Source organism: Pseudoalteromonas sp. MMG005, from assembly GCF_018101015.1.
GTDB lineage: Bacteria > Pseudomonadota > Gammaproteobacteria > Enterobacterales > Alteromonadaceae > Pseudoalteromonas > Pseudoalteromonas aurantia.
The window spans coordinates 1-41114 of record NZ_JAGJEK010000038.1 but is presented as its reverse complement, the minus strand read 5'-3'; the positions used below and the strand labels follow the sequence as shown (position 1 = coordinate 41114).

26 protein-coding genes and 3 pseudogenes are annotated in these 41114 nt (G+C 38.2%); 8 read left to right on the top strand and 21 right to left on the bottom strand.

Features of this window, described 5'->3' with window-relative positions; genetic code table 11:
• The 8 genes and pseudogenes from J8M01_RS23020 to J8M01_RS22985 form a co-directional block, all read right to left on the bottom strand.
• Nucleotides 1-396 (bottom strand): annotated as a pseudogene (locus J8M01_RS23020) (transposase); the annotation flags it as partial.
• Between the two features lie 142 nt (nucleotides 397-538).
• Nucleotides 539-622: pseudogene (locus tag J8M01_RS23015) on the bottom strand (Mobile element protein); the annotation flags it as partial.
• Nucleotides 623-1106: 484 nt separating this feature from the next.
• Nucleotides 1107-2852, bottom strand: coding sequence for a hypothetical protein (locus J8M01_RS23010; protein WP_211059487.1), 1746 nt, complete (start codon nucleotides 2850-2852; stop codon nucleotides 1107-1109).
• A complete protein-coding gene (locus J8M01_RS23005) occupies nucleotides 2845-3921 on the bottom strand; it encodes a hypothetical protein (protein WP_211059486.1) in 1077 nt (358 codons plus the stop codon). The genes J8M01_RS23010 and J8M01_RS23005 overlap by 8 nt, the downstream gene beginning before the upstream one ends.
• A gap of 144 nt (nucleotides 3922-4065) precedes the next feature.
• Entirely contained in the window at nucleotides 4066-5172 is a 1107-nt protein-coding gene (locus J8M01_RS23000; RefSeq protein WP_211059485.1) for a PIN domain-containing protein, read from the bottom strand.
• A gap of 147 nt (nucleotides 5173-5319) precedes the next feature.
• Nucleotides 5320-5592: a hypothetical protein gene (locus tag J8M01_RS22995; protein WP_211059484.1), complete on the bottom strand. Its 273-nt coding sequence runs from the start codon at nucleotides 5590-5592 to the stop codon at nucleotides 5320-5322.
• Between the two features lie 445 nt (nucleotides 5593-6037).
• Nucleotides 6038-7996 (bottom strand): M6 family metalloprotease domain-containing protein, encoded by a 1959-nt coding sequence (locus J8M01_RS22990; protein ID WP_211059483.1) that lies wholly within the window; start codon nucleotides 7994-7996, stop codon nucleotides 6038-6040.
• Nucleotides 7997-8080: 84 nt separating this feature from the next.
• On the bottom strand, nucleotides 8081-8296 hold the full coding sequence (locus J8M01_RS22985) for a hypothetical protein (protein ID WP_211059482.1): 216 nt from the start codon (nucleotides 8294-8296) through the stop codon (nucleotides 8081-8083).
• A gap of 527 nt (nucleotides 8297-8823) precedes the next feature.
• On the opposite strand from J8M01_RS22985, the gene J8M01_RS22980 reads away from it, so the two are divergent.
• Nucleotides 8824-10383: a basic secretory protein-like protein gene (locus tag J8M01_RS22980; protein WP_247671250.1), complete on the top strand. Its 1560-nt coding sequence runs from the start codon at nucleotides 8824-8826 to the stop codon at nucleotides 10381-10383.
• 145 nt (nucleotides 10384-10528) lie between these two features.
• Here J8M01_RS22980 and J8M01_RS22975 read toward each other — a convergent pair whose 3' ends face one another.
• Nucleotides 10529-12691, bottom strand: coding sequence for a winged helix-turn-helix domain-containing protein (locus J8M01_RS22975; protein WP_211059481.1), 2163 nt, complete (start codon nucleotides 12689-12691; stop codon nucleotides 10529-10531).
• A 500-nt stretch (nucleotides 12692-13191) separates the two neighbouring features.
• On the opposite strand from J8M01_RS22975, the gene J8M01_RS22970 reads away from it, so the two are divergent.
• Nucleotides 13192-14547, top strand: a complete 1356-nt coding sequence (locus J8M01_RS22970) for a hypothetical protein (RefSeq protein ID WP_211059480.1) — start codon at nucleotides 13192-13194, stop codon at nucleotides 14545-14547.
• A 482-nt stretch (nucleotides 14548-15029) separates the two neighbouring features.
• On the opposite strand, the gene J8M01_RS22965 is transcribed toward J8M01_RS22970, so the two are convergent.
• From J8M01_RS22965 to J8M01_RS22950, 4 genes are all read right to left on the bottom strand, one after another.
• On the bottom strand, nucleotides 15030-19043 hold the full coding sequence (locus J8M01_RS22965; RefSeq protein WP_211059479.1) for a hypothetical protein: 4014 nt from the start codon (nucleotides 19041-19043) through the stop codon (nucleotides 15030-15032).
• A gap of 246 nt (nucleotides 19044-19289) precedes the next feature.
• Nucleotides 19290-20174, bottom strand: a complete 885-nt coding sequence (locus tag J8M01_RS22960) for a hypothetical protein (protein ID WP_211059478.1) — start codon at nucleotides 20172-20174, stop codon at nucleotides 19290-19292.
• Nucleotides 20171-20860 (bottom strand): hypothetical protein, encoded by a 690-nt coding sequence (locus J8M01_RS22955; RefSeq protein ID WP_247671249.1) that lies wholly within the window; start codon nucleotides 20858-20860, stop codon nucleotides 20171-20173. The genes J8M01_RS22960 and J8M01_RS22955 overlap by 4 nt, the downstream gene beginning before the upstream one ends.
• Nucleotides 20861-21145: 285 nt before the next feature.
• Nucleotides 21146-21574 carry an organic hydroperoxide resistance protein gene (locus tag J8M01_RS22950; RefSeq protein WP_210998039.1) on the bottom strand — a complete coding sequence of 143 codons (429 nt, stop codon included), beginning with the start codon at nucleotides 21572-21574 and terminating at the stop codon, nucleotides 21146-21148.
• 130 nt (nucleotides 21575-21704) lie between these two features.
• Here J8M01_RS22950 and J8M01_RS22945 point away from each other — a divergent pair, with 130 nt between their 5' ends.
• Nucleotides 21705-22136: a MarR family transcriptional regulator gene (locus J8M01_RS22945; RefSeq protein ID WP_210998040.1), complete on the top strand. Its 432-nt coding sequence runs from the start codon at nucleotides 21705-21707 to the stop codon at nucleotides 22134-22136.
• A 191-nt stretch (nucleotides 22137-22327) separates the two neighbouring features.
• On the opposite strand, the gene J8M01_RS22940 is transcribed toward J8M01_RS22945, so the two are convergent.
• The gene (locus J8M01_RS22940) at nucleotides 22328-22726 is read right to left on the bottom strand and encodes a hypothetical protein (RefSeq protein ID WP_211059477.1); all 399 of its coding nucleotides are present in this window, start codon (nucleotides 22724-22726) and stop codon (nucleotides 22328-22330) included.
• Nucleotides 22727-22902: 176 nt separating this feature from the next.
• Complete coding sequence (locus tag J8M01_RS22935) at nucleotides 22903-23892, bottom strand: hypothetical protein (RefSeq protein ID WP_211059476.1); 990 nt, start codon at nucleotides 23890-23892, stop codon at nucleotides 22903-22905.
• A gap of 328 nt (nucleotides 23893-24220) precedes the next feature.
• Here J8M01_RS22935 and J8M01_RS22930 point away from each other — a divergent pair, with 328 nt between their 5' ends.
• Nucleotides 24221-25834 (top strand): ABC-F family ATPase, encoded by a 1614-nt coding sequence (locus J8M01_RS22930; protein ID WP_211059475.1) that lies wholly within the window; start codon nucleotides 24221-24223, stop codon nucleotides 25832-25834.
• Nucleotides 25835-25963: 129 nt separating this feature from the next.
• Here the strand turns inward: J8M01_RS22930 and J8M01_RS22925 are convergent, their stop codons facing one another.
• The 3 genes from J8M01_RS22925 to J8M01_RS22915 all read right to left on the bottom strand — a co-directional run bounded on the left by J8M01_RS22925 (nucleotide 25964) and on the right by J8M01_RS22915 (nucleotide 31169).
• A complete protein-coding gene (locus J8M01_RS22925) occupies nucleotides 25964-26842 on the bottom strand; it encodes an ABC transporter six-transmembrane domain-containing protein (RefSeq protein WP_211059474.1) in 879 nt (292 codons plus the stop codon).
• Nucleotides 26843-26922: 80 nt separating this feature from the next.
• Complete coding sequence (locus J8M01_RS22920) at nucleotides 26923-30048, bottom strand: efflux RND transporter permease subunit (protein WP_211059473.1); 3126 nt, start codon at nucleotides 30046-30048, stop codon at nucleotides 26923-26925.
• The gene (locus J8M01_RS22915; RefSeq protein ID WP_211059472.1) at nucleotides 30045-31169 is read right to left on the bottom strand and encodes an efflux RND transporter periplasmic adaptor subunit; all 1125 of its coding nucleotides are present in this window, start codon (nucleotides 31167-31169) and stop codon (nucleotides 30045-30047) included. Before J8M01_RS22915 ends, J8M01_RS22920 begins: the two co-directional genes overlap by 4 nt.
• Before the next feature lie 470 nt (nucleotides 31170-31639).
• Between J8M01_RS22915 and J8M01_RS22910 the strand changes: the two genes are divergently transcribed.
• The 3 genes from J8M01_RS22910 to J8M01_RS22900 are packed head-to-tail and all read left to right on the top strand — an operon-like array spanning nucleotide 31640 to nucleotide 34036.
• Complete coding sequence (locus tag J8M01_RS22910; RefSeq protein ID WP_211059471.1) at nucleotides 31640-32311, top strand: response regulator transcription factor; 672 nt, start codon at nucleotides 31640-31642, stop codon at nucleotides 32309-32311.
• Nucleotides 32311-33594 carry a HAMP domain-containing sensor histidine kinase gene (locus J8M01_RS22905; RefSeq protein WP_211059470.1) on the top strand — a complete coding sequence of 428 codons (1284 nt, stop codon included), beginning with the start codon at nucleotides 32311-32313 and terminating at the stop codon, nucleotides 33592-33594. The genes J8M01_RS22910 and J8M01_RS22905 overlap by 1 nt, the downstream gene beginning before the upstream one ends.
• A gap of 37 nt (nucleotides 33595-33631) precedes the next feature.
• Nucleotides 33632-34036, top strand: a complete 405-nt coding sequence (locus tag J8M01_RS22900; protein WP_211059469.1) for a DUF1801 domain-containing protein — start codon at nucleotides 33632-33634, stop codon at nucleotides 34034-34036.
• 41 nt (nucleotides 34037-34077) lie between these two features.
• On the opposite strand, the gene J8M01_RS22895 is transcribed toward J8M01_RS22900, so the two are convergent.
• Nucleotides 34078-35607 (bottom strand): DUF3369 domain-containing protein, encoded by a 1530-nt coding sequence (locus tag J8M01_RS22895; RefSeq protein ID WP_211059468.1) that lies wholly within the window; start codon nucleotides 35605-35607, stop codon nucleotides 34078-34080.
• 12 nt (nucleotides 35608-35619) lie between these two features.
• The gene (locus J8M01_RS22890; protein ID WP_211059467.1) at nucleotides 35620-37269 is read right to left on the bottom strand and encodes an ATP-binding protein; all 1650 of its coding nucleotides are present in this window, start codon (nucleotides 37267-37269) and stop codon (nucleotides 35620-35622) included.
• A 140-nt stretch (nucleotides 37270-37409) separates the two neighbouring features.
• Between J8M01_RS22890 and J8M01_RS22885 the strand changes: the two genes are divergently transcribed.
• Entirely contained in the window at nucleotides 37410-38285 is an 876-nt protein-coding gene (locus tag J8M01_RS22885) for a hypothetical protein (protein WP_211059466.1), read from the top strand.
• 320 nt (nucleotides 38286-38605) lie between these two features.
• Here the strand turns inward: J8M01_RS22885 and J8M01_RS22880 are convergent.
• Nucleotides 38606-41114 (bottom strand): annotated as a pseudogene (locus J8M01_RS22880) (hypothetical protein); the annotation flags it as partial.

The following is a 41114-nucleotide window of genomic DNA, read 5'->3' as shown; positions in this document are numbered from 1 at the left end:
GCGCTCTCTAAATAGTTCAGTGTCTTTATTTAAAAAGTATTGCTGCGCTGAGTCTAGCCGCTCGCCTTGAATGTACTTATGAGACAGTATGGTGCCTTTAAACAGCTTATGCCATCTGATGATAACCGCTTTATTACTCAGTCTTTTAGCTTTTATATCATCTACATAAAGTACAATGTGAGTATGGTTACTCATCACCGCATATGCACACACATCAATACAAAATACTTTAGCAAGTTCCAGCAGTTTGTCTTCTATCCACCATCTTCTGTGTTCATATGATTGCCCTGTTACCTTATCTTCACCACACAAATAAGCACGGCGAACACACCGTGAAATACAATGATAGTATTTGGTGTCGGTTAAACTCACTTGCCTTTTTCGTGCTGTAGCCATCGAGGAATTGCCTACCTTTCATACTAAATTTGAAAGATAGGCGATGAATGAAAAATCGTCAATTTTGGATGGGTGTCTTCTTAAATTTCTTTATGAATGAAAAATCGTCAATTTTGGATGGGTGTCTTCTTAAATTTCTTTGATACGCACGACGAACACACCGAGATATACAATGGTAATATTTAGTGTCAGTTAAACTCACTTGTCTTTTTCGTGCTGTCGCCATGAGGTAAAACGCCTATCTTTTAAGCTGAATCTAAAAGATAGGCAATGATTGAAAATCCATCAATTTTGAATGGGTGTCAGTTAAAATTCATAAGTGACATCTATTCAAAAGTTAATGCAGGTCATCGTATCACAATCGTTCTACGTTGGGTGTCTTTTAAAATGTTTCCTTAGCTGAGCCTTAAACTAACTGGACGAATGAGCCATCCCCTTGAGTAGCGCCAGATTAAGGTTAACCGATGAATGTCTAGTGGCCCTAAACAATAAGCCGTATCGACTGATTTAGGCTGCGATGTGATCGCAATAAGAGACCCTCAATATGTGTTTGCCGTAAACGATTTTAACGGCTCACCGACATAGCGAAGTTGAATAGATTTAAGAATTGCCGATACAAATTAGCTGCTTTAAAGCAGCTAAAAAGAATCGTTATGCTTACTTGACCCGAGAAGGTTCATATGTGTTAGCTTGCGTATTGGCACTAAATATCAGACAACTTCTAACAAGTTCATTGTATCGTGAATTAATACACTATCTATCAAAGCTGTATTGGATAAAAATGCCCTTTTTGATTTACTATCTCCAATGCATATTAATTTTGTGTCTTTAGGAAAAAATTGTTTTTTAATGGCTTCAACATTAAAAAGAGGGTTAGATGAAGTTTCATCTCCCTTGTATTCCGCGACAGAAAAAACAACTTGCCCACTGGATTTAGTTTCATGAGAAAGAAAGTTGAAAATATTACTTCTGCTCCCCGAATCAATATCTTCTTTAAAAACCGCATCAAGAAGAAATGGAAAGCTATGAATAGTAGAATTTTTCATGACCATTTCGTAGAACGAGAAGTTATAAGCCATTAACAACTGATGTAGCTCTACGCCTTGATACGGAAATGAATTTAAAGAATACAAAGCCTGATATTTGGTTTCTTTTGGTAACTTAACACCTAACGCTGAAACTTTACGTTTAAATATAGAAAGGAATTCTCTTTCCTTAATTTTTCTCAAGGAGTCAATATCAACACCTTTCCCAAGCTTTTCTATATCAATATTAATTTCGTTAATTCTTTTTTCACATGCAGCTTTTTTGATAGAAATGTTTTTTAACATTTGTAAGTTGGCATTATGATTCAGCCAATAATCAAATGTAATATTATCCGATTTTAAACGTCGTAAAACCCCATAATCCTTCTCTATTTTAATTCTTAAAGAAGTTATAAGTTTTTCAACCGAGTTCAACTTCGCAGCGTTGTTTTTAATGTGTTCTTTTACCCTGTCCTTTTCTTTTAAAGCATCGTTAATATCTTGGCTATAGCTATAAAACTCTTTCAAATCACCCGGTAGGTTTTGGTCACACGTGGGGCACTGATCAACTTTTGGCTTTTGATTTTTTATGTTGGTTATTATTTGAGATAATACCTTTTGCCTGCCTCTTAGCATACTTACTTTATTGCATAATTTCGTATGCTCTGCTTCTTTATTTGACAAGTCTTTGTTTAAACTTTGATAGCCTTCTAGGTAGTTTTCAGCCTCACCTCTAAATCGCTCATCAAGTAACTTTGATACTTTCAACTCTTCATTTTTAACTTCATAAGAATCAAGTTGCTTCAACTCAAAGCTTAATTCTTTTTGCTCTTTTTCAAGGTTATATTTATTGATTCTTTCGTGACCACTCTCAATACCACAATAGTAATCTAAATAATCAAATTTGAAATCCTTATAAAACCTATAATCTCCAATTGACTCACGTATATAAACCCACCCTACAGATTGAGATATATAATACGGCAATAGTGCTGCTTCTAACGGCGCACCAATTAACTCAGATTGCTTTTGTAGGACTAAATCAAATCCCATTAATTTTGATAGAAGCTCTTTATACCTACCGTACTCAAAAGAATTGTTACTATTAATACCATCAAATCTAATAGGAGGTTCACTTCCTTTTTGTAAAACTAACGTATCATCAGACCGTACAAATACCAGCTTACAAGTTTCCTCTGCTTTTTCTAGAACGCAATCAAGTCTAAAAAACACATCATCACTATTAATATCATTCAAATTATCTTTTGAGTCATTTATACCCATGGAATAAATAACTGATTGAATAAGTGTACTTTTCCCAGATGTATTTCGCCCGTGAACAATATTTACTGATTCACTAAATTCTGTATGAAAACCTTTCTCGCCATTGGGAGAATAAACCAGTAAACTTTTTAAAATTAATTTAGACATACATCCCTCTTGTCTCTACATATGCTGCAATTACAGCGAATGACACCATGTAGTTTTCTAATCTAGGTTGGAATTCTTCTTGATAACTGTGATATAAATCCACAATGCAATCAACTTCACTGATGTGCTTCTCATCAATATCTGTTCTAGTTTCAACAAACTTGTAAATCTTACGGTATTCAACTTGTTGAATATCCTTAAAATAATCAAAACAATTTTCAAGCAGTTCTTTTGCTCTTCGTCGTATTGGGAGTTTTAATTTTAATTGAGTTGAAATTTGTTCCGAATACTTTCTCCAAAAATCAAAAGACTTTTTACTTTCAATGAACATATTGAAAGTTTCATTTATCTTGTCTTTAGTTACTCTTTTGGTTAGGTCAGACAAAAGAACTTTATTGTCATCATTGTATGTTTGCTCTGCATCCTCTAATAATCGCATTAATGAAGAAATAACAGCCTCGTGGTCATTCACCTCCTGACCAAAGTGCTCCATGGATAAACCTTTTAGCTCTCTTTGCCAGCTTTGGTAACTTTGAGCAAAATCAATATAGTGAAAATGAACATTCTTTAGTTGAGTTCTTTCAAGTATTGACTGGCAAATTCTTGGTTCAATATTTTTCTTAATTTTGTCTGTTAAATCAGAGTATTTTTTGCGTCGATTTGAAACTTGAACTTTGATTTTATCTTGTTTGACACCGGTTTCTCTTTTACTTGTTAACAATACATTCCGATTAGTCAGAAAGTTTAGCGTATGCTGATAATCATTAGATTTGTCGTGAGGATCATTGATAAGCTCCTTACCAACCATTGTCATTTTTCCAATTATCTCGCAAAGATCATTATCTGTTTTCCAGTCATCTCTTGATTTTTTTGCTTGGTATGTATCAATTTTTTTTAAATGCCGATTTTCATCTAAAAATGCGAATAGAAAATCTTCATGGTGCTCTAAGCAAATAAAGTAATTCTCTATGTTTAATTCTTCATAGCCTTCAAATAATAGAAAAACAACACAGCAACGCTGAAATGAATAGCCAGAGCCACCTTCTACACCTGAATTACTACTTACCATAATGTACTTCCATGATTATTTTTTGATTCGTTATTTTTTCAATTTCAGTAAAGCAAGCTAAGCGGACTAAAATTGTTGGTTATAATGTGAAGCGGAGCGAAACCCAACCAACATTTTTAGTTCCGTTTAAGCGCCTTGCTAGCATTACCTGAACCAGATACTATCAATTTCCATTTGTTCTACACTTCCTGTTGTCAGGTTAAACACACCACTTCCAGTAAAATAGCTTCTCGGAAACCTGTAGACGTTTGTATTTTCATCATTAGTTTCCGCGTTCATAAATACCGCGTTTATACCTGCTTTATTAACAAAAAAATCGTCTGTGTTAAGCATAAACTCCAGTGTGCATCTCCTTAAGTTAAAAGAGTATTCAAATGCTATCTTGTTATCTTCTATTTTAAAACACCTAGAAATAGAGGGATCTTCCATACCTTCCCAAACCTCAAATCTGGCTGATTTCATGAGATCTAGGTACTCTACACTCCAATCTGATTCCAAGAAAATACTCTTAAGTTGATTGATAGTGTGATTATTCATATAACCAGTAGCAAAGTCCTCAAATTCATCTTCGATAACCTCACCAAACCTTTCTTCGAGCTCGGAACTATCTTCATGAATGAAGCCATGCAATTCTTCATTTATATTTTCTTTGATGAACGATTTTAGTGATGTATATATTTTGAATTTATTGTTCAAATTTAAGGATTTTAAATCACAAACGAGATCTTCATGGAGATCGAAGCCATTACCATTTTTAACAAAAAAATCAGAGGTGTTACTTGTAATAAATACTATATCTTCCGAGATTCTATTTTCCGATAGATAGTCAATTAATGAATGCCAGATAACTGCATCACGGTAGCCTTTTTCATTTTCTCTGAATGGTCTTTTTCCAAGAATTGCTTTTTTAACTAATTTTTCATTATCTACTTTGTTACATGATATGGTTTTCAAACTAGGGAAGTAACTATGGATTATTGTACTAAAATCGTATTCATTAGTTGGGAGTTGGTTCATATCGATTGTAAAGTGTGACTCAGTGAAACTACCTACTTTAGTCGATATACTTGCCAACTCTTTAGTAATCTTATCTAGTTCAACTCTATACTTATTTTCGGTTTCTTTTATTACTACATCTGATATGAGCAATTTACATTCAGTATTAGCCACATAATTCGATAGAAGCTGAAAGTACGCACTTCGTAACATCCAATTATTATAAAATATATTTGTATCTATAAAAATTTTCATTAAAACCTTTTGTAGCAACAACTGCATGACTAAAGAGAAAGCTAACGCTTGCCTAACCGGCGAAAAATAGCAGGCTAAACTGAGCGACGAAGGAGCGCTGCCTGCTGTTTTGCGTCTCTTCAGGTTTAGGCACTTGTTAGGTAAAAATTACATCCTAGTTGCCATTAAAACACCATACGCCCACACCCAATGTTGCTCAAAACCATGCCCATTATCATCTTCAATTCCTAACATTGCATTTATATGCCAAGTCAATTCTTTGAGTTTGAGCTTCAAATGGCCTGGGAATTCTTTGTCGTTCAAAATCCGACTTAACTCGGATTTGATTAACTCATGATAAACTTCTCCAGAGGTTTTATCTTCTTTCCACTTTGAAAGAGTCTCGTCAATACCTGCGAGTTTAGAACGCACTGATTGCATTGAATATTCCTTTTACCTAACAACGTTTTAGCATAAATACCGACAATCACTCTGCTCTCATTCCGTTCAGAGAAAACCAGAATCACAAGCCAATTAAATTAATATTAACAAATTACCATTATCTGCAACATATCACAATCACCTTCCCACACCTAATGAACCCGATAATTGACTTAACTGAGAACGTATTTGACTCGTTATGTAAAATCCAAAAAGTAAAAAGCACAATAAATTCATAATCATAAAGATTTCACTTTGAGTTAAGCGAGCGTAATCTCACTTTACATAACGAGAAAGAAAGCTGTAATGGTTGAATAACCCTCCCCTATCATACCTCAAAAAATCACAGAATAATTGCTTACCCTGTGATTGCCGTTTTGAGCTCAGAACTAGATACACATACAAAAATTTAGCTCTGCTTACTCATGTGACTTATTTACTCACGCTATTTATTAACTGTTAACTGATAGCTTCCAGCCCCTGAATACGAATACACCAAGATGCGGTAATAACCACTGGCGGCAGCGTAATTAATTGATTCCTGCGATGTCGGTGTTTCAGATATCGCGACTTGCTGCCAGCTGCCATTGGTCCACTTTTCAAGTTTTAAATCAAAGTCGGCATTACTTGGGCCGGCAAGTTGTAAGCTAATGGTGCCACCCGCATATTGAAACCAGCGGCCATCAGGGTGAACGTGCTGTTCTTTGTTCGCCAGCGTGCCTGTATACACATCACCCGTTGGGGGCGGTGTGCCGGTGACAAGCTCAAATGACATCGTGGCCGCAGCGTCTGAAATATTCTTAATCGACAAGCCCGAATCTTGGCCATTCCACCACAGTGCATTGGTGCCTTTATTGGTTAATGCATTGGGTAAAGTACTTGAAAACTCTCCTGCGGCTTTAAATAAGTCGCTATTGTCACCGCGGTTTATGTTGTTTTCTGGATCTCGATTCGCGTCGGCGTGTTCCATTTGAATGTATGGTCGCCACTCATTCGAGTTACTACCGGCATTGTCTACGTGCCAAATCGCAAGTCCTGAGTCTAACTGCTCTGAATTTTGTCCTGCGCGATGAACCGCTTCAATGTAAAACGCTTCGTTTCGGTTGGCTGGGTTAGTCCACTTATACGATGTGTTACTTGCCGACGTGTGTGTTAACACCCCTTTTGGTGCATTGCTATTTATGGCGGGGTTTAGCTCTGTGACTGCATCCCATCCAGCAAGGTTGCGAAAGTGTGCCACTGGAGGCGTAGGTTTAAACTTATTGGTAGTGCCAATTGCACCATAGCCCATCACGCCAAAGCTTGCGACAGAGCCTTCTGAGCTGCCATCATAGTCATACAAGTCAGGCCAATTGGTGATCAAGTGCCCTGATTCATGTACAAAGGTGCCAATCGCTAAGCTATCACGCATATCGGTGATCTGGTATCGGTCGGTACATACGCCGTCAGCACAAAATTGCGGGCTCAACCGTGCCATGTGTGGCCACAGCCCTTTTGACCAACTGCTGTCAGAATTACCCGCATAAAAAATGTTTAAACCTTTTATTTGCTTACTGCTGTTGGTTGATAACGTCGAAAAGTCAAAGCCTTGCTGTACTTCAAGCCAATCTAAGGCTTCTTTTATCAGCTCTTGTGAGCGCACGGTAGAGCTATAACGGCTGTCGGCATAGTACGATTTGTTCTTTTTCGCGGTGTAGTACTGCGTAACGGTATTGGTATAATCTAACTTGCCCCCTGAGACCGACCTAAAGTACCCGCGTACCGACTGCGCATTGCCAAATTCGGTGTAATTTATATCATTTAAAAAAGACTCAATTTGGGTTTTATTGATGGTGCCCCGCTGATCAGGAAAATCAATAATTATGGTAAGGCCTTTTACATTACCCGCAGCCTCTTCGAGCGTAGTGACTTGATTTACATCGTGCGTTACATGAGGTTGGGTTTGATTGTTAACTAAAGTATGGCTGTGTAATTGCTCGGTACTTAACAACATGGTTTGTTGCGCTTGTGCTACTTTTGCACTCACCGCGGCGGGGGTTAAGGTTTTCACATTTTGCACATATTGTTGTAACGTGCCTTTTTGTGAAGCCCGATGGTCAGCTGCATCTTGCTGCGAGTTATTCGCGGTGTCCGCCTTGGCTAACACCCCAGTCGAAATAAGCTCAGCCCCATCACTTGATACCTCAGCATAGGCTAAGCCATTTAATTGATTATCAAATATGACTAATCGCCCATCAAGTGTACGCTGATAAGCAAAGTAGTCGTTACCATCTAAGGAGATTGTCAGTACTTCTCCATTTGGCTGTGTATAATGATATTGTGCATTGTCATAGGGGATTGCCGCATTAGCAATCGTGCTCACTAAGGCTAATTTAGCCAAAAGTAATGTGTTAAACCGATACATGTTTGTTCCTCAAATAAGTTCAAGAAACATACAATTAACATTTAAAGAATAAAAAATCAACAATGCATTTAACAAATTAGGGGGTTATTTATTCAATACGTTGATCAATTCAGCACGTAGCGCCATTGATTGTGCGGGGTTCATGGCAGCCAACCTGCCTTGCGCATCATTTGGAATATGAGTATGCTGATCATCATTGTTAAAAATATAGTAATCAAATACCCTTTGCCAAGCCGCTTTTTCATGTGCAGGTAATTGTGCCAGTGATAATAACGCATGATTTAACACATCATTGGGCATACCCAAATGTCGTGGGGCATCTCGCTATCAGCTGCGTTCATGTTATCTGAGCCTGAGGCTGCGAGGTTTAACTTATCTGCGGTGAAAATCATCATAATTTTCCCAACATGGTGAACAGATGATGGTGCGATTTACCAATGTGATAATGTCCGTATCGTCTCGTTATAACGCACTCTGTCTGTGCATTTCAAAATAACAATAAAATTTACAAAACCAATAACTTACAAAAAACCAACTTTGATTATGACAAGATAACACCCGTTGTATATTTCAAAATACAATAAGATATAACTAAAAATATAAATTGAGTATTCTAGATAGAATAATCATCTACTTAACCCTACTTTGAGACGATCTTATATTAATTTTTCATGACTGAATATTTGACTTAAATTTAAATACCATTGATATTTAGATCGTTCCAAAAGAAAACAATAAATAATCTACTTTATATTTTTATGGGTTACTAGCGTAGCCAAATATATCAAAAAATAAAAAGTGGAACGATACAACAAGTAAAGGGTATTATGATGATAAAACTTCACCAAGGTTATAAAAAGAAATACTTATTATTAGCTATGTTAACTTGCACGAGCACAAGCTCATTCGCAACCACAGCTGCTAATGAAGACATTACACAACCCAATGCTGCAGCTATTACAGCATCGGCCCAAAATGGTACATATGAGTCGGCATATCATGCTTTTGATAACGATCAATATAGTAAATGGCTTACTTTTGACCCTCAGGGTTGGCTCAAATATACATTTTCAAAGGGTATGGTCATACAAGGTTACAGTATTACGTCAGCCAATGATGTACCAAGTAGAGACCCAAAAAGCTGGGTACTACAAGGCTCGAATGATGGGATTAATTGGACATCTTTGAATGCCCAAAATGGTCAGAGTTTTAGTAGCCGCCATCAAACTAAAGAGTATACCTTCTTTAATAGTCAGCCATTTAACCAAATACGCTTAAATATTCAAAATAATAATGGTGCAGCTATTTTGCAATTAGCCGAGGTTCAATTATTTGGCTACGCAAGTGGTGACAATGGTACAAACCCTCTGCCGGTCAATGAGCAACACATGCTAACAACCGGACAATGGCAGCATTTTGGTCCGTATAATGTGGCCAATGAAGTCATCGCAACCACCTCAGGTACTGGCGATGCTGACTTATATTTAAATGTCGGTGCAGTCGCGACAACGAGTCAGCATGTCTGCCAAAGTACTTCTCCTACGGCAAATGAACAATGCAGCGCCACCAGCAACGACTTATATGTTTCAGTGTATGGGTATTCAAATACGCAATTTAATATCACCATTAAAGAAAATGTGCCGACCGATCCGGGTAACGGACAATGGAAAAAGCCAGTGGTCGATTTTGTCGACCTAAACCCTGAAACGCAAGGATCGCAATTGCTTAAACGCATCATTCAAGACCCTGCGGCACATATGGCACAACGTTGCATCGACGTTGCAAAAGTTTTATATAAAGACGCGATAGAATCTAACCGCTTTAAAAAGCTCCGCTTTGAATTGCGTGCTAAAGATCATTGGGGAAAAGAATTCGTTGCGTATAAAATGGGTGAAGATGGATCTGGTGAAATGACCATTGTAGTGAGTACCACACATTTAGAAAAACTCTATCGTGAAGGCGGCAACTCAGATGCGGCTATTGCTGATGAAATTGATGGAATATTATTTCATGAGGTGACCCATGGCTATAACAACTCCCCTTTAACGCATGATTCTTATGGAGATGGTCAGGCCTATTGGGCATTTACTGAAGGCTTAGCGGATGGTGTCCGCATTGGTGTTGGATTTCATAAAACCCGCCAACCTAATGTGAATGACCCCAAAAAATGGCTTGGTGGCTACACCACTACTGGCTTCTTTTTCCATTACGTGCAAAGCCGCCTCGATAATCAATTTATCTACAAATTTAACAAAGCCGCGAAAGACATGGGTAACTATACATGGTCATTTGACGCAGCATTCAGACAGACAATAGGTCGCGGAGTTGAAGATGTATGGAATGAATACGTTACATTCATAAATAACGGCGGACAACTAGAGTATTAGTCAGTGTAAATTACGGCGCAATAAAGCGAGTGTATTACGCTCGCTTTACGCAACGCCCTCACATTCATTGACTGCCGCTCTCATTTGAAATCAATAAAAATCAATCAAGTACAAATACACTCAAAGCCGTAAAGAAAAAACCACATTACCGACACACCTGAAACAGCTGTTGATTGAAATCTTCCAAAGCCGGTTGTGCAGCGCTAATCACATGTTTCGCATTTTTAATCGTGAGTTGTGTGCTCGTTGTGTTCACAACCGCTGAAAAAATGGGAAGTGTTCCCCAGCGCTCACATAACGCGGGGCTTTTTTTACAACCCTGCACCAGTGCGCGCTCTGCTTTGTTTATATCGTCATTAAGCATAAAATAACTGCCAAGGATCAAATCTGATAATGCAATTTCATCATTAGGCAGTGCCAGCGCCAAAGGTTCATACTTGAGCAAATATTGTATGCGCTCATCTTGGTTATCAAAGACTAATTGTGATTCAATCACGGCATTGGCTAACTTTATCACTGCATCTTGACTGAAGCTTGATGTCGCCTTAGTCATCAAGGATTGCGCTTGTTCTGCGTGATGTTTTTGTCCTATTGAAAGTTCAATGACCGCACTTAAAAATAGTGGTTCAAATAAACCGTTGTTTCCCAGCACACTAGAAGCATACCCTTGATACCAATTCGAATAAGTCGCTAATGTGTCAGCTGTCGCATAGTTTGCAAATGTCAGCCACGGAATACGCCAATCTCTCGCATTCACCTCATTTAACTGTGTCATCCAGCGCTCACTCCAGCGTACATCCCCTAAGGCGGAGTTCAGCATTGCTGCTGAACCGGTGAGATCATCATTGCAAGTGAGTTGATCTTGAAAACGAGTGAGTAGTGACATAGCGAGTTCAAATTTGCCATGCATGACATACCAATTGAAAAATATGTAATCGATATTGTTTGATAAATAACTTTTACTTTCTAACCACCCACTATACTGGCTCATTTGTGTATTTTGTTTGCTATACAATAGTTCTTGAAAATAAAAATAAGCATTATCTTCAAAACTTTGTTCGTGTCTAAAGACTTTTTCAAAATGGTGTAATGCGCGTTTATCTTCCCCTAACTCAAGATGGAATAGGCCTTGAATATACGTGAGAAAATGATCTTGTTCTAACTTTTCAACAAGCTGAAATGCAATATTTATTGCGCCTTGCTCAGCCAAATATAGCGCCGCGGATATGATCGAATAATTGCTTTGATGATACCGTGCAAGTAGATAATTTACGCCGGATAACAGGCGTTCATTATCAAAGTGATCTATTTGATAAAATGCCAGCAAGGTGTCGATAAACGCAAGTTTTGCTCTTTTTTGTTGCTCGTTTAAGCTATTCACTTCAATTTCATCAAACAGTTTTTGTTTCGCCATTTCTAGCTGCTCACTGTTAGACAAAGATGCCAATGCTTTTAACTGTGTATTAGCCCTAACAAGTTCTGCAATGCCTGAATTACCCTGCTTCAACATCGGTGTCGTAACACGGCTTACTAAATTTGAAACAACTGCCTGATCAAGCTTCTCTAATGGTTGCATTTCAATATGAACTAAACGGGATGGTAACCCCATAAAAACCAGCCCCAACATCGCGTTTTTATCAGATATATACTCCAACACAATTTTTGTATCGCTACCGAGGCCGTTGATAGTCTCCAGCATATTACTATGTTCAGCGCGCTGAACTTGTGTGATGTGCAACGTTTTAGATAGATTGTCTACAAACTGACTAAACACCTCATTATTTTGTCCAGAAAACGGGTTAATAACCACTAAGTGTGCTGGTGTGTTCACCTTGAGTGCAATTTGGCTTTGGGTCTGATTAAAATATAACCATGTATAACGTGTCAGCACCATCACCGCCAAAAGCGTTACTAAAATCCCGCCTATCAACACAAATCGATTTTTTTCTCGCTCAGTTCTCGGCGCGACCGAACGTGATACTTGTTTGCTGTCATGTTGGGTTACCGGTGCGATAAGTTGATAGCCAAATCGAGGAACTGTCTTAATGTAGTCTTGTTCGTTTCCATCTTCGAGTGCCAGCCGAAGGTTACGAATGGTTTGATAAACCAAGTTATCAGTGGTAAATTCCGTTTGCCAAACCTGCTCCTTAATAGTCGCAATAGAGACCACTTTATCTTCATGTGAAATAAATAACTGTAAAAGCTTAAATGCTGTTGGACTTAACTCAACGTGTTTATCATTATTTCGAATACAGAATGTCCGTTCGTCTAATACCCACTGTCCAACCTTGAATTGCAAACTTTGCATCCTCTATTCCATTTTCTATATTCTTGCCACTAAAGCCTGTAACCAATTATAGCTGTGTCTTCTGGCCTGCAACATAAACCTTTTAAATTCGAGCTAAGGTTTATAACACAACTTTTTTTGACTATACACCTCTGCACGACAGTCTGAGTACTACTCAGACCAGCATATAAAATAGCGAGCTAAAAGAAACCGTAAATGCCGTAGTGAAGGTTACAAAAACCTCGCCGGTTTCTCGTAAAAAAACCAACTTAAAAAGTCAGCCACTTTATTTACACAACCGTAAGAATCTCGTTCGGAAAATTATAAGTATATATTTCAATAAATTAAAAAACGTAAACCAATATTAAAAGGCGTAAAAATAACTACTAAGAACTATTCAGAGTAAACAAAGCCAATACAATGATAGTGTGCCCTCTTCTCAATAGCGGATTGCTTACAGTCAGGTGTTTAATATCAGGTAATACCATCAAGCAACGCCACATGTTAGGAGTTTATACGAAATGATCAGTTCTCGCGTTTTATCTATTGCTTTACTCAGTTTAGTTAATATAGGCTGCTCTGGTGATAATGACACAACGCCAACCCAAGACAGTGGTTCAATCGCCGCGCTCGTGCAAAATAGTGAAAATACACAAACCACTAAATTCAACATTAATATTGAATTCGACAATGACGCTATATCCGCTGCCCCAAAATCACTCAGCTTGAGTATAGGAGAGGTAGGTGACTTTACACTGAATGCGCAATCTGGATATCGAGTCACCGATATCAAGGGCTGTGATGCCTCGTTTGACAAAAATACACAAAAAATCCAAGTGATTGGCGGCAGTAAAGTTTGTACAATTTACGTCACGAGCAAAACAAATAGCATCTTGCTACCGATCACAAGCTCAGTCGAAGGGTATGGAAGGTTTATATCATTACCAAAGAGAGTCGAGCAAGGTAGCGACTTTAATATTGTAACCAAACCCCATACTGACCAAGTCCTCGATAGTATTCAAGGGTGCGGTGTCAAAAAAACATCTGGTGTATGGTCTGTAAAAAATGCCCAATCTCCCTGTCATATTACGGCTAAATTTAAATCTCAGTTCGACACCCCCAAAGCATTTTCCCACACCATTAGATTACCTATCGTGGTTCATGTTCTAGAAAATGAGAATTTCACTATCGATGATATTCAAATTGAAACCCAAATTGAATTGCTTAACTTACATTTCAGATCATCAGATTTGCTCGAAACTCTAAATATGTTAAGTGGTACAGCGAGGGTCGCTGTTGAGCATATCCCTTATATTGCAGATGTGGGCATTCAGTTTTACTTAGCGACACAGCAACCCAGTGGCGAAACATTTACGGGAATAAATCGTATAGCCGATCAGGGACATATAAGCACCGCAAGCATGCTAGGCTCGCTGTACCACCCGCATAAATACATCAATATTTGGGTTGGAGAAAAACCGCCTGAGCAGTCTCAGTACAGTATCACGTACCCCGCTGGAACATCAGTCGCCCCTGGGATCAGTCTTGATTATCGTGCTGTTGCAGACTATTCAAGTCGTACTTATGATCCTAAGCTAAATAAAACACTGACCCATCAACTTGGACATTTTCTAGGCTTAGTTGGCCACATAGCCGATGGCCCCAAAGGGAGTCACCATACACTATCGTGCGACGGCGTGATAAAACAAAGTCCAAGCTGCATTAATCAAGACCTACTCTTCAACTATATGCGTCACAACAATATAGCTGATGAGGACAAAAGGATGTTTTCATTGAGCCAAGCGCAAGTAATGCGCAACTGGGTAACAGCAGGCCCACTAAAACCACTCTATGATAATAATATTGACCAACAGTGATCCCATTTAGCCCTTGTTTTGCAAGGGCTGTCTAATTTTGTGAAAACCTATTTGTTAGGTCAACTCAATTAACATCACCTAAGCACCGGTGGCTTTGTTCAGCGATAAAACCATCCGTTACTTTTGACACCAATCGCATTCAGTTAGAATGATTAATCTGTTTGGCCACTCTCTAGCTCTCTCACATATGCACCAAAAACATCACGACTCATCAATTATAAGTAACTGAGGAAAGGCATGAAATATCTGACTGACATTAACGGCACTATGTGCTCTGTGTCAGCACTAAGTACATGCACAATTTGCTTCCTCGAAACAATCGTAACCATGTTAGATACTAGTGTGGGTTGTTTGACATACTAAAAGTAGGATATGTGAAATTTTCGCTATTACACAAATAAATATGATGAGTACACAAACATATAACTTCAGAGTATATGTGAGAGACAAAATACACTTGTCTCCCACATACGTTTTATAAGTTAATGAACTTTATACTCTGGCCTATAAAATAAGTAGCTTTCTAAATTACTCTGAACCCCATTGACTGGGATAGTGTGAAGCTCAATTTGCATCGTCACTGCACCATCAGGGATGTCGATTGCACTCTCTAATAGCTCCCAATTATCAACTGTTGTCCAAAGAGACGTCGTAATTGCTTCTGCACCCCCAATAATTACTTTCTGCTCACTTTTCCCACCATCTAAATATGCTCTGCGCCTTTCGTGGGTCATACACGCGTACTTCAATTGTGCTGGGCTTAACTGAATTTCGCGTTCAGCTAACGCCGAAGATTGTGCCGAATAAAACGTGACTTTAATAGATGGTTGTTCAGAACATGTTAGAGCCTCAACGCTATCTTTAAAAGCCTCAGTCTCTAATAATCTAGCTCTGACCAGAGCTTTGACAGATACCTGATTTTTTCCAGTACCGGCGATATTTATACGTGATGACTCTTTAGTTACACCTCTCGTTAGCTTCAACAACGGGCTATCAGGAAATAAATTGTTATCTCCTTTATAATTCGCCCCACCATTTCGAGTTGCAGATACAAATGAGTACAAAGAAGCAATATCACTTACCGATTCAATCAAATTGTAACGAACGACCTTAGCGTTAAGTAAAGCGGCATAATCACATTGTTTGTTATCTGGTTTTTTAGCTAAATATGTTGCATAACAATAAACTAATCCACCGTTATCGTCATACGCATATGTTTTATTCCCGTTTCTAAACGATGCAGGAAACTCTGACATAATGTAATCAAAGTAATAGCTCATATCACCGTAATACCCTTTGCTTTCGTCAAGGCGACCATTAAATGACTCGTAAATATAGTTATTATGCGTTGGGTCAACATTATTTGGGTTAATTAGTGATAACCCATACTCCATCGCTTGATCATTTACTTTACTTTCCCCACCGTGACGAGTGTACTCAATAAGCATTGAATATTTATCGAGCGAATCATCATGCTCTAGCTTTTGAAATATACCTTTGTTGTACCAATCTAATATTTCACGATCTACACCTTGGTAGTCTATATCCTGGCCAACTAAGGTTTCGACCTTGCGCTTTTGTGAATCAAAACGCTGTATTGCCGCATTTGGTTGTAACCAAATTTTATCAAAATGTTCTTCAAATCCTGAGGCTTTAATAGTCGTCAACTTATTTATGCATTCCCTTTGGTTATTATTTAATTGACAAGACATACTCGAGAACGTTTTCTCACTTGCATATGCATAATCGTGTATTCTCGAATACGCAGACATAACCAGTTCTAGGTGCTCACTTCTATGTTTTATATGCGCCTTCACTGCGGCTAATACTTCATTCAACTCATTACCACAATACGCTATGTCTATTCTACACTTATCGGGATCTATTACTGCAGCTGACTCAGCACTCCACTTAAATCCAGCAAATCTCACATGTGTATTCGGGTTATATAAGTTAAATAAGGCAAATTGTTCTAGTGCTTCATCAATGTATATTTTTAATTCACGTATACGCGCATTCTGCTCGTTATTACATGATGTCTGACTATCACAAGATAATTTAGGCGCTTGTAAAGTCAGATAAAACCCTCTTCGTGGTGCGCTCCCTGTGTATTGACTAGCTGACTCATGTAAACCATCAAGTAGCGCACTACGTTCATTCCCTAACGGTTTAAATAAATGCCAAGTTTTAAAATCTTTTAAAGCATGGTTACTTTCACTTATTTTCAGCATTAAATGATCTTTTACACCAAATACATTATCAAAAAACTCTCTTGTACGATGGCGTTCACTGACAATCTTGAAACTATTATGCGGTTCAGGTAATACAGTATCATTCAGTGTACCATTACCTTTCACCCTAACAGCCATATCCCAAAGAGACACAGCATCAAACAACTTATGCTGATAATCTAATACATATACATCATTTTCTTTTTTGTAAGGATACATATATGCATCCATCAGTTCTGTTGCTGATAACTCATAAAAGTGAAAAGTTTCAGTATTTTGATCTGGTCTCGATTGAACTCTGTTCCTAGGCCACAGTTTATTAAAAATAAAATTCTGTGTTCCATCCACTTCGCCAGCGATAGATGCAATATGCATTGGGCTGCCTTCATAGTAAGCACTTTGCTCAGGCCATGCCACATACACCAGTTTGTAAGCTCGTTGCTCTGAGATACTGCAACCATGCTCGTTACAAGGAGTCAGTTTAATACTGACACTTTGACCTGATGTTAAACTTTGATTCAAAGATGATAATTGTCCAAAATTGAACCAAACATTATTGCCATCTGAATTGCCGGCTAAATCCACTCGATGTTTTATAACACTGAGATTAGAGTGACTGCTAAGACCTGCATTTACATTCTCTGCCAACGGCTTAATTTGAACATTATAATATGAAGCACTTGCAACCGCTGAAATATTCCATATCAACTTTTCACTTGGATTATAGTAGTTATCAACCAGTGTCGACGTATTCCTTTCCATTACTAGGCTAGCAGTGCCTGTTGGTGCATTAGGCGATGTTACCGGATCCGTCACCTCTACAAAGAAAGTGCTGTCTGTACATGCTAACTCAGGATTACAAGCAGATATAACATATTGATATACTCCGGCTACACTAAACCCGAGCGCTTGCGTATAACTTTGCTTTGTGTCTTTTTGTAAAAGTTCACTATTGCGTTTCACTTCATACCAAGCACCTGCAATCAATCCTCCAGCTCGTTCCCAATTGATTGTGAAACCTTCATTTGTGCCCAGCTGTAAATGATTGCCCTGTAATTTTGGCGCCCCAGGAGAGGTATAAACGTAAACAGATGCTTCAGCACTCACCGATCCTTTTGAGTTTGAGGCTGCGACCGTATATTGGTATTTCCCATGGCGCGCTTTTTCAATATTGGTGAGTGGTGCATTACCTACGATTTGACTTTGTACACCATATGTTTCTGTCAGCTGATATGTCGCTCCGTCCACTTGCGGCCAAAGTACACTAAATTTTTTATTCACCGGAATATAATAAGCCGCTTTCCCTTCATATTGAACTTCGATATTAGGCGGGGTTAATGGTTGCTCTTTTTTCGAAACTATTACAGTCCTATTAACACTTCCTCCGTACAAACCGTTTGGATTAACTGCCTGAATAGAATAACTATATGTACCGGCTATGTGCAAGACATCAGAAAACGCCTTATCACTTGAAAAGGAAATAGTCTCACCGTTTTTAGTAACTTTATAACGAATACCTGGTACGCTTCCGCCTGGCGTTCCCCATGAAAAAGAAACACTACTCCCTTCTTCAATATTCGTCACCGAACTTGCCGGATTTACAATATTTGGTGTACCCGGCCCAGTGTAAATATAAAAGTCCTTTTGACTTCCGCTACTACATTGATTAAGCATGTTACAAGCTTGAACAACAAGTGATTTATTACCATATGAAGTATACGAGTGTGAATAACTATTAGCGCGTACTACTGTTCCATTCACTAGGTAATGAGCCGCATAAGGGACACTATTCCACGATATAGAGTATGATTGATTTATCGGTGAATAGTATAAACCAGAGGGAGTATTTGGGTTATTAGGCACCGGCGGGTTATTTACGGTTGTACATTGTTCAGCACCAAATAAACCAAACTGGTTTGCAGTGCTATCCCAACCACGAACAATAAAGCACCATGTGCCAGTTTGAGAAGGTGAAATAGTTGTGCCTGAACCACGATAATCCGTAAAACTCCAACTGCCACCATTATGGCGTACTCCTAGCTTTGCAAACGAGAAATTTACACTAGAATACGTTGAAAGTGGTGACCAATTAACGTGTATTGATTCACCAAGATAAATATTAGAAGATACACTTAAAGAATGTGTCACTTTTCCATAGACACTCACAGCTGATGCAAAATTGGACATACACAACATCAACACATATAGGGGCATCAATACTTTGTATTTTTTAAAAAAACAAAGATTGGTTTCTGCCTTATTCATTACTCTTTCCTTACTGTTATTACCAATAACAAACATATTTTTTACATCAATGTAAAAAACAAAATCAAAGAATAATAATACGTGACAAGCAATAATTTTTCATCAAAATTTTTATTTCAATAAAAATTTACATTAAATTAATCACAAAAAAATAAGAAATAAAAACCAATATTAATATATTAATAAAACCAAAAAGAGAACAATAAACAAGCTGGTTAACTATGGTAACATTTAGCCACCTGTAGATTAACTACAGTTTTTTTCTAGATTAGTTATTTGAGTTGATGGATATCTAATAATCCACTTCCGTAAATTCTGAACGACAATTGTCTTACATGAATGCTCCAACACATTTCCTCTTAAGAACTGCTTTTTACTACCTTGCCCGATATGTAATGTTTGCGGTATTGTCGCCTTTAAATAAAACCCTGAAACGTCTTTTTCTAAGCTATCAATTGCTGAAGTAAATAAACGAGACAAATGGGCCTGTATTTTTATTTTACCTTCAGCTGTATCATTTATTTCACCACTGGTTATCGGCGATGCATGTACTTTAATAATGTTATGATATTTTTTACTTTTCTGGTTTTTTCTATTGGATTTTTTTTCAGAGAAGTTATGTGCATTTATCCATGCAACTAATGTCAAAGACACTTCTGTCATTTCTTGGTTTACAAAGAAAATTGGCTTTACTTCAATAACTTGAGTGCCAGAAAGTGCTAGTCCAGAGACATAGCCCGCGTGCCCGTTAAGCAAGGCTTGATTGGTTAGAGATTTTACAGTTCTGCGTATTGGCTCCACACTCTCGTTCGCTTGTAATTGCTGCTCCGCTAATTTTCCTTCTTTAGCACTCGATGTTAAGGCTGCATGAGATAGCATCTGTGCCAAGGCTGTAACCGGTGTACCATAATACAATACGTTGACACTATCGACCGAACGATCATGAGAATACTTCCCCCTTAAGTCAATTGGTGTATTTGGATTTAAGGTAAATTGAAACTCAGCTTTAGGAATTAATTCTGCTTTTGATAACAACTTGGTTTTAACATAATCATCTCGTTTCAACGTATTACAGCCTTGTAAGACTGTAATACACACAACAAGTAATACTAGTTGTAAAAGACGCTTCATAGAAAAATCTTTTCAAGTGACACTTTAGCTTGCTCTATTGCTTGATAATACGCGTTTGTTACACCGGGAAATTGCTGTTTCGGTTCATCCCACTCACCTGATACAACTACTTTCTTATCAAGTTCTTGGTATTGAAGATACTTATTGTCTTCTAAATCTACCGAATATACGATACCGGCTACATAGCCCTGTGGATCTGAGGTTGGAATATACCCTTGATACGATCTATAAGCACCATGAGCCCAGTATTGCAGGACGACTAAAACGTCAATATTATTCTTTTCTTTTAGAGTACGAAAATCTTTTTTAGCAAAGCCTAAACCACCTTTAAACTTTTTAAGGTTTTTGAGTGTTTTACTATCTAACTCAATGAACTTAATAGCATTAGTCTGTTTTTTATAGCCTTCATAAATAATTTCTTTCGTAGACGCCAGATCTGAACTTGGTAGTGACTCCAAGTGCTTATCTAAAGAGGAGTTTGCCGCGGCGGCCACACCATAACACAGTAAGCACGATGCTCCGAAGATACTTGTGGTCGGAGCCTCTATTTCAGTTACATATATACCAACTCGCTTTTCCTGATTCAAAAGCTGCGATTGAAGCTCTATTGTAGGCTGTGGTGTCGACCCACATGCAGACAACACAAGTGTCATCAAAGTAAGTATCACTGTTTTAAATTTATTCATAATAACTTCTTTATACTAAATTTCGCGCACATACTAATCTGTGCTTTGGCATGAAGCAATTAAAAATGTGAGAAAATGTAAAAAAGTGTAGTGCTTTAGTCACTGGATAGAATCACCATTGTCAGATGACGACCTATTGTTAGGAAGAAATAAAATTAACGCTGGATGAGAAAACGGATACTAAGTTGGCACTCTGATTCAGATATTGCAAAGACCCTTGCACAACAAGGTCTCCACAATTACAGCTGTAAATTACAAAGCAGCAAGACACTCCCGCAACAAAACTTATACCACAGACAACTCTACAACAATATTACCACGTGTTGCGTTTGAATAAGGGCACACTTGGTGGGCTTGCTCTACCAAAGCCTCAGCATTACTTTTATCCATATTCGGAATAGATACTGCAAGCTTAGCTGCGATACCAAAGCCACCTTCAATAGGGCCAATACTAACTTGTGCGTCAATACTCGTGTCAGCGGGTAAACTTACTTTACTTTGCCCAGCCACAAACTTAAGGGCACCAATAAAACAGGCTGCATAGCCTGCTGCAAATAACTGCTCAGGGTTTGTGCCTGCGCCATCATCACCACCTAACCCTTTTGGAGTAGACAGTTTTACCTCTAAACGACCATCATCAGAGCGCGCACTTCCTTCACGTCCACCCGTAGCAGTAGCATTTGCTGTATAAGCAACAGTTTGTAATGTATTCATATTCATTCTCCGTTTATTAAACTATGTTTTTTACGTAGCAATTTAGTTTGCATACAAACTAATATACCAATAAATTTCCTGATTGCAAATACTTTGTGTGCAAAGTAAAATAATAACCAAGGAGAGTACTATGAGCTACGAGCAATTAAAGTTAAAAAATCAGTTATGCCATCGTTTATATATGGCGTCGAATAGTGTCACAAGGCGCTACCGTCCGCATTTAGACGCGTTAGATCTAACCTACCCGCAGTATGTGGTTATGATGGCATTATGGGAACAAGACAATATAACCATTGCACAATTAAGAGAATTAACCGCCATTGATGGTGGCGCTTTAACGCTGATTTTAAAAAAGATGACGACTAAGTCTCTCATTCGCATTGTGTCAAATGAATATGATAAACGAAAAAAGCATGTAAAGCTGCTTGCCGGTGGTCTTGACCTTAAAGTGCAAGCTCAACATATTCCAGAGCAAATAAAGTGTAATTTTTCAAATGTAAACGAAGAAGAAGTCAATGATCTTATTGCACTATTAGATAAAGTGCTTGTAAATTTAGACTAACAGGGCACTGCTTAACTGCATTTGAGAGAAGTAAATTTTCATACAAAATGCATTTGGTAGTGCGCTACTATTAGCTAAGCCACTACCAAAATATTATTTATAAAAACTGCGCTGAATAGGCAAGTAATAAGCGTTCAATTCACGCGATAACTTGCTCTGTCGTGAACGTCGCCAATAAAAAAGCAACCTTTTTAATACTTTTTAGGTTTATTTTTTAGCCACGCAACAGCCGTCATTCCCGTTAGTATTACGCTAAGCACGTTAATCCCCACACTCACTTCATCTACATTGAATGCAACAGATATCATCACGCCAAAGCTCAAACCTAGGCTCAAATCACCATAGTTGATGTTAACCAACTGCACAGCAAAATAAAGTATCGCTAATGCGAGCATCTTCTGATCGCCCTCTCGGATATGCTTTACTAGAAAAAAGCCAATCCCACCCCCAATCAAATTCTCAATGAACTCCCCTACGTTCATTTCCAATAATATTGGCATTAATATCGCTAAGCCCACAACGAGCAAGGCATAGGCAAACACGCATTGGGAAACAAGAATATTAAAACGGGTTTGTTGCTGAATTTCCATACTGAAAACGCTGTATTACATTAATTTGCTTAGCATTATCTACTATTTTATAAGTAACTATCAATTGTACTAAAGGAGGGTTTATCTCAATCAAAAAACTAAGGAAGGACACTGTCGCACTTGAATGCATAGGGCTACTAACTAAGTGCTATTAATAGCCCTGTAATTTACCAAACCTAAGGCAACATAGGTAACGCAAACATCATATAACTGGTGTTTGAATCCTTCACTTTCAAATACCCGCGTTTAAACTCCATTTCTAGGCGAATGGTGTCTCCTGTGCGACGATTATCCAATTCTCGTATTGGTACAATACTTTGGGAGATAAACTTAACATTGTGCTTTATAACTTCTTTTACCTCTATGCTCATATCAACCCCTACAAATTCGAATACATCAATCACCATACGGCTAAACTCAGTGTATAGTTGATTGAAAATTTCAGGCGTTAAATCATTGATCAAATCAATGATCCAAGGTAAATCTACCTCTGTTTTCACATCCGGTCTGAAATTAGATAATTGCGGGTTTAGTACCATTTGTTGAGTGTGAATATTATACTTGCCGGTAATTTTCACATCTGCATACTTTATCTCTACATGAAGATATATGCGTAGTCCCAATTGCGTTTTTCGCAGTTTACTTTTTGCAATAACATCAAAGCCTTCTATCGATACAGGGACATTTCCTTGGGCATCAACTTGACCATTAATTTTCAATGTCATCGAATCTTCAATATACGCACTATGACTTCGAATACTCATGTCAGATTGCGCTGCAATATTGTTTACAATATCGGTGGAGACTTCTTTAAAATTATGTTCAACCGTTGCAAATTGCCTGCGGATAATGTCGCTCACTTCGTCATACATCACTTTAGGCGCATCGGTTGAGGTTGTGCGACCGGCAGCCCAACAGTTTCCTCCAGTGTAAATGACCGGTACAGCAACGGGGGTTAAATGTTCGGTGCCCGGATGTCTGTGAAATATCATCGACCGAATTGTTCGACAAGAAGCTGAATTGGCGCGATACCAATCAAAATCTCCAGTGATCGCTTGAGGTGAGTTGTTTATTGCTAAATCATTGTTTTTATATTCACTTTCACTTGGTTCTAACGCAAACACGTTAATGCTCAATGCGAGTAGCCATACAGCGGTAAATTTCATACTAAATCCTTTCATTTATGTGAGCGGCTAATATAGTAAAAATGACCGTTTTTTGAAGTTACATTTGTCATAAGTTCACTATTTGTACAGTCACAACATACTGCGTCATAGACATCCAAGCTAAATAAATTCACCCCTATTCACTATAATTACGCCTCAATTGATCACAAAATGTGGTTATTTACAGTTTAAGTAAAGCTTTACTCGACAGCCTGTCTCTCATATCTGTATAATTCGCGACCTTGTTTAGATAGACCAACCCTGACGCTTATTGCAAACGACACAACAGATCGTTTGACTGTGGGCTCACCTTGCTTAGGAATTCATCTTGATCTCAACCGCGAATATCACCATGCAGTTTGGTGCAGAACCTTTGTTCGAAAATATTTCTGCTAAATTTGGTAACGGAAATCGTTATGGCCTAATTGGCGCTAACGGCTGCGGAAAATCAACATTCATGAAAATTTTAAGTGGTGCGCTCCCCCCTACTTCTGGCAATGTGTCTATCACACCGGGCCTTAAAGTTGGTAACTTAAGTCAAGACCAGTTTGCTTTCGAAGCATACTCGGTTGTTGATGCTGTCATTATGGGTGACACAGAACTGTGGAAAATAAAACAAGAGCGTGATCGCATATACTCATTACCAGAAATGAGTGAAGAAGATGGAATGAAAGTTGCCGAACTTGAAAGCTTATTTGCCGAAATGGATGGTTATAGCGCAGAAAGCCGTGCAGGTGATATTTTGCTTAAAGCGGGTATTGAAGAAGAGTTCCATTTTGGTTTGATGTCTCAAGTTGCGCCAGGCTGGAAACTGCGCGTGTTATTGGCACAAGCATTATTTGCCAATCCAGATATATTGTTACTGGATGAACCAACTAACAACCTTGATATTCATACTATTGGTTGGTTAGAAAACGAATTAAATCAGCGTAAGTGCACCATGATCATTATCTCGCACGATAGGCACTTTTTAAATGCCGTCTGTACGCATATGGCCGACATAGACTACGGTGAGCTACGTATCTATCCTGGTAACTATGAAAAGTTTGTTGAAGCATCTTCACTTATCAGGGAGCAGCTTTTAGCTGGCAATGCCAAAAAACAATCAGAAATTGATGAGTTACAAGACTTTGTCAACCGTTTTGGTGCAAACGCCTCCAAAGCTAAGCAAGCAAGCTCTCGCGCGAAGCGAATGGACAAAATTAGCTTAGACGAAGTAAAAAGTTCAAGCCGTATTGCACCGAGCTTACGCTTCGATGAAGGTAAAAAAATGCATCGCCAAGCGCTTATTCTAGAAGACTTTGGCCATGGGTTTGAAGACGAAGTGCTGTTTGAAAAAGGAGAGCTCATTTTAGAGTCAAACGCAAAGCTTGCCATTATCGGTGAAAACGGAGTAGGTAAAACCACCTTCATACGTTGCTTAGTGAACGAGCTTCAAGCCAATGAAGGTGTCGTGAAGTGGTCTGAAAACGCATCAATTGGTTACTGCCCACAAGATAGCTCTAAAGACTTTGATAATGATTTATCACTTTTTGATTGGATGTCGCAATGGCGTACAGCCAAACATAACGATTTAATGGTACGCGGCATGTTAGGTCGGTTGCTCTTTACCGCTGATGACTCTAACAAAAAAGCCAAAAACTGCTCTGGTGGCGAGAAGAACCGATTGTTGTTTGGTAAACTCATGATGCAAGACGTGAACGTTTTAATTATGGATGAGCCCACCAACCACATGGATATGGAAGCCATTGAAGCGTTAAATAACGCCTTAAAAGAATACCAAGGTACATTGATTTTTGTTAGTCATGACCGTCAATTTGTATCGTCATTGGCAACTCGAATTATCGATATAAAAGATAAGAAAGTTGAAAACTTCCACGGTACGTTCGACGAATACCTTGCCAGCCAAGCCGAGCAAGAAGCGTTGTTAGGCGTAAGATAATACCGTGACACACGCAAAGGTTGATACAAATAAGTTATCAACCTTTGCTATACACTCTTTACAGCATCATAGTTCGAACTATTAAACCTCCCGTTTTCAAGCAATATTAAAACACCTTCGAAAAATAAACTAATCCGTTATATCTTTTATATGCACTATGTCTGTTGAGTTAATTCTATTTGTAATTTCTGTCAACCTCGACCAGCTTTGCAGCGTCATTGGCAAAACAATTGCGGCTTCAACAAACTCAAACGAATAACTCACAATAGAAAATATGACACCTGCACTCATCGCGCCATGCAATGTTGCGTACCATAAGTTAAACACAACCATACTTAACAAGACCATAAACACACTGCCATACAGTATCGCTTCTCGGTCTGAAAGCTTAATTTCTAGTTCTTTTAAATAATTGAAATGACGAACAAGTTTATATACCGAGCCAGTATTTAAAATAGTAACTTGCCGCTCTGATTGCTTATTATACGCACCATTAAGTATATAGAAATTGCCATGAAACAAAGTATAAATAAGCAACATCATCACGCCACTACACAAAGCAGCTATGGCCAACATAGGATTAAGAAAATACAACACAACCAGAGAAACGATAAATTGAATCACCGCATTTAATATCTCTGGTACGCTTTCCTCTAAGAAGTCAACGAACTCGCGTACCATGTCTAATCGCGCATTCAGCACTGAGGTACTGAGTGAGGCGTTATTTTTAACAAACTCTGCTTGTACTTTGACTCTTATTTCCCCATACGCGCGAGTATCATGAAACCGTCTAATAACACTCATCACGATTAAACTAATCAAAATTGCTACTAAAACAAACATCTCTGTTGTCTCTTTTGCCAATAAGCCGTCAATAGCAAACCCTATAAACATGGGTACCAAAGCAGTCAACGTAATCTCTACAGTGGTCAAAATAGCATTGATAGTCACCTTGGTTTTGTTTGCTGTAATGATCCGATATAAAGAGATTGGGGCTACGGATGTCATAACATTAACCCCTTACCTTAGCATAAAGTAGATACATCATATGCCGGCCATCATCGTGTGTTTTCAAGGCGCTTTTACAATTATGCCGATGCATCATTCACTCTAACTGGTTTTTTAATTACAGCCTTTGCGTCTTCGGCAATTGCAATGAGCACAGGAATTAAGAGCAAAGTGATCGCGGTGCCAAATATTTCACCATAGGCTAATGATATAGCAGCAGGTATCAAATATTGTGCTTGCTCTGACGTTTCCGACATCAGTGGTATCAACCCAGCAACCGTGGTCACTGTGGTCAAAAAAATCGCTTGGAAACGGCCGACACCTGAACTGATAAGCGCTGCTGATATGTCTAAGCCATTGGCGCGTTCTTGATTAAAACGCGTCATCATGACCAAAGAGTCATTCACGATAATGCCAGTGAGTGCCAACATGCCAAAAAATGACAATAAGCTAAGCGGTACATCCATAATAAGATGGCCCGCTGCGGCACCAATAAAACCAAACGGCACAACGGCCATAATAATAAAAGGCTGAAAGTAAGATTTTAAAGGGATCGCGAGCAACACGTAGATCAGTACAGAAATGACAATTAATGCGCGACTCAAGCTGCCACTCAGTGCCTGTGCTTCTTGCAACTCACCGCCAACAACCACATTAATTGTTGGAAACATACCTTTGAGCTTTGGCACGATCACCTCTGTGATTTGCTGACCAACTTCCGTATTAGAAACAATTCCCTCATCTACTTGAGCTTGCACATTATTAACACGCTTACCATTTCGTCTTTCAATGTAGTCGCTGGCATAGCGCGAAGATATTTCAGCTATAGAGAGCAATGAATACCACTCCCCATTTTGGCTCCTTACTCTGGTCTGCATCAAATCTTCTAATGTGCGACTGCTTTCTTTATTGTTACTGACATAAACCTTAACTTCTTCGCCACTTCGTTGCATTCTCTGGGCTTCAACCCCCGTAAATCGCCCGCCAATTTCAAAAGCCAAATCTTGTGCAGAAAAACCCAAATGCTTCGCTTCTGGCTTAAGAAGCAAACGTACTTCAGGCTGACCTCCTTTAATGCTATCTCTTAGATTGTAAACCCCTTGAATTGCGTTAAGCTCCTGCATTAATTCATTACTAGCCTCTTTGAGAATGGCTTCATTTTTACCAAATAAGTACAATTCCAAACCACCGCTTGTCCCTTCGTCTGACGCTGAGAATTTCAAGTTAATTGTTCCTTCTAACTCCCCAACCCGTTCACGCCATAGGTTAACGATGTCAGAAGTATTGAGGTTTTTACGAGACTCTGAAGGCAACAACTCAGCATATATTTCCCCTTGAAATGCACCCGCAACTACTTTAAGCATATGGTTAATTGGTGCAGCTTCTGTTACCCCTTTTTGAATATAAAAGTCATTGATCTCATTTCCTATTTTCTCAATTTTTTCCATGTTCCCTATGGTCATTGAATAAGGTGCTCTTGGATCCATCTCCATAGTAACTCGAATAATTTGCCCAGGTACATCAGGGAAAAAAATCGATTTTATTTTACCATTTTCAATGAGCCCCATACCGAGAAGCGCAACAGAGACGAATGTAATTAACACCGCATAACGTTGACGAATTGCCCAATTAAGCGCCGGCGCATAAATGCCATCCCTAAATCGAGATAAGGTTGTTTGCGCAAAATGCTGACACTGACTCCATAAGCGAGCCACCACAAAAGTAGACGGTTTCTTATCAATATCGACATAAGCTAGATGCGCTGGCAGGATAAATTTACTCTCAAAAAGTGAAAATAACAGCGCTAAAATCACCACACCAGAAAATGCAGAAAGTACTTTGCCAAACCCCTCTTGAATTAACATCATAGGTAAAAAAGCAGCGATTGTTGTTAATACACCAAAAACGGTTGCTGTAGCGACTTTCTTAACACCTTGTTCAGTACCTACAATGGGATCTTTGTGCCGCCTTCTTTCAGTGAACACACTTTCCCCTACTACAACAGCATCATCGACAAGAATACCCAGCGCGATAATTAGTCCAAATGTTGTGATGTCATTCAGCGAATAATCAATCCAACTCGTCCCCATTACGGCAAGTGCCCCAGCAATACAAATAGGAATCCCCATACCTACCCACAAGGCTAACTTAGTGTGTAGAAAGAGCGCTAACAAAAATACAACCAACAGCAAACCTTGAATAGCACTGGTTCTTAATAGACTTAATCTGTCAGAAATATAGCTGCTAGAATCACCAAACATTGAAACACTCATTTCAGGTGGAAGCTGAGACTCAAAATCTGCAATAACACGTTTTGCCACATCAGCAATGTGTAATACATTTTCCTTGCGACCAATTAACACCTCCATACCAATTGCCGGTTTACCGTCAAAGCGGACAATAACATCATCATCTTGATACTGATCTTCGACCATCGCAATGTCTCGTAAAAGTATCCGCGTACCGTCTCCATTTTCTATCACTGGGATGTTTTCAAAATCCGCTTTGTAATAGGCTTGACTGTCAGCGCGAAGTGAAATATTTGCGCCCTTGGTTTTTAACATACCCGCGGTGGAAAGAAGCGATGATTTCTTAATGGCTGCTGCCACATCGCTAATCGTTAACCCATACCTTTCTAACTCATCTGGGTTAGTACCAATGCGCATTTCTGGCTGTTTTTCCCCTAACAGTCTGAGTTTAGAAATTTCGGGTTGTTCAAGTAAATTTTCTTTTAGTGTCTTGGCTAATTGTTGCAATGTTTTTTGATCTATTTCCCCATCCAACATCACGTACAGCGCAGGGAAATCAAAATCATTACGGGAGATCTTTGGCCGCTCTGCATCACTTGGTAACGTCGCCACGCCGTCAATGCGCAACCTAATATCATCAAGCAACCTTTGTAAGTCATGACCTGCATTTTTTTCGACTCTCACTTGTGAGCCGTTATTGTAAGAAAAAGACTTAATCGTTTTTATTCCATTGAGGCCTTCAAGTGCATCTTCAACCTTTTGAGTTATTTGTTCATCAACCTGCTCGGTGTACGCACCGTAATAAGTTGTGTCAATAATAATGGTATCGGCTGGAAGTTTAGGGAAGCCTTCTATGCGCATGCCATTGACTGTCATATAACCCATGACAAGAATAAGTAGCATAATCAAATTTGCTGCGACAGGGTTTCGAATGAACCAACTTGTTAGCATACTCATCTTAATGTAGCTCCTTCAAACGAAGGATTCACTTTTTTACCTGCGATAAATGACGCGAGAGGGTTTATTACAATATTAAAATCACCAGCGACGCGACTAATTGGCGCTGTAATAATTAAATTATCTCCCTGATAGAAGAGTATATTACTTGGGAAATAGCGTAACCGGTTATCTTCATCTATGTACCAAACTGTACTTTCACGCGTGTATGCACTGGCCGGGATCAATAATGAGTTATCTACTGCTCTACCGGGTATTTCTACATTGACAAAATCGCCTGACAGTACATTATTTCGCTCATCATTATCGATTTCTAAAAACAGTTTATGCTGACGAGTCTTCGGGTCTAGAAACCCACCACCTCGCTTAATCTTGGCGTACGCTACCCTATCACCTTGTTTACTTTTAATTTGAGCAGTTCGCTTTTCCCACTGAGTTGCAAGGTTTTGCCATTGAATATTGTTTAACGAAACCGTAATATCAAGATTTGTTTGATCAAGTATACTAAGCAGTGGTTCACCCACATTCACTGTTTGTCCAATGCTAACAAAACGGTGCGTTACAATACCTGAAAATGGTGCGACAACTGTGGTATAAATTTTTTTCATTTCAGCCGCTTTTATATTGGCTTTAGCGGCCGATACCGCTTTCTTAGCAATATCTAGCTGCAGCGGTATCGCTGACGATTCAGACTGAATACCTGACTTTTTTCTATCTTTTAAGGCTCTTTTAGCCCGATCTTGTTCTGTAAATAAGGTAAGATTTGCTGCCGCGAGTGCTTGTTTCGCTGACGCTAAATGAGCCTTGTAATCACTATCTTCAATTCTTATGAGGACATCTCCCTTCGCGTTATATTCACCGGCCAGTGCACTATCCTTTACCTCAATAACCTCACCATCAACATGTGCTTTGAGGGTGACTGCCCAGCGAGGTTTTATTTCGGCAAATACTCTAATAACACCTTCATGGGTACCAACACGCTTATTAATAACACTCACCTCACGCACAGTGTTAATATTATCTTTTTCAACAATATCAATCGTGTCTTCCATATACTCAAGTGCTGTTAACACAATCACCATAAAAATAATTGAACCAATAAACCAAAACTTACGAGACATAACATTCCCCAAAACGACTTCTACGCAAAATTCAACGGCAGACAAGTTGAATACCACCAATTTGCACGGTTTCTAAAGCGATGATGAATAAACCGCTGCATACTGCAATTTTTACAAAACAAGTATTAAGAAAACATTAAGACTGCGCTCAAGGAGGTATCATTATTACGTTGAGAAAGAGATATTTTGCTGTATACGTGCACCAATTAGCGCATTAAAACAACGTTTTAGAGCAGGTTATTACATATTAAAGCCCTGTAAAAAATGACCATTACAATGGTATATTACGCGTCATTAAAGTACTTCAATCACCTTAATACCATGTTAATAACGACACTGTCACAATGCAGGCCTACAGCGCAAGTCTGCGCTACTTAAAAATATATTACTCATCATGCAATGCAATTTTGACCAAATGATTAATGTGCTATCAGCTATGATGTATAAATAACGAAATAGAGAGTATTAAATTGAAAGTATTAATCGTCGAAGATGATAAAGACCTGTCGCTCGCTATATCCGATTACCTGGAAATGCATGGCGCTGAATGTGACTTTGCATATGATGGAAAAATGGGTGTAGAGCTTAGTATTAACAACCCATTTGACTGCATTATTCTTGATCTCATGCTGCCAAAAATACATGGTTTTGATGTATGTAAAACTCTCAGAGACCAAGGATGTTTGACCCCTATACTCATGCTTACAGCGTGCGATACAGACGAAGAACAACTAATGGGATTTGCAGCCGGGTTAGATGATTATGTGACTAAACCTTGTCATATGTCATTACTATGGGCGCGGCTTCAAGCGCTTCACCGCCGTAATAATCCAATATTAGCCAGTTTTATCGTCGGTGATTTGTCTATTTTCCCCAAAGAACACAGAGCAATGAGAGCTGATACTGAACTCAAGCTCACACCTACTGGCTGGAAAATCCTGGAGTTTCTCGCTAGAAATAGCCCTCAAGTGGTTACAAAAACACAGTTGGAGGAGCATATTTGGCCACATGAAGATGTTGAAACTGGTACGCTCAACGTACACCTTCATCAGCTGAGGAAAGTAGTTGATAAACCATTTCCTGCCACGCTTATTCACACACATGTGGGTGTTGGGTTATCACTTAGAGAAGCAACTACTTGATGACAGAGCATATTGCAAAACAAACAGCCCAGAGTATCGCTGAACGCACTAAGCGGCAGCTCATATCTATTGCCATAGTACTGTTTATAACATGTCTTGCTTTTGTCATTATATTCGTTATTTATGTCGTAGACGCAACAACAGATAGCTACTTGCGTTTAGAAGCAAACAGCGTGATAAATCAGATTAATGTGAATAAAAATATTAAATTGCCGCAGCGTAAAGAGTTTAGTGCTTACCGTTCCTGGCAACAAATCCCCATTGATATAAGGCAGCTATTTGATAAAAATAAACTTAAGCTTATGTCTCCTGTGACAATCGAACGTACTTCTGAATTAGGCCAAAGAGACTATGTTTATATCTTATATAGTAAAGTCAAAGACTACGGAGACATCTACTTTACGGGTGTTGAAGACGCGAAAAATGCTGACCAGTTTCTAACCCCGCTATTTACCAACGCTTTCATTCATGCCTTAATTTTAACTGTTATATTATTCTCTGCTCTGTATTTTGTTATATCTTGGATTTTAAGGCGCGCGTTGGAGCCATTAACAGCCCTTGTAGCTTGGTCTAAAAAAATTCAAGATAATCCCAAAGAAGACATCTACTTAGACTTTTCAATTAGTGAATTAAATCAAATTGCAGACCAGTTAATGACTAACATCAAACAAATGAATGCGCTTAACGAACGTGAACGTCTGTTTCTAAAACATGCCAGTCATGAGCTAAGAACTCCCTTAGCTACGATACAAGCATCGTTAGATACCATCAATTTGAGAATAAAAGTTTCCGACGCAAACCATCCATCATTAACGAGAGCGCTCAGAGCCAGCAATAATATGATCAATTTGTCTGATACCTTGCTCTGGCTGGCACGTGAGTCCAATAAAAAAATACCAAAAAAGCAAATTTCAATTCGTCAATGCTGTAAAGAAATCATTCAATTTCAAAGCTATTTACTCAAAGGTAAACCCGTCACTACTGAATTATCCCAAACTGATCACACCGTCGATATAGAAGACGAACTGTTGCGTATCATACTTTCCAATGTAATTCGAAATGCTTTTCAACATAGTTTTGCTGGCACCGTTTCTATTAACCTGTATGAAGATCATATCATCATTAGCAATCTGGTAAATACTAACGAAGAATCAGATACACAGTGTTTCGGACTGGGGTTACAGTTAGTAGAAAAAATAGCCTTAAAAATAAATTGGCATTTTAATTTTGCCATTAAAAACAACATCGCTACCGTCATAATAAATTGGCAAACTCGCCAATAACAATACCACTAATTATTTATCCCGTTAGGAGTCATATATGAAGAAAGTGATTGCAGATAAATTCAACGCTTATCCTGACGATATTTGTTTGAAGCTCACTTATCTACGTCGTTTAATTGTCAACACGGCCACTGAACTCAGTGCAGGTGTTCTGGAGGAAACGCTAAAATGGGGCGAACCTAGCTTTAAGGTTAAATCAGGAACCGCTATTCGCCTTGATTGGAAAAATACATCTCCAGATAGCTATTTTCTGTTCTTTAATTGTAATACAAAGCTCGTCGATACATTTCGGCAACTATACCCTAATGAACTACAATACCAAGGCAATCGAGCAATTGTGTTAAATCGTTCACAAGCCATTCCTGAACAGGCTATTACACACTGTATAAAACTGGCGTTAACCTACCACGAGATAAAACACCTTCCCTTGCTAGGCGCATAATAATTAGCCCTTAATCCAAGCCACAACTCTGTATTTGTACGCTAATCTGGATATGAATCCATTATATGTGTCACTTTATCAATGTTCTCGATGAATAAGTCGACTAACTTTGGATCAAAATGCCCACCTTTTTCTTCTTTCAACAACGCGACAACCTCCTCTAATGGCCATGCTTCCTTGTAACATCGAGAATGCGATAACGCATCAAATACATCAACCAGCGCAACGATACGACCAAATATATGAATATCTTCGCCAGCAAGACCATTAGGATACCCTTTCCCGTTATACTTTTCATGATGTTGACCAGCAACAATCGCGGCCGCTTTCAGCACTGGTCGTTTAGAGCGTGCGAAAATATCATGGCCAATCGAAACATGGCTTTTCATTATTTCCCATTCAGATGCATCAAGCTTACCTGGCTTTAATAACACCGAATCAGGAATCGCCACTTTTCCTACATCGTGCATTGGCGATGCCATAAATAGTTGATTAGCTTCATCTTCAGCTAGCCCCGCCCATTCAGCCAATGCTTTTGATAAGTGGGATACACGCCTAACATGATTTGCAGCTTCTTTTGATCGACTTTCAACAACTTCACCCAACGTGTCGATGATCTCTGACTGCGTATCAAAGATTTCTTTATCAAGGGCCAAGTTTTCAAATGCAACGGATATATTATGAGAAAACAATTCTAGTAATTGCCTGTCTAACGCGTCAATCTGGCCTACTCGCTCTAGGTAAATTAAGTTAATACCTGTATTCGTCGTTGGAAAATACCCAACAAATGCACCGGCATTCAGTATACTTTTCTGCTCAGCGCAAGCTCGGTTAAATAACGCAATAATGTTTTCTGGCAGATCGGGAGTAACGCCCACTGTGGGTTGTAACACTCCTGTCGCGGCGATTATTTCAAAGTTATCGTTAACCTTTTTTACAGCACAATTACTGGTTTCTCCACATAACGCATTTTTATCTACATGAAGTAAAGATGCCAGTTGAACCAACAGCCCATTAGCGAACTTATCTAGAGAGCGGATCCTAAACAAACTTGCAGTAGAATCAATGACCTTTTCAAGCCCCACTCTGTGGTTTTCTAACATAGCACGGGCATTCTCAATCGACAAAATATCACGATACCCCCGCAGGCCGGTATACATCACAGTAAACAATTTATCACTGCTTAGGTTTGTTTTTTCTTTGTAATCGTTAATATCATAATTAACGATTATTTCTCTTTCTGGAGCTTGTCCGGGTTGGCCTGTTCTTAAAATAATACGTACAAAAGTATTTTTTAATTCTTCTCTTATATACTGTGCAACCAACAAACCCGCGTCGTCAGACTCCATCACTACATCTAAAAATACCAATGCAATATCTGAGTGTGCCGCCAAAATTTCTTTTGCTTGAGATCCACTATAGGCACTTAAGAATTCAATTTTTTTATCGTCAAATTCAAACCGACCTAGTGTTATTTTCGTGACTGTATGAATATCGGGCTCATCATCCACAATGAGTACTTTCCATGATTCTTTCGGCTTGCTATCCGATTTAGACTTTTTTTTAAACATATTGCTGCCTATCTACTTATCAGATAATGTTCGTGGCGTAGAAATTAAGAATGTACTGCCCCCGTCAAGTTCACTTTTAACTGAAATAGAGCCATGTAATTTTTGCGTCACTATATTATAAATAATATTCATACCTAACCCTGATCCCCCATTTGAACGATTAGTCGTGAAGAAGGGATCAAATATTCTCTCAATTGTGTCAACACTCATCCCTTTGCCATTGTCTTTCAACTCGAAAAGCAGTTGCTGTGCCTCTAATTGAAAAGTCAATGTCACCGTACCTTGTTGGCCCTTGTCATACGCATGAATTAAGGTATTCTGAATCAAATTTGTGAAGATTTGTGCCCACGCACCTGGGTAACTTGTCATCATCAGTACTTGTTGTTCACACTGCACATTAAAACGCACAGCGCTTTGTTTTAATTGGCTGTGCATGCTCGTCATGGTTTCTTTTAAATAATCTAAAATATCAAACTGACGAATTTCTTCTGATGATTGGTCCACTGCCACTTGTTTAAAGCTTTTCACCAAGTTTGCCGCTCTGGCCAAACTGACATGAATTGTTTTCGCCAGCTCTGCTGAATCTTTTGTAAAACGCACAAAGTCATCTTCTTCTAATTCTCCTGCTTTAAACTGCTTATTAATATCTTCAACCATGTGTTCAAAATGAGAAATACCAGTCAAACTTAACCCTACAGGGGTATTTATTTCATGCGCTACCCCTGCAACTAATCCACCCAATGACGCCAGTTTTTCAGATTCAATTAACTTCCCTTGTGCAAGTTGCAAATCTTCGAGAGACTGCGCTAATGCAGCTTCTCGTTGTTGACGTATCGCAACTTCTTCTTTAAGCGCTCCGCGTTCTACATCAAGTTGAGTTACCGTCCGGTTTAATTTTTCGGTGCGTTCAATCACTCTTTCTTCAAGCTCTTGATTAACTGTGTCTAACTTTTTGATTGTCTCTACTGTTTTATCCATCATGCTATTGAGTGCATTTTGAACAACACCGAGTTCATCATTGTTATTTTTTGCAATGCTAATACGTTTAAATACAGCATGGTCAGGGTCAATCGAATTTGCATGCTGTGCTAACATGCCAAGTGGCACCGTCAGTAATTTTCTAAACACGATGGTGACTAGTACCACCAACGCCATCGTTTTAATAACAGCATTTATTGCAAGCGTATAAACACCAGACTTAATGCTGTTAATAATGACACTTCGATCTGAATATAACCGCACCTGACCTAAGTCAGTGCCCTCATCATTCATTGTTTTGATCAACGTAAATTCATGCCAAAATAACCCCTCTTTTTCAGCTGTGCGCTCAAGCGTGTTACCACTAGAGAACAGAACTTTTTTGTCGGCGCCCATCACTTCAACACCTGTAATGTCTGGTAACCCTTTTATACTTTCCGCAGTAATGTTTAATTGCTCAAGATCATAGTTCCACAGATCGGTCGCCAATATGTCATGAAATGTTTGCTCTGATGCTTCAAGCACATTTTGTACTTCATTTTTGGCATCTTGGTATTCCACAGCAATGTGTATACCTGTCACGAGCAAGGTTAAGAGAAAATAAATAGACAATACGGAGCTTAGTAACCTCATCGAAATAGAGTTTTTAATCGACTTAGTATCAAGTGCTAACAATTCAACCATTACAAACAACCTGTACAACATGTCTATAAAACTTAGTCGCTATTTACAAAAGTGGGTAGCCATTTTGTTTTATATCACCGTATAAGTGGTTCACTTGCCTAACAGAAGCGGCACTCTATACTTAAAATACAGCTACTATAATGAGCTTAAATACGATGCATCATGTTTTAATACTGATTTTTGGTTTGATTTTTATACTGCCTAGCTATGGTCAAACATTAAAGGTAAGAGGCGCTCAATCAGAATTTGATAGTACACATGACTACTATATTGGGTTAATAAAGCTTGCGTATGAAAAGATCGACAAGCCAGTCGATATCACATTCGCACCTTATATGGTGCAACAACGGGCTCTGAATGAGCTCAAAGCTGGTCGACTTATTGATATTTATTGGGCTGGAACTGACTCTGAACGAGAAAGTGCCCTTGGCTTTGTCCCCATTCCTTTAGTTAAGGGGTTACTCGGTTATAGAGTTTTTACTGCGCATAAACGTGCCATTGAAAAACTCAAAAAAATATCAACGTTAGAACAACTCAAGCAGCATCGGCTATGTCAAGGCTCCCATTGGCCCGATACCGATATTATGATTGCTGCGGGGTTAAATGTTATGCCAAATACCATCTATGAGAACATGTTTAAACAAGCGTATTCTGGACGATGCTTTGCTTTTCCAAGAGGAATTAATGAAGCACATTCCGAAGTAATATCTAGAAATCAGACTATGCCTGACCTCATTGTATATGATAAATTAATTCTCAAATACCCATTTCCAATGTACTTTTTTACTCGTAAAAACAACCATGAACTCATAACGAACCTCGCAAATGGACTCAACAAAGCGATTGAGGATGGCAGCTTTGATAAATATATGAAGACCCATAGCTCTACTAAACACTTATTTCCACTTTCAAAATGGCAGTCGAGTTCAGTTATTCATATTGATAACCCTTTTCTGGATCCCAGCAGAAATATTACTGATCCAAAATACTGGGTGAGTTTAGGCATTAAAAATTAAAGTAATTTATAATTCGTGATTTGAATCTGTGCCTTTATCAGTAAAGTTTTCTATGTTCATTGAAACTTACGTAGAACACAACCTCCCTCATTTATGTGATATTGGGTAAAATGGACTCTTTCCAATATTATGATAGAGCTGACAATCTATACAAAAAAGTACGGCTTACACACCGTGCTATTAAATGACAATAAGGCGTTGTAAAAAAATTAAAGCATTCGTTATACGTGCCACCACAGATTCAATTTCACAGTCTATTTTAAATTTGTCTCTTTACCCTATCACGGGCCTTCCGCCAGGGTTACGACTATACTAGGGTTTTAATTTTGCAAAGTACATGCAGCCCCAATACAACTCACTCCTGCATCATATTTAAGTGAACTCAGCTGCGTGTTTAACACAACATCTAGATTCGTTAAATTATTTCTAAGTAAATTAACACTTTCTAACTGCACACTTTTACTTAAATCAATACTCGCTAGTGAATTACGCTCTAACTCCAACTGCTTCAACATGGATGCATTGCTTAAGTCTATATCGGAGAGCTGATTAAAATTGAGATTAAGCTCAAGCAATGCGGTATTTTTTGATAGATCCAGCATCAAAAAATCATTACTGTATAGCCTTAGTGAAGTTAACGCAACATTGTTACTTACATCAATATTTGTCAGTTGATTACTACCTAAACTCAATTCCACTAATTGAATATTCTCAGTGAGATCAATACTGGAAATTTCATTATCATATGCTTTTAAACTTGTTAGTTTAATATTTTTCGATACATCTAAGGTGGTCAAGTTATTTCGATAAATATTAAAATCAACAAGTGCAACATTGTTAGTGGTATCGACAACAGTTAATGCATTATCAGCCAACTGAAGTTGTTCAAGCGCTATATTTTTACTCACATCAATGTTGGATAAGCTATTCTCATACACACTTAGTATTTTCAGTTCTACGTTAGTGCCTACATCAATTTGAGATAACTCGTTTCTATAAACTTCTAACGCCTGTAATTTTACATTTTTAGACACATCTAAAAAGCCAAGCTTATTGTTACTTAAATCAATAACGCTTAAGCTGGGGTTGTTTGTCAGATCAATGCTCGAGAAGTTGTTATTGTTTAAATTTAATTCTTGTAACAGAGGCAGTAGTACAATATCAATAGCTGGTAATTGATTCCCATACAAACTTACTTTAGATAGTTTTAAATTATTAGACAGGTCAACATCTATAAAATTATTGTTGTAAGCGCTAAACTCAACTAATTCCAAATTTTTAGATACATCTATGCTGTTCAAGACATTCCCTCCAACATTGAGTATTGAAAGTACAGTATTTTCATTCACATTAATATCCGCAAGCTTATTTCCATATAGCTTCAAGCTTGATAATGACATGTTTTTAGAAACATCTATCACCTCTAACTTATTATCGCCAACACTGAGTTCTTTTAATAAAGTATTACGCGAGACATCTATTCCTGAAATTTCATTACTATATAAACTTAAAACCAGTAATTTTGAATTTGCAGATACATCAATCTCTGACAGTTGATTTTCATACGCTCTCAACTGCAACAGATTGGTGTGACTCGTAACATCTATACTCGTAATTTTGTTTGCTCCAACACTCAAAAGTTTCAACTCTTTATTATTTTCAATATCAATTTCGGTCAATTTGTTCTCGAACAAGCTCACTGTTACCAACTTTGGATTGAAAGATAAATCAATTTCAGTAAGTTGGTTTTGTGCGGCATGAAATTCGGTAAGCGCAATATTATTTGCAACATCGAGTTGTGATAAATTATTACCATCAACACTAAAATCCAACAGTGCAGTGTTTGAATTGATATCTATACGCACTAAATTATTGTTATCAACACTCAATTTCAATAAGTTCAAGTTATTGTCGACATTTAGTTCCAATAGTTTGTTTTGATCAACCGATAAGTTTATTAGGTCACGATTGAATGACACATCTAATACTGTTATTTGATTATTATCTAAGTCTAGCGTTTTTAAAAACGTATTTTTTGTGATATCTACACTTGTCAACGCATTTCCATCTAATGATAAAGATGTTAATAACAAGTTCGATGTAACATCAATACTTTCCAGCTGACTATCATTTAAACTAAGTGATGTAAGTGCTGCATTATTGAGCACATTAAGCGAAGTTAATTTATTATTAGTTAAATTAAAAAAGGCTAATTTGACATTATTTTCAACATTTATGCCTGTTAAATTATTATTTTCTAAACTAAGAGATGTCAACTGCCCATTACTACTCACATTTATATTGCCCAGTAAGTTATTGTCTGCACTCAATATCTCTAAAATAAAATTACGGCTTATGTCTAGGGTAGTTACCTTATTACTGTCCAGTTCCAGAATTTGTAGTGCAATGTTATTAGTCACATCAATCTTACTAAGTTGATTTCCATTCACCCCCAATCGAACCAACAAAACATTTTTAGAAATATCAATATCGGTCAGTAAATTACGATCAAGATCCAACCTTGTTAGAGATAAGTTTTTACTAACATCAATCGTAGTTAGTTGGTTATTATCTAAACTTAATATACTAAGTGCGGGGTTGTCAGTGATGTTTATCGCTGTTAATTTATTATCATCTAGATGCAACGTATCAAGTAACTGATTACTAGTAACATTAATACTATTGAGCTGATTACTATCAAGGTCCAGCCGAGTCAAAACGGTATTACGACTGACATCAATGGCACTCAGCTGATTGTTATTCAGCCCCAATGTTTCCAGTAAAGTGTTGTTCGATACATCAATGCTGCTAAACTGATTTGAATCTAAA

Excerpts from the sequence above, each read along its gene's own strand:
- J8M01_RS22995 (WP_211059484.1), bottom strand. The coding sequence starts at position 5,592 with ATGCAATCAGTGCGTTCTAAACTCGCAGGTATTGACGAGACTCTTTCA.
- J8M01_RS22965 (WP_211059479.1), bottom strand. The coding sequence starts at position 19,043 with ATGAATAAGGCAGAAACCAATCTTTGTTTTTTTAAAAAATACAAAGTA.
- J8M01_RS22895 (WP_211059468.1), bottom strand. The coding sequence starts at position 35,607 with ATGTTTAAAAAAAAGTCTAAATCGGATAGCAAGCCGAAAGAATCATGG.
- J8M01_RS22935 (WP_211059476.1), bottom strand. The coding sequence starts at position 23,892 with ATGAAATTTACCGCTGTATGGCTACTCGCATTGAGCATTAACGTGTTT.
- J8M01_RS22920 (WP_211059473.1), bottom strand. The coding sequence starts at position 30,048 with ATGAGTATGCTAACAAGTTGGTTCATTCGAAACCCTGTCGCAGCAAAT.
- J8M01_RS23010 (WP_211059487.1), bottom strand. The coding sequence starts at position 2,852 with ATGTCTAAATTAATTTTAAAAAGTTTACTGGTTTATTCTCCCAATGGC.
- J8M01_RS22990 (WP_211059483.1), bottom strand. The coding sequence starts at position 7,996 with ATGTATCGGTTTAACACATTACTTTTGGCTAAATTAGCCTTAGTGAGC.
- J8M01_RS22960 (WP_211059478.1), bottom strand. The coding sequence starts at position 20,174 with ATGAAGCGTCTTTTACAACTAGTATTACTTGTTGTGTGTATTACAGTC.
- J8M01_RS22925 (WP_211059474.1), bottom strand. The coding sequence starts at position 26,842 with ATGACATCCGTAGCCCCAATCTCTTTATATCGGATCATTACAGCAAAC.
- J8M01_RS22915 (WP_211059472.1), bottom strand. The coding sequence starts at position 31,169 with ATGTCTCGTAAGTTTTGGTTTATTGGTTCAATTATTTTTATGGTGATT.
- J8M01_RS23005 (WP_211059486.1), bottom strand. The coding sequence starts at position 3,921 with ATGGTAAGTAGTAATTCAGGTGTAGAAGGTGGCTCTGGCTATTCATTT.
- J8M01_RS22890 (WP_211059467.1), bottom strand. The coding sequence starts at position 37,269 with ATGGTTGAATTGTTAGCACTTGATACTAAGTCGATTAAAAACTCTATT.
- J8M01_RS23000 (WP_211059485.1), bottom strand. The coding sequence starts at position 5,172 with ATGAAAATTTTTATAGATACAAATATATTTTATAATAATTGGATGTTA.
- J8M01_RS22945 (WP_210998040.1), top strand. The coding sequence starts at position 21,705 with ATGAGCTACGAGCAATTAAAGTTAAAAAATCAGTTATGCCATCGTTTA.
- J8M01_RS22905 (WP_211059470.1), top strand. The coding sequence starts at position 32,311 with ATGACAGAGCATATTGCAAAACAAACAGCCCAGAGTATCGCTGAACGC.
- J8M01_RS22970 (WP_211059480.1), top strand. The coding sequence starts at position 13,192 with ATGATCAGTTCTCGCGTTTTATCTATTGCTTTACTCAGTTTAGTTAAT.
- J8M01_RS22900 (WP_211059469.1), top strand. The coding sequence starts at position 33,632 with ATGAAGAAAGTGATTGCAGATAAATTCAACGCTTATCCTGACGATATT.
- J8M01_RS22940 (WP_211059477.1), bottom strand. The coding sequence starts at position 22,726 with ATGGAAATTCAGCAACAAACCCGTTTTAATATTCTTGTTTCCCAATGC.
- J8M01_RS22980 (WP_247671250.1), top strand. The coding sequence starts at position 8,824 with ATGATGATAAAACTTCACCAAGGTTATAAAAAGAAATACTTATTATTA.
- J8M01_RS22975 (WP_211059481.1), bottom strand. The coding sequence starts at position 12,691 with ATGCAAAGTTTGCAATTCAAGGTTGGACAGTGGGTATTAGACGAACGG.
- J8M01_RS22950 (WP_210998039.1), bottom strand. The coding sequence starts at position 21,574 with ATGAATACATTACAAACTGTTGCTTATACAGCAAATGCTACTGCTACG.
- J8M01_RS22885 (WP_211059466.1), top strand. The coding sequence starts at position 37,410 with ATGAGCTTAAATACGATGCATCATGTTTTAATACTGATTTTTGGTTTG.
- J8M01_RS22985 (WP_211059482.1), bottom strand. The coding sequence starts at position 8,296 with ATGCCCAATGATGTGTTAAATCATGCGTTATTATCACTGGCACAATTA.
- J8M01_RS22955 (WP_247671249.1), bottom strand. The coding sequence starts at position 20,860 with ATGAATAAATTTAAAACAGTGATACTTACTTTGATGACACTTGTGTTG.